At 64.5% G+C, this 55,455-nt stretch carries 53 protein-coding genes (1 of these 53 cut by a window edge); 35 read left to right on the top strand and 18 right to left on the bottom strand.

Annotated features, from left to right (window positions below):
• Positions 1 to 86: the end of a molybdate ABC transporter substrate-binding protein gene (locus tag ABC383_RS18630; RefSeq protein ID WP_413015861.1), read on the top strand. Its footprint begins 610 nt before the window's first position; only the last 86 of its 696 coding nucleotides appear in the window; its start codon lies beyond the left edge, outside the window; it ends in the stop codon at positions 84 to 86.
• Between the two features lie 429 nt (positions 87 to 515).
• Entirely contained in the window at positions 516 to 6,137 is a 5,622-nt protein-coding gene (locus ABC383_RS18635; protein WP_413015863.1) for a tetratricopeptide repeat protein, read from the top strand.
• A 1,024-nt stretch (positions 6,138 to 7,161) separates the two neighbouring features.
• Here ABC383_RS18635 and moaC read toward each other — a convergent pair.
• Complete coding sequence (moaC, locus tag ABC383_RS18640) at positions 7,162 to 7,665, bottom strand: cyclic pyranopterin monophosphate synthase MoaC (protein ID WP_413015864.1); 504 nt, start codon at positions 7,663 to 7,665, stop codon at positions 7,162 to 7,164.
• 93 nt (positions 7,666 to 7,758) lie between these two features.
• Here moaC and ABC383_RS18645 point away from each other — a divergent pair, with 93 nt between their 5' ends.
• Positions 7,759 to 9,255 carry a beta-barrel assembly-enhancing protease gene (locus ABC383_RS18645; protein ID WP_413015866.1) on the top strand — a complete coding sequence of 499 codons (1,497 nt, stop codon included), beginning with the start codon at positions 7,759 to 7,761 and terminating at the stop codon, positions 9,253 to 9,255.
• 18 nt (positions 9,256 to 9,273) lie between these two features.
• Here the strand turns inward: ABC383_RS18645 and ABC383_RS18650 are convergent, their stop codons facing one another.
• Genes ABC383_RS18650 through ABC383_RS18670 form a run of 5 tightly spaced genes read right to left on the bottom strand, consistent with a single transcriptional unit; the run spans position 9,274 to position 12,475 of the window.
• Positions 9,274 to 9,864, bottom strand: coding sequence for a DUF2946 family protein (locus ABC383_RS18650; RefSeq protein ID WP_413015868.1), 591 nt, complete (start codon positions 9,862 to 9,864; stop codon positions 9,274 to 9,276).
• A 57-nt stretch (positions 9,865 to 9,921) separates the two neighbouring features.
• Positions 9,922 to 10,887: a YheT family hydrolase gene (locus ABC383_RS18655; protein ID WP_413015870.1), complete on the bottom strand. Its 966-nt coding sequence runs from the start codon at positions 10,885 to 10,887 to the stop codon at positions 9,922 to 9,924.
• A gap of 8 nt (positions 10,888 to 10,895) precedes the next feature.
• Entirely contained in the window at positions 10,896 to 11,327 is a 432-nt protein-coding gene (locus ABC383_RS18660; protein ID WP_413015872.1) for a YybH family protein, read from the bottom strand.
• Positions 11,328 to 11,334: 7 nt separating this feature from the next.
• Complete coding sequence (locus tag ABC383_RS18665) at positions 11,335 to 11,535, bottom strand: zinc-finger domain-containing protein (protein WP_413015874.1); 201 nt, start codon at positions 11,533 to 11,535, stop codon at positions 11,335 to 11,337.
• 19 nt (positions 11,536 to 11,554) lie between these two features.
• Complete coding sequence (locus ABC383_RS18670; RefSeq protein WP_413015875.1) at positions 11,555 to 12,475, bottom strand: branched-chain amino acid transaminase; 921 nt, start codon at positions 12,473 to 12,475, stop codon at positions 11,555 to 11,557.
• A gap of 180 nt (positions 12,476 to 12,655) precedes the next feature.
• On the opposite strand from ABC383_RS18670, the gene ABC383_RS18675 reads away from it, so the two are divergent.
• The 4 genes from ABC383_RS18675 (at position 12,656) to ABC383_RS18690 (ending at position 16,962) form a co-directional block, all read left to right on the top strand.
• Positions 12,656 to 13,633: a threo-3-hydroxy-L-aspartate ammonia-lyase gene (locus tag ABC383_RS18675; RefSeq protein WP_413015877.1), complete on the top strand. Its 978-nt coding sequence runs from the start codon at positions 12,656 to 12,658 to the stop codon at positions 13,631 to 13,633.
• Positions 13,634 to 13,839: 206 nt separating this feature from the next.
• Positions 13,840 to 14,595, top strand: coding sequence for an AzlC family ABC transporter permease (locus ABC383_RS18680; RefSeq protein ID WP_413016427.1), 756 nt, complete (start codon positions 13,840 to 13,842; stop codon positions 14,593 to 14,595).
• On the top strand, positions 14,592 to 14,915 hold the full coding sequence (locus tag ABC383_RS18685) for an AzlD domain-containing protein (protein ID WP_413015879.1): 324 nt from the start codon (positions 14,592 to 14,594) through the stop codon (positions 14,913 to 14,915). Before ABC383_RS18680 ends, ABC383_RS18685 begins: the two co-directional genes overlap by 4 nt.
• Before the next feature lie 667 nt (positions 14,916 to 15,582).
• Complete coding sequence (locus tag ABC383_RS18690; protein ID WP_413012379.1) at positions 15,583 to 16,962, top strand: IS701 family transposase; 1,380 nt, start codon at positions 15,583 to 15,585, stop codon at positions 16,960 to 16,962.
• Between the two features lie 128 nt (positions 16,963 to 17,090).
• On the opposite strand, the gene ABC383_RS18695 is transcribed toward ABC383_RS18690, so the two are convergent.
• Positions 17,091 to 17,582 (bottom strand): hypothetical protein, encoded by a 492-nt coding sequence (locus ABC383_RS18695; RefSeq protein ID WP_413015881.1) that lies wholly within the window; start codon positions 17,580 to 17,582, stop codon positions 17,091 to 17,093.
• On the opposite strand from ABC383_RS18695, the gene ABC383_RS18700 reads away from it, so the two are divergent.
• The 7 genes from ABC383_RS18700 to ABC383_RS18730 all read left to right on the top strand — a co-directional run bounded on the left by ABC383_RS18700 (position 17,581) and on the right by ABC383_RS18730 (position 25,129).
• Complete coding sequence (locus ABC383_RS18700; RefSeq protein WP_413015883.1) at positions 17,581 to 18,780, top strand: phosphoglycerate kinase; 1,200 nt, start codon at positions 17,581 to 17,583, stop codon at positions 18,778 to 18,780. The two genes, ABC383_RS18695 and ABC383_RS18700, sit on opposite strands and share 2 nt — an antisense overlap.
• Before the next feature lie 83 nt (positions 18,781 to 18,863).
• Complete coding sequence (gene pyk, locus ABC383_RS18705; RefSeq protein WP_413016429.1) at positions 18,864 to 20,297, top strand: pyruvate kinase; 1,434 nt, start codon at positions 18,864 to 18,866, stop codon at positions 20,295 to 20,297.
• Positions 20,298 to 20,320: 23 nt separating this feature from the next.
• A complete protein-coding gene (gene fba / locus ABC383_RS18710) occupies positions 20,321 to 21,385 on the top strand; it encodes a class II fructose-bisphosphate aldolase (protein WP_194712758.1) in 1,065 nt (354 codons plus the stop codon).
• 107 nt (positions 21,386 to 21,492) lie between these two features.
• Positions 21,493 to 22,392: a phosphoribosylaminoimidazolesuccinocarboxamide synthase gene (locus ABC383_RS18715; RefSeq protein WP_413015884.1), complete on the top strand. Its 900-nt coding sequence runs from the start codon at positions 21,493 to 21,495 to the stop codon at positions 22,390 to 22,392.
• A 12-nt stretch (positions 22,393 to 22,404) separates the two neighbouring features.
• Complete coding sequence (purE, locus tag ABC383_RS18720; RefSeq protein ID WP_413015886.1) at positions 22,405 to 22,911, top strand: 5-(carboxyamino)imidazole ribonucleotide mutase; 507 nt, start codon at positions 22,405 to 22,407, stop codon at positions 22,909 to 22,911.
• Positions 22,908 to 24,101: a 5-(carboxyamino)imidazole ribonucleotide synthase gene (locus ABC383_RS18725; RefSeq protein ID WP_413015888.1), complete on the top strand. Its 1,194-nt coding sequence runs from the start codon at positions 22,908 to 22,910 to the stop codon at positions 24,099 to 24,101. The genes purE and ABC383_RS18725 overlap by 4 nt, the downstream gene beginning before the upstream one ends.
• Positions 24,098 to 25,129 carry an L-threonylcarbamoyladenylate synthase gene (locus tag ABC383_RS18730; protein WP_413015889.1) on the top strand — a complete coding sequence of 344 codons (1,032 nt, stop codon included), beginning with the start codon at positions 24,098 to 24,100 and terminating at the stop codon, positions 25,127 to 25,129. Before ABC383_RS18725 ends, ABC383_RS18730 begins: the two co-directional genes overlap by 4 nt.
• Positions 25,130 to 25,167: 38 nt before the next feature.
• On the opposite strand, the gene ABC383_RS18735 is transcribed toward ABC383_RS18730, so the two are convergent.
• On the bottom strand, positions 25,168 to 25,677 hold the full coding sequence (locus tag ABC383_RS18735; RefSeq protein WP_413015891.1) for a flavin reductase family protein: 510 nt from the start codon (positions 25,675 to 25,677) through the stop codon (positions 25,168 to 25,170).
• A 111-nt stretch (positions 25,678 to 25,788) separates the two neighbouring features.
• Here ABC383_RS18735 and ABC383_RS18740 point away from each other — a divergent pair, with 111 nt between their 5' ends.
• Together ABC383_RS18740 and ABC383_RS18745 are read left to right on the top strand one after the other, a co-directional pair.
• Positions 25,789 to 26,436, top strand: a complete 648-nt coding sequence (locus ABC383_RS18740; protein ID WP_413015893.1) for an AMP-binding protein — start codon at positions 25,789 to 25,791, stop codon at positions 26,434 to 26,436.
• A 303-nt stretch (positions 26,437 to 26,739) separates the two neighbouring features.
• Positions 26,740 to 27,786, top strand: coding sequence for a serine hydrolase domain-containing protein (locus ABC383_RS18745; protein ID WP_413015895.1), 1,047 nt, complete (start codon positions 26,740 to 26,742; stop codon positions 27,784 to 27,786).
• A 26-nt stretch (positions 27,787 to 27,812) separates the two neighbouring features.
• Here the strand turns inward: ABC383_RS18745 and ABC383_RS18750 are convergent, their stop codons facing one another.
• Positions 27,813 to 29,114 carry an NRAMP family divalent metal transporter gene (locus ABC383_RS18750; protein WP_413015897.1) on the bottom strand — a complete coding sequence of 434 codons (1,302 nt, stop codon included), beginning with the start codon at positions 29,112 to 29,114 and terminating at the stop codon, positions 27,813 to 27,815.
• Positions 29,115 to 29,283: 169 nt separating this feature from the next.
• Between ABC383_RS18750 and msrA the strand changes: the two genes are divergently transcribed.
• Positions 29,284 to 29,814 (top strand): peptide-methionine (S)-S-oxide reductase MsrA, encoded by a 531-nt coding sequence (gene msrA, locus ABC383_RS18755; RefSeq protein WP_413015899.1) that lies wholly within the window; start codon positions 29,284 to 29,286, stop codon positions 29,812 to 29,814.
• Here the strand turns inward: msrA and ABC383_RS18760 are convergent.
• The 3 genes from ABC383_RS18760 to ABC383_RS18770 all read right to left on the bottom strand — a co-directional run bounded on the left by ABC383_RS18760 (position 29,808) and on the right by ABC383_RS18770 (position 32,272).
• Positions 29,808 to 31,022: a class I SAM-dependent methyltransferase gene (locus tag ABC383_RS18760; RefSeq protein WP_413015901.1), complete on the bottom strand. Its 1,215-nt coding sequence runs from the start codon at positions 31,020 to 31,022 to the stop codon at positions 29,808 to 29,810. The genes msrA and ABC383_RS18760 overlap by 7 nt on opposite strands.
• A 62-nt stretch (positions 31,023 to 31,084) precedes the next feature.
• Entirely contained in the window at positions 31,085 to 31,720 is a 636-nt protein-coding gene (gene pdxH, locus ABC383_RS18765; protein WP_413015902.1) for a pyridoxamine 5'-phosphate oxidase, read from the bottom strand.
• Between the two features lie 3 nt (positions 31,721 to 31,723).
• The gene (locus ABC383_RS18770; protein WP_413015904.1) at positions 31,724 to 32,272 is read right to left on the bottom strand and encodes a hemerythrin domain-containing protein; all 549 of its coding nucleotides are present in this window, start codon (positions 32,270 to 32,272) and stop codon (positions 31,724 to 31,726) included.
• Positions 32,273 to 32,469: 197 nt separating this feature from the next.
• Here ABC383_RS18770 and tcdA point away from each other — a divergent pair, with 197 nt between their 5' ends.
• The gene (gene tcdA / locus ABC383_RS18775; RefSeq protein ID WP_413015906.1) at positions 32,470 to 33,321 is read left to right on the top strand and encodes a tRNA cyclic N6-threonylcarbamoyladenosine(37) synthase TcdA; all 852 of its coding nucleotides are present in this window, start codon (positions 32,470 to 32,472) and stop codon (positions 33,319 to 33,321) included.
• A gap of 9 nt (positions 33,322 to 33,330) precedes the next feature.
• On the opposite strand, the gene thpR is transcribed toward tcdA, so the two are convergent.
• From thpR to ABC383_RS18790, 3 genes are all read right to left on the bottom strand, one after another.
• Positions 33,331 to 33,861: an RNA 2',3'-cyclic phosphodiesterase gene (gene thpR, locus ABC383_RS18780; RefSeq protein WP_413015908.1), complete on the bottom strand. Its 531-nt coding sequence runs from the start codon at positions 33,859 to 33,861 to the stop codon at positions 33,331 to 33,333.
• Between the two features lie 16 nt (positions 33,862 to 33,877).
• Positions 33,878 to 34,930: a GMP reductase gene (locus ABC383_RS18785; protein WP_413015910.1), complete on the bottom strand. Its 1,053-nt coding sequence runs from the start codon at positions 34,928 to 34,930 to the stop codon at positions 33,878 to 33,880.
• 69 nt (positions 34,931 to 34,999) lie between these two features.
• A complete protein-coding gene (locus ABC383_RS18790; protein WP_413015911.1) occupies positions 35,000 to 35,920 on the bottom strand; it encodes a metallophosphoesterase family protein in 921 nt (306 codons plus the stop codon).
• 178 nt (positions 35,921 to 36,098) lie between these two features.
• Here ABC383_RS18790 and ABC383_RS18795 point away from each other — a divergent pair, with 178 nt between their 5' ends.
• The 3 genes from ABC383_RS18795 (at position 36,099) to ABC383_RS18805 (ending at position 39,280) form a co-directional block, all read left to right on the top strand.
• Complete coding sequence (locus ABC383_RS18795; protein WP_413015915.1) at positions 36,099 to 37,823, top strand: ExeA family protein; 1,725 nt, start codon at positions 36,099 to 36,101, stop codon at positions 37,821 to 37,823.
• A gap of 2 nt (positions 37,824 to 37,825) precedes the next feature.
• Positions 37,826 to 38,539, top strand: coding sequence for a general secretion pathway protein GspB (locus ABC383_RS18800; RefSeq protein ID WP_413015917.1), 714 nt, complete (start codon positions 37,826 to 37,828; stop codon positions 38,537 to 38,539).
• A 207-nt stretch (positions 38,540 to 38,746) separates the two neighbouring features.
• Positions 38,747 to 39,280 (top strand): ferritin-like domain-containing protein, encoded by a 534-nt coding sequence (locus tag ABC383_RS18805; RefSeq protein WP_413015918.1) that lies wholly within the window; start codon positions 38,747 to 38,749, stop codon positions 39,278 to 39,280.
• 228 nt (positions 39,281 to 39,508) lie between these two features.
• Here the strand turns inward: ABC383_RS18805 and ABC383_RS18810 are convergent, their stop codons facing one another.
• A complete protein-coding gene (locus ABC383_RS18810) occupies positions 39,509 to 40,612 on the bottom strand; it encodes a PxKF domain-containing protein (RefSeq protein WP_413015920.1) in 1,104 nt (367 codons plus the stop codon).
• A 765-nt stretch (positions 40,613 to 41,377) separates the two neighbouring features.
• Complete coding sequence (locus tag ABC383_RS18815; protein ID WP_413015922.1) at positions 41,378 to 42,160, bottom strand: IclR family transcriptional regulator domain-containing protein; 783 nt, start codon at positions 42,158 to 42,160, stop codon at positions 41,378 to 41,380.
• A 403-nt stretch (positions 42,161 to 42,563) separates the two neighbouring features.
• Here ABC383_RS18815 and ABC383_RS18820 point away from each other — a divergent pair, with 403 nt between their 5' ends.
• From ABC383_RS18820 to ABC383_RS18875, 12 genes are all read left to right on the top strand, one after another.
• A complete protein-coding gene (locus ABC383_RS18820) occupies positions 42,564 to 43,232 on the top strand; it encodes a 3-oxoacid CoA-transferase subunit A (protein WP_413015924.1) in 669 nt (222 codons plus the stop codon).
• A complete protein-coding gene (locus tag ABC383_RS18825) occupies positions 43,229 to 43,870 on the top strand; it encodes a CoA transferase subunit B (RefSeq protein WP_413015926.1) in 642 nt (213 codons plus the stop codon). The genes ABC383_RS18820 and ABC383_RS18825 overlap by 4 nt, the downstream gene beginning before the upstream one ends.
• 26 nt (positions 43,871 to 43,896) lie before the next feature.
• Positions 43,897 to 45,099 carry a 3-oxoadipyl-CoA thiolase gene (gene pcaF, locus ABC383_RS18830; RefSeq protein ID WP_194712735.1) on the top strand — a complete coding sequence of 401 codons (1,203 nt, stop codon included), beginning with the start codon at positions 43,897 to 43,899 and terminating at the stop codon, positions 45,097 to 45,099.
• 20 nt (positions 45,100 to 45,119) lie between these two features.
• A complete protein-coding gene (gene pcaH, locus ABC383_RS18835; protein ID WP_413015928.1) occupies positions 45,120 to 45,824 on the top strand; it encodes a protocatechuate 3,4-dioxygenase subunit beta in 705 nt (234 codons plus the stop codon).
• A 1-nt stretch (position 45,825) separates the two neighbouring features.
• Positions 45,826 to 46,401: a protocatechuate 3,4-dioxygenase subunit alpha gene (pcaG, locus tag ABC383_RS18840; RefSeq protein ID WP_413015930.1), complete on the top strand. Its 576-nt coding sequence runs from the start codon at positions 45,826 to 45,828 to the stop codon at positions 46,399 to 46,401.
• Positions 46,394 to 47,818: a 3-carboxy-cis,cis-muconate cycloisomerase gene (locus ABC383_RS18845; RefSeq protein WP_413015932.1), complete on the top strand. Its 1,425-nt coding sequence runs from the start codon at positions 46,394 to 46,396 to the stop codon at positions 47,816 to 47,818. Before pcaG ends, ABC383_RS18845 begins: the two co-directional genes overlap by 8 nt.
• A 3-nt stretch (positions 47,819 to 47,821) precedes the next feature.
• A complete protein-coding gene (gene pcaD, locus ABC383_RS18850; protein WP_413015934.1) occupies positions 47,822 to 48,601 on the top strand; it encodes a 3-oxoadipate enol-lactonase in 780 nt (259 codons plus the stop codon).
• A 32-nt stretch (positions 48,602 to 48,633) separates the two neighbouring features.
• Positions 48,634 to 49,038 (top strand): 4-carboxymuconolactone decarboxylase, encoded by a 405-nt coding sequence (gene pcaC, locus ABC383_RS18855; protein ID WP_413015935.1) that lies wholly within the window; start codon positions 48,634 to 48,636, stop codon positions 49,036 to 49,038.
• Positions 49,039 to 49,198: 160 nt separating this feature from the next.
• Entirely contained in the window at positions 49,199 to 50,062 is an 864-nt protein-coding gene (locus ABC383_RS18860; protein WP_413015937.1) for a branched-chain amino acid ABC transporter permease, read from the top strand.
• The gene (locus tag ABC383_RS18865; protein ID WP_413015939.1) at positions 50,059 to 51,069 is read left to right on the top strand and encodes a branched-chain amino acid ABC transporter permease; all 1,011 of its coding nucleotides are present in this window, start codon (positions 50,059 to 50,061) and stop codon (positions 51,067 to 51,069) included. Before ABC383_RS18860 ends, ABC383_RS18865 begins: the two co-directional genes overlap by 4 nt.
• On the top strand, positions 51,066 to 51,821 hold the full coding sequence (locus ABC383_RS18870; RefSeq protein ID WP_413015940.1) for an ABC transporter ATP-binding protein: 756 nt from the start codon (positions 51,066 to 51,068) through the stop codon (positions 51,819 to 51,821). Before ABC383_RS18865 ends, ABC383_RS18870 begins: the two co-directional genes overlap by 4 nt.
• Positions 51,814 to 52,515, top strand: a complete 702-nt coding sequence (locus ABC383_RS18875; RefSeq protein WP_413015942.1) for an ABC transporter ATP-binding protein — start codon at positions 51,814 to 51,816, stop codon at positions 52,513 to 52,515. The genes ABC383_RS18870 and ABC383_RS18875 overlap by 8 nt, the downstream gene beginning before the upstream one ends.
• Before the next feature lie 22 nt (positions 52,516 to 52,537).
• Here ABC383_RS18875 and ABC383_RS18880 read toward each other — a convergent pair whose 3' ends face one another.
• Positions 52,538 to 53,431: a LysR family transcriptional regulator gene (locus ABC383_RS18880; RefSeq protein ID WP_413015944.1), complete on the bottom strand. Its 894-nt coding sequence runs from the start codon at positions 53,429 to 53,431 to the stop codon at positions 52,538 to 52,540.
• 104 nt (positions 53,432 to 53,535) lie between these two features.
• Between ABC383_RS18880 and gtdA the strand changes: the two genes are divergently transcribed.
• Positions 53,536 to 54,588 carry a gentisate 1,2-dioxygenase gene (gene gtdA / locus ABC383_RS18885; RefSeq protein WP_413015945.1) on the top strand — a complete coding sequence of 351 codons (1,053 nt, stop codon included), beginning with the start codon at positions 53,536 to 53,538 and terminating at the stop codon, positions 54,586 to 54,588.
• 55 nt (positions 54,589 to 54,643) lie between these two features.
• A complete protein-coding gene (locus ABC383_RS18890) occupies positions 54,644 to 55,351 on the top strand; it encodes a fumarylacetoacetate hydrolase family protein (RefSeq protein ID WP_413015947.1) in 708 nt (235 codons plus the stop codon).
• Positions 55,352 to 55,455 lie beyond the last annotated feature (104 nt).

The following is a 55,455-nucleotide window of genomic DNA, read 5'->3' on the forward strand; positions in this document are numbered from 1 at the left end:
AGCCGGAACTGGCGAAGAAGCTGGTGGCGATGCTGGGCGGGGAGGGGTCGAGGGAGGTGAGGCAGAGCGGCGGGTTCGAACTATAAGGCAGGCTCGCTTTCTGCATCGCCGCGCTGGCTGATCTGCCCGGCGGCTTCCTGTCGCGTGGTCCGCTAGCGATAGTCGGGCCATGTGCACTGCGCATCCCCCTATGCGCGCAGGCTCATCCGGGCATGGACTGCGCCGCTGCAAATCCAGCGGTCACGGTCGCTGCCGATGGCTTGCCATTTCTGTTCCTTTTCCGCACGTGCGGCGCTGTCACAGCACAGCTGCTGCAGATATGTCTATTTGTGCTCACACCATACGGAAATTTTTCTCCGTACCCCCCACGTCATTCAACCAAGGCTCACCTGCAGTCACATACGCGGCTTCGCGCTGACGCCCGCCATGAGCGCCGCGTGCCGTCCCGAGCCCGGCAGTCTGGCTGGGCGTCGCACCTTTCCTGAACTGCAGTCCTTTGCTGGAGACGCCGTCATATGGCCACCTTTTCCTCCGCGGCAGGCATATCCATGCAGCGTGCCTCCCTTCCGCTGGCCGACGTAGACGCCGATCCGACTGCGCGCCCCGGTGAGTGGCCGCCACTGGCGTTGGCTTCCCGGACGCCATCGGAACTGCAGCCGTTCATGCCGCTCGCCGAAGCCGGCCGGCCATATCCGCTGCCGGACACCACGCGGCCAGTGCTGATTTCCGGTAACGCAGGCACGGCTGCCTCATCCTCGCCATACATAGCCAGGCACGCATCCACCTTGCGCGACACGCCACCGAAAAGTGAGAGGGAGGACAGCGGCAGCGCCGACAGCGACCCGGGCGACAAGGACAGCGATGCCGAGCAGGCTTCGCTTGGCGACAAGGACAGTGATGGCGATGACAGCGGTCGCGCCGACTCTGTCGTCGGCGAGCGGGACGATGCCGGGGAGAACGGCGCCGCACCGTGCTTTACAGGGCACGCCACCCAAGGCGCGGTCCAGCAGGACAATACCACCCCTGACGATGGCGACGCCGACAGCGATGCCGACATCGACGATCTGCTCGCCAGGGTCCAGCCGGGTGCCCAGGCCAGCGCCACAAATGACCGGCCCGCATCAAGCGCTGCCGCATCCTCCGCCTTCACCGGCGCCAACCAGATCCCGCCCGGTCAGATCGTCATCGGCAAGTTCCTCGCCAGCGGCGCCTTCGGCATGGTGTATCGGGGCACCTGGGGCGACATTGACGTGGCGCTGAAGAAGATCGACTACGAGCATGCCCGCCAGCGCCTGGAGCTCAGTCCCGAGGAAGTCGCCGAAGCACTCGAATGGGAAGTAGCCCGTCTGGCCACCACCCACCATCCCAACCTGGTCCAGTTCCACGGCATCTGCCATAAGGAGGGCGCGCCTTATCTGGTTCTGGAGTTCTGCCATAACGGCAGCCTGCAGGGCGCGCTGCGCAAGGGCGTCGACGGCGGACCGATTCCCGTATCCCGCCTGTGGCAATGGATGATGGAAATCAGCCAGGCGCTGGCGTATCTGCACAACCAGGGCATGCTGCACCGTGATCTGAAAGCAGAGAACGTGCTGATCGACCAGTACGGCCGCGCCAGGCTGGCCGATCTCGGCGTGGCCCAGGTCGATGCCCTGCTTGCCTCGACCGAGGCACACGCGGTCAATCAAGGCTTGCAGGACATGGACTTCATCGCGCCGGAAAACGTTGGCGCCGGCCGCAACCGCCATAGCAGCAAGGCCACCGACATCTATGCGCTGGGGGTCGTGTTCTGGCAGATGGTCAGCCGCGGCGACCGACCCACTCCGTGGCAGGACGTGGCCAGGCAGGACCCGGAGTACCGCGCCATCAAAAAGGGCGAACGAATGCCCATGCCAGACGACTGCCCGCCCCTGTTCCGCAAACTTATCCGCGCCTGCTGGCATGCCGACCCGGCAAAGCGTGCCGGCATCGCCGAGGTGCTCAAGCAACTGCAGGACATGGCCCCCGCCATGCATCCGGAGCATGCGCTGGTGGGCCTGACCTGGCACCTGGAGCAGGCCCTGCATGCAAGGCGCGAGGATGCGCGGCATTACGTACCCAGCCAGTTCACGCTGCAGCCCATCGAAGGTTCGATCGAAGCGTATTGGGAACGGTTCGAGCAGGATGGCGGCAAGGGCGAAATGCACAATCCGCCGCGGATGCTGCAAGGGGTGCTGGAGGACTTCATGGCCGAGCCGGGCGGCGGTGCGTTGCTGCTGCTGGGCGAGGGTGGCCTGGGCAAGACGCTCAGCACCTACGTTCTGGCCGATCGAATCCAGCAGCAGTGGTGGCTGTATTTCGCCGATCCCGGCAAGCATCCGAAGCCGAAAACCATCCCGGTCTTCATCCGCAGCCATGTGTCGGCCTGGACCTATGCCGGGCTGAAGAATGCCTGCACCAACATTCTTGGCTCCGACAGCTTGCGGTCCCGCGCAGTCACGCCGCTGGTGTTCGTCGATGGCTACGATGAATGCCGCTTCGATGACAATGCCCCCGGCAATCTGGCCCTGCACCTGGGGCTGCCAGCCGACGCCAGGCTTATCGTCACCTGCCGCCCCGACACCGTGCCGCAAGACCAGCAGCAAGAACGCTTTGCCTTCGAAAGCAGGCTGCAAAGCTGCCACTATCTGTCCTTCAACACCAGCCAGCTGCTGGCCTATCTGAAACAGCATCTGGCTTGGGATGAAGCGACCTATCGCGGCTATGAAGCCAAACTGCGCGCATCAGCCGACCTGCGCGCCGCGCTGCGCAATCCGTTTGTGCTTTATCTGCTGTGGCAAAGCTGGGAAACGGTCAGCAGGAAACCGCTGGAAGGACTGAGCCGCCCGGACATTTATGAAGGCTTCATCGAGCACATGGTCAATACCCGCCAGAACTTGCTGGAAGGCGAAGTGCTACAGACACTGCAATCGGGTCATGCCACGCTGCCGGCGAGCTTCCAGGCCTTTGCCAACCAGACGGCCCTGCTGGCAGCCGAAGGTCAGGGCACGATGCTTGCGCGGGCCGACGGGCACAAGACCGGCTCACCCTGGGCTGCTCTGGAAGCGTTGGCGCAAGAACAGGCGCAACAGGTCTACCGGGAGCGCCAGACCAGGCTGGAAGGTTTGAGCCCCGAAGCGAGAAAAGAACAGGCACGGCGCATGGTGCTGACCGAAGAAGACTACACGCGACTGCGCCAGCAGAAGGCAACGCAGTTCGCTGCCGCCCTGCCGCTGCGGCCGCGCGCCGGCGCCCTGGAATTCATTCACAAGTCCGTGTTTGAATATTGCCTGGCGCAGGGATTATTGGGCTTGCTGGAGGAGGGTGCAAAGCGTCTCACATTAGAGGCGCTGGAGGAGATGACGAACTGGATGAGGAAGTCCGCGCCGGAAGCGCTGCTGATGATGCGTGCGCCCATGGCGGCGCAAAGAGCGGCCGGAACCCCGGGCGCGGCCGAGCCGACGACAAGGCAACAAATTGCCGAGGCCAAATTGCTGGTCGCGATATCAAGGGTGCTGGTAGACCGCGAAATGTATGGGGATGCGTTGGATATGCAATTCCACCTGCTGGCAATTTGCAAAAAGATGTTCGGCCTGGAGCATGCCGATACCGCCCAGGCTTACTTCAACATAGGCATGTCGCTAGGGACGCAAGGCAAGATTGAGCAGGCGCTGGCGTACCACCACGAAGCGTTGACACTGCGAGAGAAAGTGGTCGGCAGCGAGCATCCCGACACCGCCGATTCGTGCAATTGGATTGCCGTCCTGCTAGCGGATCAAGGCAGGTATGACGAGGCGACGGGGTACTTCGAGCGGGCCTTGGCTACGCTCGCGAAGGTTCGCGGCAGCGACCATCCCGATATTGCCCCGAAATACATTAACTTTGGATTGCTGCTTTCGAACAAAGGCATGCATCAGAAGGCAATGGAATATTACCTGAAGGCGCTTGCGATCAAGGAGAAGGCTTTCGGTAGCGAGCATATCTCTTGCGCCACGATCTATAACAACATCGGTTCCCTCTATAGGGAGCAAGGCAAACTTGATGAGGCAAGGGTGGAATATGACAAGGCGTTAAAGATTCGCGAGAAGTGTCTTGGCAATAAGCATAGCGACACCGCCGTGTCGTATAACAATATTGGACACCTGCTACAGGAACAAGGCAAGCCTGAGGAGGCTTTGGAAAAATTCCGTAGTGCGTTGACTATCCAGGAACAGGTATTCGGCGTCGACCATCCCACCACCGCCACTTATTACGGCAACATTGGCTCTGTGCAGCAATCTCTGGGCAAGCATGAGCAGGCGCTGGAGGAACACAGCAAGGCATTGGCTATCCGTCTGAAGGTTTTCGGCAGCGAGCATCCCGACATTGCCCTGTCATACAGCCTCATCGCCAGATCGCTACAAGAGCAAGACAAGCACGATCAGGCGCTGGAGTATTACCGCAAGGCGCTCGATATCCGCCAGACGGTTTTCGGCCGCCAGCATCCCGACACTGCACACTCGCTTTACAATATTGGCGCCCGGCTGAGATCACAAGGCAGCTATGATCAGGCAATGAGGCACTTTCAAGAGGCGCGGGAGATCCAGGAACAAGTCCTCGGCGAGGAGCATACCGACACCGCCAACACCTACGAATTCATCGGCATGCTGCTGGATGATCAAGGCAGGTTTGACGAGGCGAGAAAATACTACGACAAGACCCTGGCCATTAGTGAGAAGGTATACGGCGTCTGGCACGCCACGACCGCCGATGCCTACAATAACATCGCCGTCCTGCTCATGAAGCAAGGCAGCCATGACGAGGCAATGAAGTTCCACGTCAAGGCGCTGGCCATTCGCAAGAATGTGCTGGGCGCCTGGCATACCAATACCGCCATGTCATACAACAACATTGGCTCGCTGCTGAAGGCGCAGGGGGCGCATGAGGCGGCAATGGAGAACTACCGCGATGCGCTGGCGATTTACGAAAAAGTTTGCGGCAGCGAGCATTCCAATACTGCCCGGTCGCATAACAACATTGGCCTCCTGCATCTGAAGCTGGGCAATTATGAGCAGGCAAAAGAGTCGCTCGGCAGGGCATTGACGCTGCGCGAAAAGGCCTTGGGCAGCGAGCATATCGACACTGCCATGTCCCATAACAACCTTGCTTGCCTGCTACAGGAGATGGGCGAGCCTGAGCAAGCAGTCAAACACTTCGAGAGCGCGATTCCTGTCCAGGAAAAAGTGCTCGGCATGGAGCATATCGATATCGCCCGCACCTGCTCCAACATGGGCAATCTGCTCAAGGAGCTGGGCCGGTTCGACCAGGCACTGGTGTACTACCGCAAGGCATTGACAGTCCAGCAAAAGGTGTACGGCCCTGAACATGCCGAAACCGCCGCGAGCTATGGCTTGATTGCCTTGCTGCTACGGGATCAAGGAAATCATCAGCAAGCGCTGGCGAACGCCATCCAGGGGCTGGATATCGAGAAGAAGGTGTTTGGCGCCCGGCACCCCGACACCATCTACGCCTACTGGCTCGTCGGCGATCTGCTCCATGCTCTTGGCCGGTATCAGCAGTCGATGGAGACCTACCAGCGGGTGCTGGAAATTTGCGAAAAGGAGTTTGGCGCCAGGCATAACAATTGCGCCGCCTGCCACCACAAAATTGGCCATACACTCAAGTCCTTGAGGAGGAACCAGGAAGCGCTGGCACACCTTTGCATCGCGCTCTCAATTTGTGAGGAAGAGCTTGGCGCCAGGCACCCCGATATTGCTGCGTCCTGCAACGATATCGGCGAGACGCATCAAGCGTTGGGCGACCGGGCGCAGGCGCTCGCACACTACAGGAAAGCCCTGGACATCGCAGTCGAACACGCCGATCCCGCAGCCGAAAAGTACCGGCGCAATGTCCAGTCGATGCCGGAGTCACGACAGGATCACGACCACAGGGCGCACGACCACCAGGAGCACAATCATGAGGATGCCGGCGCCAGGGACACCGGCCACAAACGCTCTGCTCGCAAGAGTGTCGGCCGGACCGGTTTGAGCCCAAAGAATTCCAGCCGCAAGGACGCCGACCAAAAGAGTTCCGGTCGCAAGGGGCAGGGCAACAAGGATTCCGACAAGTGCGTGGTGTCCTGAATAAGCCAGGTGAGCTCAGGTTTGGTTTGCATTTGGAGCGCCTGACAAAAACTCGTCTGTCCAGCTGCGCCCGGCCATGCAACACGGTGGCCAGCGAATGCCTGGTATGCGGAATTTCCCGCTGGATCGCGGCGGGCGAGGGAACGCTTTCCTGCGAAAGGATACCGGCGTTGATCAGCGGGGTCATGCGGCTTCCTGATGAATGCCAAACGGTGGGCGCCTATCCTCGTTTGCCTGAACCCGCCCGTGAACTTTTTTAAAGGTCAGTGTTTGAAGGTCAGACTCGAGTCCGACGACTTCCACGACTTCCACCGTTACCGTTTTAACCTGGAAATGCCCGCCTCAGGCGGGTAGGGATTTGGCAACGTATTGGCCAAGCAAGCTACTGCACTGTTTGCCGGGACAAAGGCAATACCGGATATTTGGCTTCAGGCGTTTGAATTTTCCATGCCTATTCCCGCCCGGCCTCTCCCCTGAATTTGTAGTTCTTTGTCGGATACTCGATTAAATGGCGACGTCTTCCTCTGCTGCGAACAATGCAGCGATCCGCTCCTTCACCCCCACCGGCTAACCGTTGGACAATCCACACGTCAATCCATCCGCCCTCAGCGGGGTGCCTGTGCTGACCAGCTTGGCGAATCAAAAGACCTCAGTTCTGCAACAGTCTCAGCCGCCGGATCGGACTAACCGCCAGAACCCGCCGCCCGTCTCCAGCGGACCAAGCCTGGTAGCGCGGGCCGCGAGCGGACTTGACCCGTCCGTGCAGGGTAAACCCAGGCGTGCCTTCGTCCTCCCGAACCAGGGAAGGGAAAGCGAGAGCGAGTCCAGCGGCGAAGCCGATGGCGATAGCGAGCAGGGGCGACAACTGGACCACGGCGGGCTGGGCGCACAGACCACGTTCACTGGGGAAGAAGGCAGCGCCGACAGCGACCTGGGCGCTGAGGCGAGCGATGCCGAAGACAGCGGCAGCGTTAAAGGCGTTGGCAGCTGCCGGCCAGAAGCCGGCCGCCAGCACAGGGAGGCATCAGCCCTGCGCCACCCAGTCCCCCGACTTCCCGCCATGTTTCTCCAGCACCTTCACATCCGTCATCACCATCCCTCTGTCCACGGCCTTGCACATATCGTAAATGGTCAGGAGGCCCACCTGCACCGCGGTCAGGGCTTCCATTTCCACGCCGGTCTTGCCGGTGGTTTCCACCCGGGCAGTGCACAGCACCTGGTTGCGGCCTTCGTCCGGCGCGAAGTCGACCGTCACGCGGGTCAGCGCCAGCGGGTGGCAGAGCGGGATCAGGTCGCTGGTTTTCTTCGCGGCCATGATGGCGGCGATGCGGGCGATACCCAGCACGTCGCCTTTCTTGGCGGTGCCCGACAGGATCTGCGCCAGGGTTTCCGGGCGCATCCTGATCACGCCGGAGGCGAGCGCGATGCGGCGGGTGTCGGCCTTGGCGCCGACGTCGACCATGTGGGCCTGGCCGGCGGCGTCGAAATGGGTGAGGGCGTTGGCGGCTGCTTCTTGGTCGTGGCTCATGGTGATGGAATGCTTGGGAGAGTGGGGTGGTTGAACGTTGCCGGGCGGGGGGTATCATAGCACCGTGCATTGTTCCCCAAATCCCGACCATTCATGTCCATTCGACTACGCATCTCGGCCCTTGCCGCGGCTTTCCTGATTTCCGCCCAGTCGCTGCTGGCGCCGGCTGCAGCGCAGAACCTGCCCAATCTCGGCGGCAGCGAGCGCGAGGATCTGTCGCCCATCATGGAGCGCAAGCTGGGCGAGCAGATCATGCGCGACATCCGCCGCGACCGCGACTACCTGAACGACGCGCCGACGCTGGAATACCTGAACGGTTTCGGCAACGGCCTGGTGGCGGCGCGGCCGGAAGTGCGCGGCGAGGCCGGCTACGACTTTTTCTTCTTCCCGGTGCGCGATCCCTCCCTGAATGCCTTCGCGCTGCCCGGCGGCTTCATCGGCGTGCATTCGGGGCTGCTGCTGGCCGCGCAGAGCGAGTCGGAACTGGCTTCGGTGCTGGCGCACGAGATCGGCCATGTGTCGCAGCGGCATATCGCCCGCATGCTGGGCAACCAGAAGCAGGACATGCTGGTGCCGCTGGCGGCCATGGTGCTGGGCGCGCTGGCGGCCAGCAAGAGCCCCGACCTGGCGATGGCGTCGATGATGGGCGGGCAGGGCTATGCGATCCAGCGCCAGCTCAATTTCAGCCGCGACGCCGAGCGCGAGGCCGACCGCGTCGGCCTGCAGATCCTGGGCGAGGGCGGCTTCGACACCTCGGGCATGGTGGCATTCTTCGGCCGGCTGCAGAACGCCAGCCGCAACTACGGCGACGGCGCGCCGGCCTACCTGCAGTCGCATCCGCTGACCACCGAGCGGATCGCCGACATCCAGTCCCGCATCCGCGACCAGCGCTACAAGCAGCGCGCCGACAGCATCGAGTTCCAGCTGATCCGGGCCCGTGTAAGGGTGCTGCAGGACCTGTCGTCCCAGGGCCTGCGCGACAGCACGGTGACCTTCGAGAACCAGCTGCTGCTGAAGAGCCGGGTGCAGACCGCGGCCGCGAAATACGGCCTGGCAATGATTGCGCTGCGCCAGGACGATCCGAAGAAGGCGCTGGCGCTGGTGGAGGAGGCCAGGACCGCGGCGCTGAAGGAAAGCGCACCTATCCTGGCGCTGGAGATCGAGGCCAGGATGGCGGCCGGCCAGCCGGCCGAAGCGCTGAAGCAGGCGCAGGCGGCGCGTTCGGCCTTCCCGGTTTCGCGCGGCTTCGCGATGCAGTATGCCGACGCCCTGATCGCCTCCGGCCGCAACGATGACGCGGTAAGCTTCCTGCGCGACCAGGCGCAGCTCTACCGTTCGGACATCGAGGTACAGGATCACCTGGCCAGGGCTTATTCCGCGCAGGGCAGGCAGGCGCTGCAGCATCTGGCGCTGGCCGAGTCCTATGCGTTGAAGGGCGCGCTGCCGGCGGCGCTGGACCAGCTGCAGATCGCGCGGCGCGCCTCCGACGCCTCGTTCTACGACCAGTCCATCATCGATGCGCGGGAGCGGGAGTTCCAGGAACGGCGGCGCGAGGAGCTGAAGGAAAGCAAGGACGCGCGCAAGCCCTGACGTTGCTTTTGCTGCGCGTCAGCCGCGCGGCTGCGGCACGAAGCCGAAGCGCTGCGCCAGCGCACCGCTGTCGATGCGCTGTACCGGCAGTTCGCGGCCCTGGTGCCGCATCGCCATGGCGGCCGGCGCGGCTTCGGTCAGCCAACTCATCAGCCTGTCGTCCGAAGCCGGCGCGCCATCGATGGACAGCGCGCCGGTGCACTGGGCCAGGTCGCGGTCGTCCAGCAGCGCCACCTTGTCGCCGCCTTGCAGGATCAGCTGGCCGCGCTCGGTCATGTAAGCCTGGTCGATTCCGGCCAGCGCCTCGCCGGTCTGCAGCAGGAAGCCCTGCGCCGGGTCGGTGCGGGCGATGTAGGGCGTTGCTTCCAGGTCCACGTACACCCGCTGCGGCCCGTTCTGGAAATACCAGCGGCCTTCCTCGTCATGCGCATAGTTGCGGTTGATGAAGTTCAGCAGGGCGGCATTGGCGATGCGGTCGCCGGCGCGGCCGGCCTGCTGCGCCGCCTCGTCGCGCATGCGCCAGCCGCCTCGCGCATCCAGCGCCAGCCAGCCGTAGCAATGGGGAACGTTGGGCCACTTGGCCATGGCCTGCTTGACGACTTCATCCATGATGGCTGCTCTCTTTCATGATCGGAAACGATGACGTCATACTAGCGCCGGCCGCTGTTAGCCGGCTTGCGCGTCGTCACCTTCGAGAAAGCGCACGATGCGGCGCGGCAGCCAGCTGTTGGCGCCGGGCGCGGCGCCCGTGGCGAAACCCACGTGCCCGCCTTCGCGCGGATATTCCAGCCTGACCGCGGGCGAAGCCTGCTGCGGCAGGTGGCGGGCCGGCAGGAAGGGGTCGTTCTGGGCATTGAGCACCAGGGTGCGCACCGTGATGTCGTTCAGCACATGGCGCGCGCTGGCGCGGTGCCAGTAGTCGTCGGTGTCGCGGTAGCCGTGCAGCGGCGCAGTGACAACATTGTCGAATTCATACAGGTTGCGCGCGGCCAGCATCCGGGCGCGGTCGAACAGGCCGGGAAACTGGTCCAGCTTCTGCAGGCACTTGGGCTTCAAGGTCTGCAGGAATACCCGGGTGTAGATCATGTTCAGCCCCGACGACAGCGCCGCGCCGCCGCCGGCCAGGTCGAGCGGCGCCGACACCGCGCAGGCGGCGTCGACAAAGCCCGCCGCCTGCTGCGATTCGCCCAGCCAGCGCAGCAGCGCATTGCCGCCGAGCGACACGCCGACCGCATACAGCCGGCCGGCGGCAAGCGTCGCGGGCGTGTCCTTCAGGCGGCGCAGGATCCAGTCCAGTTCGCCGGCGTCGCCGGAATGGTAGAAGCGCGGCCCCCGGTTCAGTTCGCCCGAGCAGCCGCGGAAATGCGGAATCGCGCCCGACCAGCCGAGTTCGGCCGCATAGGCCATCAGCTCGCGCGCATAGTGGCTGTCGGACGAGCCTTCCAGCCCGTGGAACAGCACCACCAGCGGCTTGCCGGGCTGGCCGTCGAGGAAGTCGACGTCGATGAAGTCGCCGTCCGGCGCATCCCAGCGTTCGCGCCGCATCGAAACAACCGGCTTGGCGATCATGGTGGCCGGGTAGATGGTCTGCAGGTGGCCGCCGGGCAGCCAGCGTGGCGCGCGGTAATCCATTGCCGCCATCAGTGCAGTACGGTGCCGGGCGGCTGGTGCGACGGCGCCGGACCGGGCGCGACCGACGCATGGTGGATCACGATGCGCCAGCCCTGCGGCGTTTTCAGGAAGACGTTGGTGGCGATGATGTGCAAGTCCGGCTGGCGGCCTTCGCTGCGGTGGATTTCCTCGACGATGCTGTGCACCGCGGTCAGCATGTTGTGGGTTTCATGCAGGCGGGACACGCTGATGTGCACCGCGCCGCGCTCGAACACCGCTTCCCAGGAAGCGCGGATGGCGGCATGGCCGATCAGCCGGCCGCCGCCCGGATGCACGCAGACGATCTCGTCATCGTCGGCCCATAGCGCCATCAGCGCCTGGATGTCGGCGCGGGCAATGGCGTCGTAGAACGCGGCTTCCGCGTCCACCGCCGTGCCCATGCTCTTGTTGGTCTTGGGCATCGATGCCTCAGTGGCCGTGATGCACCGCGCCGGGCTTCAAGCGATAGACCGTGCCGCAGTAAGGGCATTTGCCTTCGCCCTTGTTGCCCAGGTCGATGAACACCCGCGGGTGGGACGACCAGATCGGCATGGACGGGTTGGGGCAGAAGGCCGGCAGGTCCGGTCCATCCAGTTCGACGTAACTCATTTGTTGATGCGATTCGTTCATTGCATGTTTTCCGTTTTGTTTAAACCAGGGTCAGCCAGTGCCGGTACTGCGGCGCGCGGCCGGCCACCACGTCGAAGAACAGCGACTGCAGCTTCTCGGTGATGGGGCCGCGATGGCCGGCGCCGATCTGGCGGTTGTCGAGTTCGCGGATCGGCGTGATCTCGGCCGCGGTGCCGGTGAAGAAGGCTTCGTCGCAGCAGTACATTTCGTCACGGGTGATGCGTTTTTCAATGACTTCGATGCCGATGTCGCGCGCCATCGTCAGCACCGCGTCGCGGGTGATGCCGTCCAGGCAGGAAGCCAGGTCGGGCGTGTAGAGCTTGCCGTTGCGGATCACGAACACGTTCTCGCCCGAGCCTTCGGACACATAGCCGTCGGTGTCGAGCAGCAGCGCCTCGTCGTAGCCGTCGGCCAGCGCTTCCTGGTTGGCCAGGATCGAGTTGATGTAATAGCCGCAGGCCTTGGCCCGCACCAGCGACACGTTCACATGGTGGCGCGAGAAGGAGGAGGTCTTGACCCGGATGCCCTTGGTGATGCCTTCCTCGCCGAGGTAGGCGCCCCAGGGCCAGGCGGCGATCGCCACGTGGATGGTGTTGCCGCGGGCCGACACGCCCATCTTTTCCGAGCCGATCCAGACCAGCGGGCGCAGGTAGCAGGATTCGAGCTTATTGGCGCGCACGACTTCCTTCTGCGCGGCCATGATGGTTTCCATGTCGTAGGGAATGTCCATCTGGAAGATCTTGGCCGAGTTGAACAGGCGCTGGGTGTGTTCCTTCAGGCGGAAGATCGCGGTGCCTTCCGGCGTCTGGTAGGCGCGCACGCCTTCGAAAACGCCCATGCCGTAGTGCAGCGTGTGTGTCAGCACATGGATGGTGGCGTCGCGCCATTCCACCAGTGCGCCATCCTTCCAGATTTTCCCGTCGCGGTCGGCCATGGACATGTTGTCTTCTCCAGATTGTTAGGCAAAACGCGATTTTAACGGATTAGGCAGGTAAAAAAGTTAGACGGTAAAATGCTGTCGGAACAATCTGTTTCTAAACGTTAATCCTCCTCCTGTGCGGCCAACAGTTGCCGACGCCGGAAAACCCGCATCCCAGCCCAGGCATTCCGACCGAAAATAATGAGTGAAATCATGCTTCCGACCTATGACGATGTCGTCGCCGCCGCGGCGCGCATTGCCGGCCAGGCGCACCGCACGCCGGTGCTGACTTCCCGCATCGCCGACGAGGAAACCGGCGCGCAACTGTTCTTCAAGTGCGAAAACCTGCAGCGCATGGGCGCCTTCAAGTTTCGCGGCGCCTACAACGCGCTGGCGAAATTCGATGCGGCGCAGCGCCGCGCCGGCGTCGTGGCCTTTTCCTCGGGCAACCACGCGCAGGCGGTCGCGCTGTCGGCCAGGCTTTTGGGCATGCCGGCCACCATCGTGATGCCGCAGGACGCGCCGGCGTCGAAGATCGCCGCCACCCGCGGCTATGGCGCGCAGGTCGTCACCTATGACCGCTACACCGAAGACCGCGAGCAGATCGGGCGCGACCTCGCCGAGCGCCACGGCTACACCCTGGTGCCGCCCTATGATCATGCCGACGTGATCGCCGGCCAGGGCACCGCGGCCAAGGAACTGTTCGAGGAGGTCGGTCCGCTGGATGCCTTCTTCGTCTGCCTCGGCGGCGGCGGCCTGCTGTCCGGCTCGGCGCTCGCCACCCGCGCGCTGTCGCCGCAATGCCAGCTCTACGGCGTCGAGCCGGAAGCCGGCAACGATGGCCAGCAGTCCTTCCGCAGCGGCGCCATCGTCCATATCGACACGCCGCGCACCATCGCCGACGGCGCCCAGACCCAGCACCTCGGCCAACTGACCTTTCCCATCATCCGGCGCGACGTCGACGACATCCTGACCGTCAGCGACGCCGAACTGGTGGAGGCAATGCGCTTCTTCGCCTCGCGCATGAAGCTGGTGACCGAGCCGACCGGCTGCCTCGGCTTTGCCGCGGCGCGCGCGATGAAGGACCAGCTGAAGGGCAAGCGTGTCGGCGTGCTGATCAGCGGCGGCAATGTGGACATCGACCGCTATGCCGCGCTGCTCGCCGGGCAGGGAGGGTAGGGTGCAATGCCCGAAGGGCACTGCGCCGGAGGACGGAGCGACAACGCAAGCCTGACCCCGACTTGATCCTTGATCGACCATGGCGGAATTCCCCTGCGGGGTATTCCGCTCTACGTGATACGCCGTAACTTATTTTTCCAACCTATTCCTGAACCCGAAAGGCGCGGCGGCCCGACCCGGCCGCCGGCGCAAGCACCATGAAGCAGATGCAAGGCAGTCCCTCGTCACCCTCCCAGCCCGACCCCCTGGCGCCGCACGATCCGGAAAAGGTCGCCTTCCGCGAGGCGGTGCGCGCCAGCGCGCCCGCCATGCCCGGCATTTTCGCCTGGGGCGTGGTGGCCGGCATGGCAATGATGCAGTCGGGGCTGACGCTGTGGCAGGCGCTGGGCATGACCTTCATCGTCTTCGCCGGCTCGGCCCAGCTGGCGGCGCTGCCGCTGATGGCCGCCAATGCGCCGGCCGTACTGGTGTTCCTGACCGGCTTGGTGGTGAACCTGCGCTTCGTGATCTTCGCCGCCAGCCTGGGACCGCATTTCGCGCACCTGCCCTGGCGGCAGAGGCTGTTCTACGGTTATCTCAACAATGACCTGATGATGGGATTCTTCCCGCAGCGCTTTCCGGCCTATACCGTCGCCCACACCAGCGGCAAGGTGGGCTATTTCGCCGGCGTGTGCTATCCGAACTGGCTCACGTGGCAGGCCGGCTCGGTGGCCGGCATCCTGCTGGCCAGCCAGGTGCCGGCTTCCTGGGGCGTGGGCTTCGCAGGCACGCTGGCGCTGCTGGCGGTGATGATTCCGCTGGTGGTGAACGCGGCCGCGCTGGGCGGCGTGATCGTCGCCGGCGCGGTTGGCGTGGCCGCCTACGGCCTGCCCTACAAGCTGGGCATGCTGCTGGCGCTGCTGGCCGGCATGGCGACCGCGTCGGCCATCGACATGCTCAGGGAAAGAAAGGCGCAGGCATGAACGCCGCCGACATCTGGCTGACCATCGCGCTGCTGGCGCTGGCCACCGTACTGACCCGCTCCTCCTTCTTCATGCTGGCCTCGACCCGCATGCCGGCCCGCCTGCAGCAGGCGCTGCGCTATGCGCCGGCGGCGGCGCTGGCCGCCATCGTGCTGCCCGACCTCGTGCTCAACGGCGGCGGCGCCGTCACGGCGATCGACTGGACCAATCCGCGCCTGCTGGCGGGCGCCGGCGCGACCCTGTTCTTCCTCGCCACCCGCCACCTGCTGGGCACCATCGTGGTGGGCATGGTGTTGTTTACCGCGATACGGATGCTCTGACTTCAGGGGAAGCCGCAACCGGGTAGGTTGCATCCAGTTTTTAGCATGCAAGCACGAAGTTGCAGTTGCAGTTGCAGTTGCAGTTGCAGTTGCAGTTGCAGTTGCAGTTGCAGTTGCAGTTGCAGTTGCCGTTGCTTCTGCTTTTGAAGTTGCCGTTGCAGTGAAGTCCCGTTGAGCGCGCCGTGTCAGCGGTGCCCGGAGCGGGAAAAGGTGCGGCGTCTGTCTGAGCCAAGCTTTGCTTGGCGAGTTTAGCCGCGCCCCGCTCTGGGTACCGCTGACACGGGGACCCCCGCGCAGCGGGGGCGCGATCATCGGGTCGCCTTTTTTGGTTACTTTTTTGGCGAAGCAAAAAAGTGACCCGGCCGCCGGGACGGACTCCCGGCTTGTCTCCACGACAGTGCAGCCGCATTGCGTCACCCGGCAACGCCCGGGCAGCACTGTCGGTGTTGTTGTTGACGTTGACGTTCGTATTGAAACTTCAAACTTCAAACTTCAAAAGCAACTGCTGCTTCGCAGTGACGTCTTTACGGCGGGTGAAACAACACCACCTCACTATCGTCATGACCAGGCCGGGAGTTCGCCCCGGCAGGCGACCTACTTTTTTTGCTTCGCCAAAAACTGGACTTTGTCCATTTTTCCACAGCGGGTAAGCCCGAAGAGTTCTACCATGAAGCACCGACTCCGCAACGAGAGGTGCATCATGCCATCGTTCCCCGAGCTTACCGATTGCAGTTTAGTATTCCGTCCCCTGTTTTCCAAGCGGGTATGGCACTCCGTTCAGATCCTGATCAAGGGGGCCATCCTTGCTGTGGGTTCGCGCACCGTGACGGCCATCCTGCGCGTCATGGGCCTGTCTGAAGACCAACAGTTCCAACGCTTCCATCGGGTGCTCAATCGCAACACATGGTCGACCCTGCAGGCAAGCCGGCGTTTGCTCATGGCACTCATCGACGCCTTCGCTCCCTTGGGCCCTCTGGTCATGGCGCTGGACGATACCATCGAGCGCCGGCGCGGCGCCAGGATTGCCGCTCGTGGCATCTACCGCGACCCGGTCTGGTCCAGCCACAGCAATGTCGTCAAGACCAGCGGCCTGCGATGGCTTTGCCTGATGCTGGTGGTGCCCATTCCCTGGGCACAGCGTCATTGGGCCTTGCCCTTCTGTTGCGCTCTGACGCCCTCGGCGCGCTACTACGCCAACCGCCGTCGCCAGCCGGTCACGCTGACGGACCGAGCCCGTCAGATGCTGCGCCAGGTGCATCGCTGGCTGCCCGATCGGCGCATCGTGGTTGTGGCCGACAACAGCTTCTCGGTGCTTCATCTGCTTGCCGCGGTGCGGCGCGACGTGACCATGGTCACGCGCCTGCGACTCGATGCAGCCTTGTACGAACCGGCGCCTGCGCGGGTGCCCGGCACGCGCGGGCGGCCACGGCTCGTCGGCCATGCACTGCCGAAGTTGCAGCAGGTGCTGGATGCCGCAGATACGCAATGGAAAGCCATCACGCTGGCTTATTGGTACGGGCACACGCACAAGCGGCTTGACGTGGCCACCGGCACCGCCCTGTGGTACCACGGTGGCGCGCCGGCAGTGCCCCTGCGCTGGGTGCTGGTACGCGACCCTATGAAGCAACTCAAGACCCAGGCCTTTCTCTGCACCGACCAGAAGGCCAGTGCGCCGCAGATCCTGAACTGGTTCGTCAAGCGCTGGCAGATCGAAGTGACCTTCGAAGAAGCACGTGCCCATCTGGGCGTGCAAACCCAGCGGCAATGGTCTGACCGCGCCATTGCCCGGGCTACGCCCGCCATCCTGGGCCTGTACTCGGTGGTGACGTTGCTGGCAAGTCAACTGCTGACATCACAAGTCATCACGGTTCGTCAGGCAGCCTGGTATCGCAAGGAGTGCGCCACCTTCTCCGACACCATTGCCATGGTACGGCGATGGCTGTGGCAAGCCGATCATTTAGCGATCTCTGAAAAACCACCAGACATGATAAAAATCCCGACGGATTTGTTTCTGCGCCTGACTGATACGCTCAGTTACGCCGCTTGAATGGACAAAGTCCAGCAAAAAAAGTAGGCAAAAAAAGGCGACCCGGTGATCGCGCCCCGCTGCGCGGGGTCCCCGTGCCGTCGATGCATGGAGCGGGGCGCGGCTAAACTCGCCAAGCAAAGCTTGGCTCAGACAGACGCCGCACCTTTTCCCGCTCCATGCACCGACGTCACGGCGCGCTCAACGGGATTTAAAAGCAACTGCAACTGCAACTGCAACTGCAACTGCAACTGCAACTGCAACGGCAACGGCAACGGCAACGGCAACGGCAACGGCAACGGCAACGGCAACGGCAACGGCAACGGCAACGGCAACTGCAACTGCAACTGCAACGGCAACTGCAACTGCAACTGCAACGGCAACGGCAACGGCAACTGCAACGGCAACGGCAACGGCAACTGCAACTGCAACTGCAACTGCAACTGCAACTGCAACTGCAACTGCAACGGCAACCGGAACCGGAACCGGTCGAAGTACGCACCGCAGAGCCCAACCAGTATGAAAACCTTCTTAACAGAAAGGCAAGAAAGAACCCGCGTATTGCTTGCCCAAAACGGCTTTTCGCCCAGTTGCGCTGGTATAGAATACGGCTCTTTCAATTTCATCATCACTGCCGCCATGCAATTCAACCGTTTCGCCGACCTGGTACAGCAGGGTCAACTCAAGGGCAAGCGCGTGTTCATCCGCGCCGATCTCAACGTGCCGCAGGATGACGCCGGCAACATCACTGAAGACACCCGCATCCGGGCTTCGGTGCCGGCGATCCGCCAGGCGCTCGATGCCGGCGCAGCGGTGATGGTGACCTCCCACCTGGGCCGACCGACCGAGGGCGCGTTCAAGCCGGAAGACACGCTGGCGCCGATCGCCGAGCGCCTGTCCGCGCTGCTGGGCCAGAAGGTGGAACTGAAGCAGAACTGGGTCGATGGCGTCGATGTCGCGCCGGGCCAAGTGGTGCTGCTGGAAAACTGCCGGGTCAATCCGGGCGAAAAGAAGAACAGCGACGAGCTCGCGCAGAAGATGGCACGGCTCTGCGACGTGTATGTCAATGACGCGTTCGGCACCGCCCACCGCGCCGAAGCCACCACCCACGGCATCGCCAAATATGCGCCCGTCGCCTGCGCCGGTCCGCTGCTGACCGCCGAACTCGACGCGCTCGGCCGCGCGCTGCATCAGCCGGCCCGTCCGCTGGTAGCCATCGTCGCCGGCTCCAAGGTCTCGACCAAGCTGACCATCCTGAAAACCCTGGCCGAGAAGGTCGACAACCTGATCGTCGGCGGCGGCATCGCCAACACCTTCATGCTGGCCGCCGGCCTGAAAATCGGCAAGTCGCTGGCCGAGCCCGACCTGGTCGACGGCGCGAAAGACATCATCGCGATGATGTCGCAGCGCGGCGCCTCGGTGCCGATCCCGGTGGACGTGGTCTGCGCCAAGGAATTCGCCGCCACCGCCGCCGCCACCGTCAAGGACGTGGCCGACGTGGCCGACGACGACATGATCCTGGACATCGGCCCGAAAACCGCCGAAATGCTGGCCAAGCAGATCGCCAGCGCCGGCACGGTGGTCTGGAACGGCCCGGTAGGCGTGTTCGAGTTCGACCAGTTCGGCGAAGGCACCAAAACCCTGGCGATGGCGATTGCCAACTCCAAGGCATTTTCGATCGCCGGCGGCGGCGACACCCTGGCCGCCATTGCCAAATACGATATTGCCGAAAAGATAGGTTATATTTCGACCGGCGGCGGCGCCTTCCTGGAGTTCCTGGAAGGCAAGACCTTGCCCGCGGTCGACATCCTGCAGCAGCGGGCTGCAGACAAGTCTTGAGCACCGCCCCCGCATTCGGCCGCCGGCGGCCGCGCCAGCCGGCGCAGGCCGCGCGCCCGGTCGTTCCAACCCAGGAAGGCAAGATGCAAAGAGCCACCAAGATCGTCGCCACCATCGGACCCGCTTCCAGCGACCCGGAAACCCTGACCCGGATGATCCATGCCGGCGTCGATGTCGTGCGCCTGAACTTCTCGCATGGCAAGGGCGAGGACCATATCGAGCGGGCCGCGCTGGTGCGCCGCATCGCCGCCGACCTCGGCCGGGAAGTGGCCATCATGGCCGACCTGCAGGGTCCGAAGATCCGGGTCGGCAAGTTCGAGAACGGCAAGGTCACCCTGGTGCGCGGCGAGAAATTCATCCTCGACGCCGCCTGCGAGCTGGGCAACCAGCAGCAGGTCGGCCTGGACTACAAGGACCTGCCGCGCGACGTGCGCGCCGGCGACGTGCTGCTCCTGAACGACGGCCTGATCGTGCTGGTGGTCGACCGCGTCAGCGGCACCCAGGTCCACACCACGGTGCGCACCGGCGGCGAGCTGTCCAACAACAAGGGCATCAACCGCCAGGGCGGCGGGCTGACCGCGGCGGCGCTGACCTCCAAGGACATGGAGGACATCAAGACCGCGATGCGCTTCCAGGCCGACTACATCGCCGTGTCCTTCCCCAAGAGCGCCACCGACATGATCATGGCGCGCCAGCTGGCCAACATCGCCGGCGAGGAATTCACCCACAAGCCGCAGATGATCGCCAAGATCGAGCGCGCCGAAGCCATTCCGGCGCTGCAGGAAATCCTGGATGCGTCCGACGGCATCATGGTCGCCCGCGGCGACCTGGCGGTGGAAGTGGGCAATGCCGCGGTGCCGGCGCTGCAGAAGCGCATGATCCGCATGGCGCGCACCTCCAACAAGCTGGCCATCACCGCCACCCAGATGATGGAATCGATGGTCCAGAACCCGGTGCCGACCCGCGCCGAAGTCTCCGACGTGGCCAACGCGGTGCTGGACGGCACCGATGCGGTGATGACCTCGGCCGAGACCGCCGCCGGCCGCTATCCGGTGGAAACCGTGGAGGCGATGGCCGCGATCTGCATCGAGGCCGAGCACTCGGAAGACTTCCGCCTCGACGCCGACTTCCTCAACGTGACCTTCAGCCGCATCGACCAGTCGATCGCCTACGGCGCGCTGTTTACCGCCTACCACCTGCGGGTCAAGGCCATCGTGGCGCTGACCGAGTCGGGTTCCACCGCGCTCTGGATGAGCCGCCACAATATCGACGTGCCGATCTACGCGATGACGCCCAGCCTGGCCACCCAGCGCAAGGCGGTGCTGTACCGCAACGTCACCACCATGGCGCTGGCCCATTCCACCGACCGCGAGGCGGTGCTGAAAATGGCGCAGGACTTGTTGCTGGCCAAGGGCGTCGTCCAGCGTGGTGACATGATCGTCATCACCTGGGGCGAGCCCATGGGACAGGTTGGCGGTACGAACGCGCTCAACATCATGAAAATCGGCGACTACTAAATTTTTATACCAGGAGAATCCACATGCCTCTCGTATCCATGCGTCAATTGCTGGACCACGCCGCCGAAAACGGCTACGGTCTGCCCGCCTTCAACGTCAACAACCTCGAGCAGGTCAGCGCCATCATGGCCGCCGCCGATGAAGTCGGCGCGCCGGTGATCATGCAGGCCTCGGCCGGCGCCCGCAAATATGCCGGCGAAGCCTTCCTGCGCCACCTGATCTCGGCCGCGGTCGAGGCCTATCCGCATATCCCGGTGGTGATGCACCAGGACCACGGCCAGTCGCCGGCGGTCTGCATGGCCGCCATCAAGTCCGGCTTCACCTCGGTGATGATGGACGGCTCGCTGATGGAAGACGGCAAGTCGGTCGCCAGCTATGAGTACAACGTCGAGGTGTCGCGCAAGGTGGTCGAGTTCTCGCACGCCATCGGCGTCACGGTGGAAGCGGAGCTGGGCGTGCTCGGCTCGCTGGAAACCATGAAGGGCGACAAGGAAGACGGCCACGGCGCCGAAGGCACCATGACCCGCGAACAGCTGCTGACCGACGTCGGCCAGGCCGCCGACTTCGTGCGCCAGACCCAGTGCGACGCGCTGGCCATCGCGATCGGCACCTCGCACGGCGCCTACAAGTTCTCGCGCAAGCCGACCGGCGACATCCTGGCCATCGAGCGCATCAAGGAAATCCACGCCCGCATCCCCAACACCCACCTGGTGATGCACGGCTCGTCGTCGGTGCCGCAGGAACTGCTGGCCGAGATCCGCGAATTCGGCGGCGACATGAAGGAAACCTATGGCGTGCCGGTCGAGGAAATCCAGGAAGGCATCAAGCACGGCGTACGCAAGATCAACATCGACACCGATATCCGCCTGGCGATGACGGGCGCGATCCGCCGCTACCTGTCCGAGAATCCTTCCAAGTTCGACCCGCGCGACTACCTGAAGCCGGCCCGCGAAGCCGCGATGAAGGTCGTCAAGGCGCGCTACCTGTCGTTCGGCTGCGAAGGCCAGGCGGCGAAAATCAAGCCGGTTTCGTTGGAAAAAATGGCTGAGCGCTACAAAAAAGGCGAACTTTCCCAGATCGTGCAGTAAACTCCCTCCTTTGAAAAAATCCGCGTGCCTCCCGCACGCGGATTCTCCCTTTGTAGTGCATAGCGTTGGCGGCAGCAGCCGCCGGCGCGCTATTCCAGAGATTTCCCATGACCTCCAGTCTTTACCAATCCAGCATCGCTTCGCTGCCGCTGCTTGGCCGCGGCAAGGTCCGCGACAATTACGCTGTCGGCGACGACAAGATCCTCATCGTCACCAGCGACCGCCTGTCGGCCTTCGACGTAGTGATGCAGGAGCCGATCCCGGGCAAGGGCCGGGTGCTGAACCAGATGTCGGATTTCTGGTTCGAGAAGTTGAAGGACATCGTGCCCAACCACCTGACCGGCATCGCCCCGGAATCGGTGGTGGCGCCGGAGGAGGTCGAGCAGGTCCGCGGCCGCGCGGTGGTGGCCAAGAAATTGAAGCCCATCCTGGTCGAGGCAGTGGTGCGCGGCTACATCATCGGTTCCGGCTGGAAGGATTACCTGGCCAACGGCGCCGTCTGCGGCATTTCGCTGCCACCCGGCCTGCGCCAGGCCGACAAGCTGCCGCAGCCGATCTTCACGCCGGCCGCCAAGGCCGACCTCGGCGAGCATGACGAAAACATCAGCTTCGCCGAGATGGAGCGCCGCATCGGCGGCAAGCTGGCGCGCCAGATGCGCGACATCAGCATCCGCCTGTACCAGACCGCGGCCAACTACGCCGCCACCCGCGGCATCATCATCGCCGACACCAAGTTCGAATTCGGCCTGGACGACGACGGCGTGCTGCACCTGATGGACGAAGTCCTGACCGCCGATTCCTCCCGCTTCTGGCCGGCCGACTCCTATGAGCCGGGCAGCTCGCCGCCGTCCTTCGACAAGCAGTTCGTGCGCGACTACCTGGAAACCGTCTCCGGCTGGAACAAGACCGCGCCGGCGCCGCACCTGCCGGCCGACGTGATCGACAGGACCGGCGCCAAGTACCGCGAGGCGCTGGAGCGCCTGACCGGCGAAAAACTCAAGGACTGACGGAGAGCCCAGATGAGTGCTGATATCGCAAATGCCGCGCCGCTGGTCGGCGTGGTGATGGGTTCTTCCTCCGACTGGGACGTGATGCAGCATGCGGTGGCCATGTTGAAGGAATTCGGCGTGCCGCACGAGGCGCAGGTGATTTCCGCGCACCGCATGCCGGACCAGATGTTCGCCTATGCCGAGGCGGCCCGCTCGCGCGGTCTGCGCGCCATCATCGCCGGCGCCGGCGGCGCCGCCCACCTGCCGGGCATGATCGCGGCCAAGACCATCGTGCCGGTGCTGGGCGTGCCGGTGCCGTCGAAGTATCTGCGCGGCGAGGACTCGCTGCTGTCCATCGTGCAGATGCCCAAGGGCGTGCCGGTGTCGACCTTCGCCATCGGCGAGGCCGGCGCGGCCAATGCGGCGCTGACCGCCGTGGCCATGCTGGCCGCCACCGACGAAGCGCTGGCGGCCAAGCTGTTGGCCTTCCGCGAGCGGCAGACCCAGGCCGCGCTCGACATGACGCTGCCGACATGAACAAGCCATCCCTGACTGCCCCGGCCAATCCGTCCGCCGATCCGGCCACCTGGCTGGGCGTGATGGGCGGCGGCCAGCTCGGCCGCATGTTCGCCCATGCCGCCCAGGCCATGGGCTACAAGGTCGCGGTGCTGGAACCGGCGCCGCAATGCCCGGCCGGCCATGCCGCCGACCACCTGCTGTCGGCCGCCTACGACGATGCCGCCACGCTGGCCGAACTGGCCGAGCAGTGCAGCGCGGTCACCACCGAATTCGAGAATGTGCCGGCCGACAGCCTGGCCCTTCTTGCGCAGACCACCTTTGTCGCGCCGTCCGCCGCCTGCGTCTCGGTAGCCCAGGACCGGATGGCCGAGAAGCGCTTCTTCACCGAATGCGCCGCGCTGTCCGGCGTGCTGCCGGCGCCGCACCAGTTCATCAGCAGCGATGCCGATGTCGATGCGATTGCCGACACGCTGCTGCCCGGCATCCTGAAAACCGTGCGCATGGGCTACGACGGCAAGGGCCAGGTGCGCGTGGCCAGCCGCGAGGAGGCGCGCGCCGCCTTCGCCGGCATGGGCGGCGTGTCCTGCGTGCTGGAAAAGATGCTGCCGCTGGCCTATGAAGTCTCGGTGCTGGCAGCGCGCGGCGCCGATGGCGGTTCGGTGGTCTATCCGATCGCCGAGAACGTGCATCGCGACGGCATCCTGTTTTCCACCACGGTGCCCGGCCCGAACGTGTCCGCCGAGCGCGCCGCCCAGGCGCAGGCGGCGGCGCTGGCCATCATCGACCGGCTCGACTACGTCGGCGTGCTGTGCATCGAATTCTTCGTGCTGCAGGACGGTTCGCTGGTGGTCAATGAAATGGCGCCGCGGCCGCACAACAGCGGCCACTACACGATCGACGCCTGCGTCACCAGCCAGTTTGCGCAGCAGGTGCGGGCCATGGCGCGGCTGCCGCTGGGCGACGTGCGCCAGCATTCGCCGGCGGTGATGCTCAATATCCTGGGCGACATCTGGTTCGATGGCGACAGCGCCTGCGAGCCGGCCTGGGACCGGGTGCTGGCGCTGCCGGGCGCCAATCTGCACCTGTACGGCAAGGAAGAGGCAAGGCCGGGCCGCAAGATGGGCCATGTCACCTTCGTCGCGCCGACGCTGGAAGAGGCGCAGCGGCAGTTCCGCGCCGCCTGCGCCATCCTGCGGATAGACGCATGACCATCCGCCAGCCCGACCAGGCGGCGCTGGCCGAGGCCGCCGGCGCGCTGGAAGCCGGCCGCCTGGTCGCGTTTCCGACCGAAACCGTGTATGGGCTGGGCGCCGACGCGGAAAACCCGGCGGCGATTGCCGCCATCTACGCCGCCAAGGGCCGGCCTTCCAATCATCCGGTGATCGTGCACCTGGCGCCAGGCGCCGATATCGGCCGCTGGGCGCGCGAGATTCCGGACGCGGCGCACAAGCTGATCGCCGCCTTCTGGCCCGGCCCGCTGACCCTGATCCTGAAACGCGCTGCCCATGTGCCGGCGGCGGTGGCCGGCGGCCAGGACAGCGTCGGCCTGCGCTGCCCGTCGCATCCGGTGGCGCAGGCGCTGCTGAAGGCTTTCCGCCATGGCGAAGGCGGCCTGGCGGCGCCGTCGGCCAACCGCTTCGGCCATGTCAGCCCGACCACGGCGCAGCATGTGCAGGATGAATTCGGCGCCGGGCCGGACTCGCCGCTGGCCATGGTGCTGGATGGCGGCGCCAGCCAGGTGGGCATTGAATCGACCATCGTTGACCTGTCCCGCATGGACAGCCATGGGCCGGCATTGCTGCGGCCCGGACAGATCAGCGCGGAACAGATTGCAGCGGTGATCGGGCAATGGCCCGGCCTGGGCGGCGCCGATGCGCCGCGGGTATCGGGCGCGCTGGCGTCCCACTATGCGCCCCGCACGCCGGTGGTGCTGGTAGAGGGCGCGGCATTGCCGGCGCTGCTGGACGGGATGAAGGCGGCGGGCAAGCGGGCCGCCCTGATTCTGACTGAACCGGGAACTGCGGCGACGCCTGCGGGTTCCGCCATTGTGTTGCCGGCAGAGCCCGACGGCTATGCCCAGGGCCTGTATGCCGCGCTGCGAAGCATGGACAACGTCGGCGCCGACGTGATCCTGGTGCAGCGGCCGCCGCAGGACATCGCCTGGCTGGGTATCAACGACAGGCTGCGCCGCGCGGCCCACGGCGCGGAAAACACGCTCGACGCGCTAGGTTTGTAATCCCTGGGCGGGCAGGCCGTGCCGATGGCGTGGCCGGTTCAGCGCCCGCCGCTCTCCATCAGCCGTCCGCCATGAAACACCAGTCCCGGCTGAGGCGCGACGTCGCACTGCTCGACTTCACCGACAAAGATCACATGGTCGCCTTCCGGATAGCGGCTGCGGTTATGGCATTCGAACCAGGCGGAGACGCCCTTGAGGATGGGCAGGCCGGTGCGCGAGAGCGTGAATTCCACATCCTGGAAACGGTTCACGCCGCGCCGGGCGAACTGCTCGGCCAGATGCGCCTGGCTGGCTGACAGCACATTGATCACGTAATGGGAATTGTCGGTAAAGGCCGGCAGGGTGCTGGCTTCGTTCGACAGGCTCCAGAGCACCAGCGGCGGCGACAGCGACACCGAGTTGAATGAACTGGCGGTCAGGCCGATAAAACCGCCGTTGTCCATGCGGGTGGTGATGACGGTGACGCCGGTGGCGAACTGGGAAAGCGCCTGGCGAAAGTGCGCGGTATCGAATTCCGGCGACAGCGCCTGGGAAGTGGAAGAGGGCATTACAGGCCTGAAAGCGTTGAACAGGGCTAATTATGCCGAAAATCGGCCAACCATGAGGCGGGCAGTCTTTTTTTCCGTAGAATCGGCAGGTCCGAGCCATTGCCCGCCATCATGATCGCCTGTCCATCGTCACTATCACCGTCACCGCAGCCGCCCGGCTCCCTGTTCGACCTGCTTGCCCAGTACGCACGCAGCCAGCCGGCGGCCATTGCCTGCGCCTCCCGCTACCGGATGGCCAGCTATCGCAAGATATGGTCGAGAATCGAGCGCGCTACCGCCCGGCTTCAGGGCGATTGGCAGGTGACGCCGGGCGATGTCGTCGCCTATTGCGGCCAGGGCCATCCGGACGCGCTGGTGCTGTACCTCGCGCTGGTGCGCTGCGGCGCGCGCCTGTGGCCGTTGGAGCATCCGGACGCGCCGGTCGTGCTGGCCGATCATGGCGCCGGCCTGCCGCTGAAAATGGTGCTGTTCGATGACGATGGCGCGCAGCCGCGCACGTCGGCAACCGCGCTGCCGCTGTCCACCCTGATCGGCAGCCACTGTCCGCACGAGGCACGGGCGGTTGCCTTCGATCCGGCCGTTCCGAGCCTGCTTGCCATTGGTGAGGGCGGGGACTTCAGCCAGCACAGCCTGCTGCAGCTGCAGGCCGCCGCGCCATCCGGCCTGCACGAGGTGCATGGCCGCCTGTTCGACCAGGATGTACTGGGGCCGGTGGTGCTGCCCACCCTTGCCGCCGGCAAGACACTGGTTTTTCCATAGCGCCCGGCACGTTCTCGCCGACAGTTTTCGTTTTTCCGCCGTTGTCCGAGGGATGCATTCATTTATCGCCGTTACGTAGTGCGGAACGTAACCAAGCGGAATGGATATATGCGCAAATTTTTCTTTCGGATCCGGCAGATACTGTTCCTGGCCGGGATGGGTGCTGGTGTGGCTGCATGCGGCGGTAAGTTCGCTTCCACCGAGCAGCCGGTAAAGCAGGAACGTTGCGATGACTTGGCGCCCTCGTCCCAAGCGGCAGGCCGGACCAGGGTCAAACCCATCACTACAGTCGCCTGCACGGTCATGCGTGCGCTGGACTTGAGAAGCGCCATCATCCAGGTCAGCGTCGATGGCAGGCAGGCCTATTCCACTGCGCTGGGCGAATCCGCACCCGGCACGCCGGCCACAACCGCCATGCATTTCCGCAACGGCGCCGTCGCCATGACCTATATGGCCACGGTGCTGCTGCAACTGGTGGATGATGGCCGTCTCAGCCTCGGTGACAAGGTGGGCAAGTGGCTGCCCGGCTTGCCGGCCGCGGATCAAGTCACGCTGGAAATGCTGGTCAACAATACCTCCGGCTATCCGGACTATGTCGCCGATCCGGAATTCCTTGCCGCCACCAAGGCCGATCCACTGCGGGAATGGACCGCCGGCGGACTCATGTCCTATGCCTTCAACAAGGGCCTGATTTATCCGCCCGGCGCCAACTGGAATTATTCGCATACCAATTACCTCGTGCTTGCCGCCGTCATCGAAAAAGTGACTGGAAAGCCCCTGGCCGAGGTGCTGCGCGGGCGCATTCTCGATCCGCTGGGGCTGCGCAATACGGCAAGCTCGGTGCAGCCCGACATCCCCTCGCCGGTGTTGCGCGCCTATACCAGCGAGCGGGGCAGCTACGAGGAATCGACGTTCTGGAATCCGTCCTGGACCTTGCCGGCGGGCGCGGTGATGACCACCGACATCACCGACCTGCGCCTCAGCGCCGAAGCCATCATGCGCGGTACGCTGCTCTCGTCCAGGTCCTTTTCCATTCAGACCGATGGCCGCCTGGTCGGGTTTGGCGATGCGGCCGGCTGCCCGCCGGGCATCTGCAGGAAAAATACCGAAGCCGCGCATTACGGCATGGGCCTGCTGCTCAGCGGGCCATGGCTGATGCAAAGCCCCATGTTTGGCGGCTACAGCGCGTCCATCGGCATGCTGCCGGAGCGTGGCATCAGCATCGCGGTCGCTGCAACCCAGGGCCCGCAGGCCAATCCGGATCGCAATGGCAGCGAAGCACTGATGCTTGCGATTGCGCGCCAGGTGGCGCCGGACAGGCCGGTGCCGCTCTCCGCACTGGCTCGATGAATCACGGCTCCTCTCGCCACGTGTCCTTAACCGAGCGGTAAAGCCGTCACCGCCAGCGCCAGCACGGTGCCGGCCATCAGCGCCGTGGCCAGCCAGCCGAACACCTTCAGGCCGCCGCGGATCACGAAGCGACCCATCACTTGGCGGTTGGTCGCCATCAGCATCATCACCACCATGATCGGCGCGGAGATCACGCCATTGATGACCGCGCTCCAGTACAGCCCCCTGACCGGGTCCAGCGGCAGGAAATCGATGGCCATGCCGCCCAGCGTCGCCAGAGCGATCACGCCGTAGAATTCCTTGGCCATCGCCGGCCGGTATTCCAGGCTGCTGGCCCATTTGAAGCTGCCGGCCATCGCATAGGCGGCCGAACCCGCGAGCACCGGCACCGCCAGCAGGCCGGTGCCGACGATGCCGGCCGCAAACAGCATGAAGGCGAAGTCGCCCGCGATCGGCCGCAGGGCCTCGGCAGCCTGGGCCGAGGTGTCGATGCTGGTGACGCCATGCGCATGCAGCGTCAGCGCCGCGGTCAGCATGATGAAGAAGGCCACCAGGTTGGAAAAGCCCATGCCGACATAGGTGTCGACCTGTATCCTTCCCAGTTCGGTGCGCGCCTTCCCGGGTTCCTTGCGGATCGATTTGCCGCCGGGCTGGCTCTTCATCTGCTCCACTTCCTCGGAGGCCTGCCAGAAAAACAGATAGGGGCTGATGGTGGTGCCCAGCACCGCCACCACCGTGGTGATGTAGTCGCGCGTCAGCGACGCCTGCGGCCATACCACGGCGCGGCCGACCTGGGCCCAGTCGATGCGGATGGTGAAGATCACCGCGACATAGGCCAGCATTGCCAGCGTCAGCCATTTCAGCACCCGCACATAACGGTGGTAGGGAATGAATATCTGCAGGCCCAGCGACAGCAGGCCGAAACCGACCGCATACCAGCGCGCCGGACCGCCCACCAGGAGCCTTACCGCGTCGCCCATGGCCGCCAGGTCGGCCGCGATATTGATGGTGTTGGCCACCACCAGCATCAGCACCGTGACATGCAGTATCCAGCGCGGGTAATGCCGACGCATGTTGCTGGCCAGTCCACGCCCGCTGACGCGGCCGATGCGGGCGCTGATGATCTGGATGGCCGCCATCAGCGGATAGGTCAGGAGCACCGTCCACAGCATGTTGAGGCCAAAGCGGGCGCCGGCCTGGCTGTAGGTTGCGATGCCGCTCGGGTCATCATCGGCGGCGCCGGTGACCACGCCGGGGCCGAGCCGGGCCAGCCATGAAGTTTCCTCTTCGCTGTGGGCAGCAGGCGTTGCGGCGGTTTTCTTCTTCATCTGCCTGGCTCCGCATGTTGGTTGGGGTCCCGTATGGTGGTGCAGTTATTGCGCATGGTCAATCTCCCGCAGGAGGCCGTTGCTGTTTGGATCAAGCCGGCCGGCATCAGCACATTTTTTGCGATACAGTGACGCGATCGATGCTGGCATAACCAAGAGGGGGAACAACATGGCGACTGAAACAGCAACCCTGGGCGGAGGATGCTTCTGGTGCCTTCAGGCCGTTTACCAGGAACTGAAAGGCGTGCAGCAGGTGGAGTCGGGCTACGCGGGCGGACAGGTGTCCAATCCGCGCTACGAACAGGTCTGCGAAGGCACGACCGGCCATGCCGAAGTGGTGCAGCTGACCTTCGACCCCGATGTGGTCAGCTACCGCGAAATCCTGGAAGTCTTCTTCACCATCCATGACCCGACCACCCTGAATCGCCAGGGCAACGACGTGGGCACCCAGTACCGGTCAGTGATCTATTACCACGACGCCCGGCAGCGCGAGACGGCCGAGCAGGTGATCGCGGAAATGGCCAATGTCTGGGATGCGCCCATCGTCACCGAGTTGAAGCCCCTGCCCGATTACTACAAGGCAGAGGCCTATCACCAGAACTACTTCCGGCAAAACCCGATGCAGGGCTACTGCGCCTACATCGTCGCGCCCAAGGTGGCGAAGTTTCGCAAGACCTACGCCGACAAGCTCAATCACTGACCCGGCCGGTCATACATGTAGCGGCGTGACCAGGGCAGGGCGGACGCATCGCGGCCGGCCTTGCCGCACACAACCTGGTTCAGCGAGATCCAGTCCTGGCTGAACGCATAGGCGCAGCCGGCCAGGTAGACGCGCCAGATGCGAAAGCGCCTGTCATCGACGGTCTGCCGTATCTCGTTGGCGCGCGCCTCGAAATTGTCGGCCCAGATGCCGCAGGTCCTTGCATAGTGGCGGCGCAGGTTTTCCACGTCCAGCGGCTCCAGCCCGCCCATCTGCATGGTCTTCAGCACCAGGCTCACATGCGGCAGCTCGCCGTGCGGGAACACATAGGTTTCGATGAATTCGCCGCCGCCGTAGGGCGTTTCGCCATTGCCGGTGTCGGTGGTGGTGATGCCGTGGTTCATCACCAGGCCGTCATCCTTCAGCAGCGCGTTGATTTTGTTGAAGTACATCGGCAGGTTTTTCAGGCCGACGTGCTCGAACATGCCCACGCTGGTGATGCGGTCGAACTGGCCTTGCACGTCGCGGTAATCCTGCAGCCGGATCTCGACCTGGCCTTCCAGCCCGGCCTCGCGCACCCGTTCCACCGCCAGCGCATGCTGGTTGCGCGACAGCGTGATGCCGGTGACGCGGGCGCCGTACTGGCTCGCCGCCCGGATCGCCAGCGCGCCCCAGCCGCAGCCGATGTCGAGCAGGGTGTCGCCGGGGCGCACCCGGATCTTGTTCAAGATATGGTCGATCTTCTTCAGCTGCGCGGTGGCCAGGTCTTCGTCGCCATTCTCGAAGTAGGCGCAGGAGTAGACCATGCGCGGGTCCAGCCACAGCTGATAGAAGTCGTTGGAGACGTCGTAGTGGTACTGGATCGCGTCCGCATCCTTCCTGCGGGTATGGCTGAAGGGCCTGCTTATCCAGCCGGGCCGGCTTTCCTGCTTCAGCGTGTGCGCGGCCAGCGCATTGGCCACCGCGATCACTTCCCTGGCCCGTCCTTCCACATCGAGCCGGCCTTCGACGTAGGCCCGGCCGAGGTTGGCCAGGGTGGGCTTGAGCAGGAAGGGCAGGGACGACACGTGCGGCACCTTGACCGTCACTTCGGGCACCTGCTTGCCGAAGTCGAACTGCTGGCCGTTCCATAACTGCAGCCGCAGCGGCAGCGCCGCCTGGTGACGGATGTTTTCCACCCAGTGTTCCAGCTTCCTTTCCCAAAACATGATGTCCTCCGAAAAGTGCGATCAATATCCTGGTGATGCGGGCAGGGTCGGCGTCGGCCAGGCTAGGGTTGCAAGCGCTCCCTGCGCCATGCGCCATCCTGCCGGCGTGTATAGACGATGCGGTCGTGCAGCCGGGAAGGCCGGCCCTGCCAGAATTCGATGCGGTCCGGAACCAGCCGGTAGCCGCCCCAGTGCGACGGGCGCGCAGGCTGGTCGCCATGGATGGTCTCGGCCTGCGCGAAGCGCTGTTCCAGCAGCTCCCGGCTGGCGATGGTTTCGCTCTGGTCCGACGCCAGCGCGCCGAGGCGGCTGTTGAGCGGGCGGCTCTGGAAATAAGCGTCGCTCTGTTCTTCTGCCAGCTTTTCGACCCGGCCCTCGATGCGTACCTGGCGTTCCAGCTCGACCCAGTGAAACAGCAGCGCGGCATAAGGATGGGCTTCCAGGTCGCTGCCCTTGCGGCTGCGGTAGTTGGTGAACCAGGTAAAGCCGTCGCGGCCGAAGTCCTTGATCAGCAGGATGCGCGACGACGGCCGGCCATCCGCGCCCACGGTCGCCACGCTCATCGCATTGGCTTCCGGGATGCCGGCTTCCATCGCCTGCCGGAACCAGGCGGCGAACTGGACGGTCGGGTCCGGGTCCACCTCCGCCTCGGTCAGCGTGGCGCGGCTGTAGTCCTTGCGCAGGTCGGCAATCGACATCGATTAAGCTCCTTCAGGAAGGGCAATGCCGCGCCGTATGCGCATCGCATTGCCCAGGGTTTGCATCTGCGCCGGCGAAAACAGGCGCTTGGCCATCGGCGCGATCTGGCTTTCTTCCTTGTCCATGTGGCCAAGGTACAGTTCCTGGTACAGCGCCACATCGGCAGCGTCGAGCGTGGCCGCCGCGCCGCTGGCCAGCGCGGCAAGCTGGGGCTGCAGCCGCTGCCAGACCGCGTCCATCTGCCGGTGTTCATCCAGGATTTCCGGGGTGAGCCGTTCCAGCAGCGCCGCGTCGGCGTCGGCGGCCGTCTCGGCGAGCATGGGCAGCAGATTCTGTTCCTCGTCCTCATGGTGCTGGTGCGCCGATTTGGAGAAATAACGCAGCACAGCGGTAGCGGCCTGCTGCACTTCCGCCGCGCCAGCCTCGCGCGCGGCCGGGCCGGCCAGCTGCTGCATGGTGCGCAGCTGCTTGCGGATGCGGTCGTGACAGTGTTTCAGCACCGCGATGGGCTGGTCGAAGTCAGGTGCGGTGTCGAACAGGGAAACGTTCATCGCTTGTTGCCTTGGAAAGTAAGATCGCCTGGCGGCCTGCAGGCGCCCTTGTAACCCGAAAGAAAGGTTGCGGCGCGTAGGCCTGGCGCAACAAAGTGTTAGTTAATTGTTATTTTAATCCGAAAACGTTATGGGTGCCGGCCCAAGTCGATGCCGCGTCAGCCATTTCCGCATTTTCCTTCCAGTAAAATAACGCGATGGACCTGATTGCCCCCCACCTTCCCGCCGCCGAACTGGCCGACATCGATTTCGAACGCCGTTTTGGCGGCATTGCGCGCCTGTACGGCGCTGCCGCCCTGCAACGCTTTCGCAGCGCTCACATCTGCGTGGTGGGCGTGGGCGGCGTCGGTTCCTGGGTGGCCGAGGCGCTGGCCCGCAGCGCGATTGGCCACATCACGATGATCGACCTCGACAACGTCGCCGAGTCCAACATCAACCGCCAGATCCATGCGCTGACCGAGACCATAGGCCAGCCCAAGGTTACCGCACTGGCCGAACGCATTGCCCAGATCAACCCGTTCTGCCGCGTCACGCAGATCGAGGACTTCATCACGCCGGACAATCTCGACGACATGGTCGGCCTGCGCGCCTATGACTACGTGATCGATGCGATCGACGATGCGCGCGCCAAGACTGCGCTGATCGCCTACTGCCGCGCCAACCGCATACGCCTGATCACCATCGGCGGCGCGGGCGGCCAGATCGATCCGACGAAGATCGAAGTGCGTGACCTCTGCCGCACCGAGCAGGAGCCGCTGCTGGCCAAGGTGCGCAAGCGTCTGCGCAACGAGCACGGTTTCCCGCGTGGCACCAAGAACAAGTTCGGCATCGACGCGGTGTTTTCCACCGAGCCGCTGCGCCAGCCCGACGCGGGCGATGCCTGCGAGGTCGATGGCCCCGGCGTCACCGGCCTCAATTGCGCCGGCTTCGGTTCCGCGATGGTGGTGACTGCCAGCTTCGGCCTGGTGGCGGCGGCGCAGGTGCTGCGCCGGCTGGCCGAGTCGGCCACAGCCGCAGCCACGACCACGACTACGACCGACCCGGCCTGACCACGGCGCTCAGCCCGGCGCGCGTTGCGCCAGCACTTCATAAATCGGCCCGCGCGGCGCGGTGGTGGACTGCACCAGCGCCAGCTGCGGCGCCTGCCAGACAATCTCCGGCGCCCTGCCGCGCGGTGCGGCCGGCGCATTGCGCGCCAGCGTCACGTGCGGCCGGAAAGCCGACTCCCTGTCATGGCCGATGCCGCATGCCCTGAGCGCGGCCGACAGCTCGCGCTGCAGTTGCAGCAATGCCGGCGGCGGATGCTGCATGCCCAGCCAGGCAATCCGCGCCCGCTGGAAATAACCGTAGCGGTCCAGCTGCAGGCGTAGTTCCGGGAAGTCAACCGCCTGCAGCACCTGTTCCAGCGCCGGCAGCACCTGCGCCGGCTGCATGCCCAGGAACGCCATGGTCAGATGCAGGTTTTCGGGCGCGGTCGGCCGGCCGGCTCCCGACTGACCGGGTGGCAGCAGCCCGGCCAGCACGCTGCGCGTGGCCTCATCCGGCCATAGCGCAAAGAACAGGCGCAGCGATGCGGGCGATGCTGCCATGGTCTTGCCAAGCCGCTTACGACTTGCCGAAGACTTCGTTCAACTGCTGGGTCACGCGGATGAAGGTGGTGCGCTTGGTCAACTCCTTGAGCTTGTGGGCGCCGACATAGGTGCAGGCCGAACGCACGCCGCCCAGGATGTCCTGCAGGGTGTCGGCCACCGGCCCGCGTGACGGCACCAGCACTTCCTTGCCTTCGCTGGCGCGGTAGCGGGCCACGCCGCCGGCATATTTCTCCATCGCCACCCGGCTGCTCATGCCGTAGAACTGCTTGAACTTCTTCCCGTCGCGCTCGACCAGGTCGCCGGCGCATTCGTCGTGGCCGGCCAGCATGCCGCCCAGCATGATGAAGTCGGCGCCGCCGCCGAAGGCCTTGGCGAGGTCGCCCGGCACCACGCAGCCGCCGTCGGCGCAGATCTGGCCGCCCAGGCCGTGGGCCGCATCCGCGCATTCGATCACGGCCGACAGTTGCGGATAGCCCACGCCCGTCATCTTGCGGGTGGTGCAGACCGAGCCGGGGCCGATGCCGACCTTGACGATGTCGGCGCCGGCCAGGATCAGTTCCTCGGTCATGTCGCCGGTGACCACGTTGCCCGCCATGATGGTCAGGTGCGGGTAATTGCCGCGCACCTTCTTGACGAAGTTGATGAAGCCTTCGGTATAGCCGTTGGCCACGTCGATGCAGACGTAGGCAATCGCCGAGCCGCTCTTGGCCATCACGGACTCGAACTTCTCGTAGTCGGACTTGCCGATGCCCATCGAGTAGAAGGCGGTGGATTCCGGCCGGCCTTCTTCCTGCAGCGAACGGAAGAAGGTCACCAGCTCTTCTTCCGGATAATGCTTGTGCAGCGCGGCCGACAGGCCATGCTCGCCCAGCGCGCGCGCCATTTCCATGGTGCCGGTGCTGTCCATGTTGGCGGCGATGACGGGAATGCCGTGATAGGTGCGGCGCGAGTGGTGGAACACGAAATCGCGGTGAATGTCGACTTCGGAACGCGAGGTCAGCGTCGAACGCTTCGGGCGGATCAGTACATCCTTGAAGTCGAGCTTGACGGATTCTTCGATATGCATGCTGGGTCGTCCTGGTAAATGCTTGTTTCGGGTTGGTCTGGCTGCCCTGGGTGTGCCCTCGATGTGCCCTCAGTGGCAGGTGCTGGCGCCACGGTCGGTGAAGGGCGGGCTGGCCTCGCTGGCGACGGGCAGAAATTCCCATGTATAGCCAGTGTCGAATAAATCCAGCCGCAATACGCCGTGCACCGAATTATCCTTCACCTCGCTGTTGGGGCGGTCCAGCCGCACCGGCGTGAGCATCGCGCCGCCGGTGCCGACCACGAACTGGCGCATGCCAAGCGCGTCGTCGCGCCGACCGGCCGCGTCCTGCGGCGCAAAGCGCTCGTAGTTGTGGTCATGCGCCGAAAGCAGGAGTTCCACGCCGCCCGCAGCGAGTTCCTGCCACAGCGGGGCCATCGCCGGGTTGCTGGCGTGGCCGCCGGAACTGTACCTCGGATGGTGCAGCATTGCCAGAGTGCATCGCGCCGGATGGCGCGCCAGATCGTTCCTGAGCCAGGCCAACTGCGCCTCGGCCCCCGCGCCGTCCAGGGCGCTGTTGAGGCCGATCACATGCCATTTCCCCAATTGGACGCTGTAATAGCCGCCTTGTTCCTGCGCCGCCCTTGCGCCGAAGTAAGCGTAGTAGCCAGGGGCGCCGGCCGTGTAGTACTCGTGATTGCCCGGCACCGGCAGGGTGCGTTCGCGGAATTGCCCCCAGGTGGGGTGGTAGCAGTCGTTGAATTCGGCCGGCAGGCCGACCGGGTAGGTATGGTCGCCCAGGGTCAGCGCGATTGCCCCGGGATCGGCCGCGAGGCCGGCCGCCACCAGCATGGCAGTGGCGGCGGCCCCGCTGTCCTGCGGTGCGCGGTAGCGGCAGTCGGCGATGTCGCCGGCGGCGTAGACGGTGACCGGCTTGCCAGCGAAGGAAGGCGGCTTGGGCGCGGACGCGCAGGCCGACAGCGCAAGCAGCGCCGTCAAACGAAACAGGAAGTGGGGAAGGGAAGAACGCATCGGACATTCCGTACAAGAGGCGGGCAAGCTTAATGTTGGCGACTCCGTCACGCAAGCGGCATGCGGATCTGCTGGCCGCCTTCGCGCTGTATCGCTTCGCTGCATCTCGTTCGGCTGCGCCGTGCTTCGCCCTGGACACGGTTCATGTTAGCCTTGCCGCTTCATTTCCATGCTGACCATGTACAAGCAATTTTTCCAGCTCAGGCACGCGCCGTTTTCCATCGCCCCCGACCCGCATTACCTGTTCATGAGCGAGCGTCACCGCGAGGCGCTGGCGCATCTGCTGTTCGGGGTGGACGCCGGCGGCGGCTTCGTGCTGCTGACCGGGGAAATCGGCGCCGGCAAGACCACGGTCTGCCGCTGCTTCCTAGAGCAGGTGCCGGCCAACTGCAATGTGGCCTACATCTTCAATCCGAGGCTGACGGCCATCGAGCTGCTGCGTACGGTCTGCGAGGAATTCCGCCTGCCGGCGCCGCCGCCGGACGCAACGGTCAAGGACCTGGTCGACAGGCTGAACCAGCATCTGCTGGCTTCCCATGCCGAGGGACGCAACAATGTGCTCATCATCGACGAGGCGCAGAACCTCTCTTTCAGCGTGCTGGAGCAGTTGCGGCTGCTCACCAACCTCGAAACCAGCGAGCGCAAGCTGCTGCAGATCATCCTGATCGGCCAGCCGGAACTGCGCGACATGCTGGCCCGGCCCGAACTGGAACAGCTGGCGCAACGCATCATCGCCCGGTATCACCTCGATGCCTTGTCCGTGCGGGAAACCGGCGCCTACATCAGCCATCGGCTGGCGGTTGCCGGCCTGCTCGGGCCAACGCCTTTCCCGCCGCGCCTGACCCGACTGATACATGGCATCAGCGGCGGCGTGCCCAGGCGCATCAACCTGCTTTGCGATCGCGCGCTGCTGGGCGCTTATGCACTGGAAATGCGCCAGGTGGACCGGCGTATCCTGCGCGCGGCGGCACGGGAAGTGTTCGGCGCCGACCACGGGCCTGCCGGGCGGCATCCTTACCGGCCCTATGCGATCGCGGCGGTGCTGGCGGCGCTTGCCGGCGGCGCGATGGTGGCCGGCGGCGTCAACTGGCACGATGCCGCCAGCCTGCTGCGTCCCGCGGTGGAAGCCAAGGCGCCTTCGCCCGTGCCGGCGCCGGCTGCCGCGCCCGAGCCGGAAGTGGCCAGCCGGGCGGAGCCGTCAGCCACGGCGGCGCCGCAGCCTGCGCCCGACTCCCAGGCCGCCGAGCCGGCGCTGCTGCCCGTGTTGACCGAGCTGGGCGGATTGCTGGACAACGCACCCACGCAGGAATTTGCCGGCCTGGCGGAACTGGCCAGCCTGTGGCAGGTGGAGCTGGGCGAGGGCGAGCCATGCAAGGCGGCGCTGGCGGCCGGCCTGCATTGCTTTCAGTCGGCCGGCGGCCTGGCCGAACTGCGTCAGCTGAGCCGGCCGGCCATCGTGACGCTGCGCGACAATGCGGGCGTGCAGCACTACCTGCCGCTGGTCGCGCTGGGCAATGCCGGCGCCGGCCTGCGCATCGGCAACCAGGTCAGGCTGGTGAGCCTGGTGGCGCTGGGCCGGCGCATGCCTGGCCGCTTTCTGACGCTGTGGCGCGCGCCGCCCGAGTTCCGGGCGCACCTGAGGCCGGGCGACAAGGGGCCGGACGTGGACTGGATCGCGGCGCGGCTGGCCGTGATCAACGGCTACGAGCAGCCGGCGCCAGGCCGCCAGTACGATGCCGCCATGTCGCGTGAAGTGCGCACCTTCCAGTCGGCGCAGGGCTTGGCGCCCGATGGCGTGATCGGGCCCAAGACCTATATGGCCATCAACGGCGCCAGCGGCGTGCCGGAGCCGCAGCTGTCGGAGCCGCAACGCGCAGCCGGCGCGCTGGCGCAGGAAAAATAACCATGTCCTACATACTCGAAGCGCTCAAGAAAGCCCAGGCCGAACGCGCGCGCGGCGCCGTCCCCGGCGTTGACGCGCAGCCGCTGCCGACGATTGCGCCGCGCGCACCGGCCGCGCAGTGGCTTTGGATCACGGGCGCGCTCGCTGCAGTGGCGCTGGGAGCGGTGCTGTTATGGCCGGCTGCGCAAACGTCGCGGCAGACTGGCACGCCGGCCGGGCCGACGCCGCCGGTGGCCATGCGCACGGAGGAAAGCGCACCCCGCGCCGCAGCCCCAGCGGCACAGACGCCAACGCCAACGCCAACGCCAACGGCAGCGTCAGCGGCAGCGGCAGCGGCAGCGCCAGCGCCAGCAGCCCGGTCTGCGCCGACAGCGCCCGTTCCCGCATCCGCTGCGCCCGCCGTTTCCCCGGCGCCGCCTGCCAAGCCGGCGCGCAGGATGGGCGAAACCGCGTCGGCCGCGATCCCTGCCGCCACGCCTGCGCCGGAACGAATCGCGCTGCTGCAGGAATTGCCGGCGCAGATCCAGCGCGAGATTCCGCCGATTGCCATCAACGGCTATCTGTATGCAAGTAATCCGGCTGACCGCTCGGTGCTGATCAACAACCGGCTGCGCCGGGAAGGCGATCAGCTGGCCGATGGCCTGACGCTGGAAAAGCTGCTGCCCAGCGAGATGGTGCTGAATTACCGTGGCTATCGTTACCGGGTCAGTTACTAGCGCGATCCCGTTCAGGCAATTCGGGGCGTCAGGCCGGCATTGATGGCGCCTGCCTGCCACCTCCCTGGCGCCGCCGAGCGCGTCCGCTTATGTTCGTTGGCGTACCGACGCAGCCGGCGCTTGCGCAGAAGATGATGACTGGTTTGTAAGGCAAGCCGCCCGTAACAGGCGCGGCACATCATTCAACACGCTTACCAGGAATAGACCATGAATTCAGAAAACACCGTTGGCAAGCTCGACAAGGCGGCAATACGCGCCGCCGCTGCCAGCACCGCAGACGAAGGCGCAGTCAGCTCCGGCTACCAGGGCGACCGCGAAGGCATCATCGCCATGCTCAATGAAGCGCTGGCCACCGAGCTGGTTTGCGTCATGCGCTACAAGCGTCACTACTACACCGCCACCGGGATGGAAAACACGTCGATCAAGGCGGAATTCCTCGAGCATGCGAAGGAAGAGGAAGCCCATGCCGACATGATCGCCGAGCGCATCGTGCAGCTCAACGGCGACCCCGACTTCAATCCTCGCACGCTTTCCGAACGCAGCCATGCGGAGTATGACGAGTCGGACGACATCCGCGCGATGATCAAGGCCAACCTGATCGAGGAACGGGTGGCGATCGAATCCTATCGGCAGATGATCGAAAAGATAGGCGACACCGATCCCACTACACGGCTGATGCTGGTGCGCATCATGCAGCAGGAAGAAGAGCATGCGGATGACATGAAGGATCTGCTGGATTAACACTGGGACGAACGCCAGTTTGAATGGCGTGTTAGAGACCCCAGCGATGGTGGTTTTCAATGCCCGTGTCTGTTCGTAATGTGACAGTTTGCTGGAAATGAAACGCCCTGAGAACCAACGGTTTCCAGGGCGTTTTGCTTTTCTTTCTTGTGGCTTTTTTGAGGCATATGATGCCGCTTTACACCTCTGTCGCGAATCCAATGTTTGTGCAATGGGCGCCCACCGCGCTCAATTCCTGAAGTTGAAGTAGGCTTGCCGGACTTGCCCGGTATCCAAGCTTACGAAAAGCACATAGCAACCTGCCGACGGCGTAGCCCAGTTGTATTGGTACTGGTTGCTGATGTCGTCATAGCTAAGCCCGCTCTTGCCGCTGGTTTCCGCCTCCATTGCACCGGCCTGTGCGCTGGTGAATGCGCCGCACTGAACTGGCTTGAACGTGATGGACTTGATGGCGGTCAGGGAAGTGACGAAGTTGCCATCGGCATCCTTTAGTTGCCATTTGATCGGATAGGTGCGGCCGACCTTGCCGAGGTTGACGAAATCAGGATTGTTGACGGGGGGCAGGAAGTCGCTGACGGTGTAGGTTAGGGTAGCGGCCAGACTGTGGTAAGAACCTGCAGCAATGGCTATCACGCGCGTCAGGCCGCCCGGAGCAACACGCGCTCCGAAAAAATTACTTCCCCATTCCACGATGGTGCCATCGGTTTTCAATGCCAGGCTACTGGCGCCGCCGGCAGCAATGGCTTTTACCCCCGTGAGCGCGGCCTCCGGGACAGTCCGCTCACCAGAGTTGTTAGATCCCCATGCCACGACCATGCCATTGCTTTTCAATGCGAGGCTATGGAAGCTGCCTGCGGCAATCGCTGCCACGTCCTCCAGCCCATCCGGAACATCACGCTGGCCATCTATGTCATCTCCCCATGCCACGACCATGCCATTTGTTTTCAATGCGATGCTATGGTTTCGGCCGGCGGCAATGGCTTTCACGTCTGTCAACCCGCCCGGGACATCCCTCTGCCCATATAGGTTAGATCCCCATGCCACCACCCTGCCATTGCTTTTCAATGCGAGGCTATGGCCGTCGCCAGCGGCAATGGCTATCACGTCTGTCAATCCGTCCGGGATATCCCTCTGCCCAGAACCGTTAGATCCCCATGCCACGACGGTGCCATCGGTTCTCAATGCAAGGTTATGGCCGCCGCCGGCGGCAATGGCTTTCACGTCCTTTAGCCCGGCCGGGATAACTGTTTGCCCAAAACTGTAATCTCCCCAGGCCACGACGGTTCCATCAGCTTTCAATGCAAGGCTATGGTTGTTGCCGGCGGCAATCATTGTCACGTCTTCCAGCCTATCCGGAACGATGCTCTGCCCATAATAGTTACTTCCCCAGGCAGTTACCCTACCTTGGGAAAGAGCAGCAGCAACTGCATTCGTAGTTACTGCAGATGTGAACGTTGCGACGGTACATAACACGAAAAGAAGGTGTCGGCATCCTAATGACCACCAGAGGCCCGATTTCCGGGGGGCTTTTCGAATGGATAGACGACGATAATTAACCATGATTTTCCTTAAGATATAAAGAAGTGAAAGCCGCCGCTTCACCATCTGTGGCCCCTGATAGCTCTACTGTTTTGTTCGTTTATCGTTATATGAAATTGGTAACCGATCGCGCTATGCTGCTGCAATAGTCATTGCCAAAACCGATGCCACTATTGGCAAATAGATAGCATCACGGCCGTAGCGCAAGGCTGAGGGGGAATTGATCGCGTTTGTTCAAGAAGCTTGCGAGCTGGAGGCAGCACTTCAGTTGGAAACTTGGATTAAGCCCGTCAACATGCTGATCGAGACTTGGCCGTTAGATAAAGGCGGGACTAAAAACAAAAGCCCCGAAAACCAGCCAGGTTTTCGGGGCTTTTGATCGACATGCATCAAGCTGGAATCAAAACATTTTCTATTGCATGATTTGTCCGGCTAACCAAAGCTGATCAGTCTGGATGTTCTGCTCCTTTGTCCAGCATCGTATTCACGCTGTAGATTTCGTATTCAATGTCTTGACCGGTCATTCACCCGCCTGATCAGATTTTTGCCAGCAGCACCTCAAGGCAACAACACCGACAACTCCTGCGCCCCTCTTCTCAACACCGGCAAAAACTCTTCCTCCATCTGCCGCGTCGACACCCTGGTAGCCTGTGCCCCCACATTCAGCGCCGCATGCACCACGCCCGAGGCGCCGCGCACCGGCACCGCGATCGAGCGCAGGCCCACTTCGAGTTCCTCTTCCACCACCGCGTAGCCCGAGACCCGCACTTCGCTCAGGATTTCCCGCAGCCGCGCCGCCGACACCACGGTGCGCTCGGTATAGGCCCGCAGTTTCGCCGTTTCGAAATACTCGCGCTGCGCGTCTTCCGACATGCTGGCCAGAAGCACGCGGCCCAGCGAGGTGCAGTAGGCGGGCAGCCGGCTGCCGGTGTTGAGCGCGATCGACATCACCCGCGACGTGGCCGAACGCGCCACATACAGCACTTCGTCGTTGTCCATCACCGCCAGCGAGCAGGATTCGTTGAGCGAGCGGCTGATGTTGTTCAGGCAGGGCTGGGCGGATACGGTCAGCGGCGTCGAGGAGAGATAGGAATAGCCCAGGGACAGGATCTTGGGCTTCAAGAAGAAGTTGTTCGCTTCCGAGTCGGCATAGCCGAGCCGCTTCAGGGTGTACAGGCAGCGGCGCACGGCGGCGCGTGGAATGCCCGTCCGGTGGCTGATCTGGGCGATGGTCAGGCTGCGTCGCTGGTCGCTGAATGCGCGCACCACCGCCAGGCCCCGTGCCAGTGAAGTCATGAAACTGGGGTCGGTCATTGCCTCGATTTCTTGTGCAATGGTCATTAATTTCTCTGACTGAAATGCCGGGTTTTCCACGACATTAGGCTCCGGTAGTGCTTGCATGTTGGTCCTCGCCCTGATGAAAGAATGGTTTTAAGTTGTTCGGCCACCGCACACTATTCGGCGCACCGCCTTGACGATTGCTATTGTCGTATGAAAAACTCAGCGAGCGTTCTATTACCAAACATTTGTTCGTTTATCGAACATATTCGATGTTAGCACCGAAACGATGGATCAAGTATGGCCAGTTGAGGTTAATCGTTACAGAATAGCAAGGTCCGGATTTTACGTTCCCTGATTAACCGTTACGATTGTTGTTAAGGAATGTGAAATATGTTGTTGCCCGGTTCCGTAACCAATCGCCGTTCGATTGGCCTCTGTTCCCATCCCGCAGAAAGAGTGTCCCGTGATTAACAAGATTATTCCGTCGCTTGAAGAAGCCGTTGCCGATATCCATGACGGCGCCACCGTGATGATTGGCGGCTTCGGCAATGCAGGCATGCCTTCCGCGCTGATCGATGCCCTGATCGCCCAGGGCGCGCGCGATCTCACCATCGTCAACAACAATGCCGGCAATGGCGATACCGGCCTGGCGGCGCTGCTCAAGGCCAGGCAGGTCAGGAAAATCATCTGCTCGTTTCCCCGCCAAACGGATTCCCATGTGTTCGACGGGCTCTACCGCAGCGGCGAGATCGAACTGGAACTGACGCCGCAGGGCAATCTGGCCGAGCGCATCCGCGCCGCCGGCGCCGGCATCGGCGGTTTCTTTACGCCGACCGGTTACGGCACCCTGCTGGCAGAAGGCAAGGAAACCCGGCTCATCGATGGCCGCCACTATGTGCTGGAGTCGCCTATCCATGCCGACTTCGCGCTGATCAAGGCGCTGCGCGGCGACCGCTGGGGCAACCTGGTCTACCGCAAGACCGCCCGCAATTTCGGGCCCATCATGGCCATGGCCGCCAAGTGCGCGATTGCCCAGGTGTCCGAGATCGTCGAGCTGGGCGAACTGGACCCGGAGAACATCGTCACACCTGGCATCTTCGTGCAACGCGTGGTGAAACAGGAGGCCGCATGAAACGCCTGAGCAGAAACGAAATGGCGGCGCGGGTTGCGCGCGACATCCATGAAGGCGCCTATGTCAATCTGGGCATCGGCCTGCCGACCCTGGTGGCCAACCACCTGCCGCAGGACCGCGAGATTTTCCTGCACAGCGAGAACGGCCTGCTCGGCATGGGCCCGGCGCCGGCGCCCGGCGAGGAAGATGAAGATCTGATCAATGCCGGCAAGCAGCCCGTCACGTTACTGACCGGCGGCTGCTATTTCCACCATGCCGACTCGTTCGCCATGATGCGCGGCGGCCACCTCGACATCTGCGTGCTGGGGGCCTTCCAGGTGTCGGCCACGGGTGACCTTGCCAACTGGCATACCGGCGCGCCGGATGCGATTCCCGCGGTCGGCGGCGCCATGGACCTGGCGCTGGGCGCCAAAGAGGTCTACGTGATGATGGAGCACCAGACCAAGGGCGGCGAAAGCAAGGTGGTGGCCCATTGCACTTATCCGCTGACAGGCATAGGCTGCGTCTCGCGCATCTATACCGACCTGGCGGTGCTGGACGTGACCCCCAACGGCCTCGCGGTCCGGGAAATCCTGTCCGACATCAGCTTTGAGGAACTGCAGCAACTGACCGGCGTGCCCCTGCTGCGCGCCGCCTGAATACACAACCACAAAGAGACAACACCATGATTGAAGCCTTTATCTGCGACGCCATCCGTACCCCCATCGGCCGTTACGGCGGCGCCCTGAAGGACGTGCGCGCCGACGACCTGGGCGCCATTCCGCTGCGCGCCCTGATGGAGCGCAATCCCAATGTGGACTGGACCGCGGTGCAGGACGTGATCTACGGCTGCGCCAACCAGGCCGGCGAGGACAACCGCAATGTGGCGCGCATGGCGCTGCTGCTGGCGGGCCTGCCGCAGGAAATCGGCGGCGCCACCATCAACCGCCTGTGCGGCTCCGGCATGGATGCCGTGGGCACCGCGGCCCGCGCCATCAAGTCAGGCGAAACCAGCCTGATGATCGCCGGCGGCGTCGAGTCCATGACGCGCGCGCCGTTCGTGATGGGCAAGGCCGACAGCGCCTTCTCGCGCAGCGCCAACATCTTCGACACCACCATAGGCTGGCGCTTCGTCAATCCGCTGATGAAGGCGCAGTACGGCGTCGATTCGATGCCCGAGACCGCGGAAAATGTCGCCACCGACTACAAGATCAGCCGCGAAGACCAGGATGCCTTCGCCGTGGCTAGCCAGAACAAGGCGGCCGCCGCGCAGAAGAACGGCTCGCTGGCCGAGGAGATTACGCCGGTCGTGATCCGTCCGAAGAAGGGCGAGCCGATCACGGTCGAGCAGGACGAGCATCCGCGCGCCACCAGCATCGAGGCGCTCGCCAAGTTGAAAGGCGTGGTGCGCCCGGATGGCACCGTCACCGCCGGCAATGCTTCCGGCGTCAACGACGGCGCCTGCGCGCTGATCCTGGCCAATGAAGCCACCGCCAGCCGCCATGGCCTGACGCCGCGCGCCCGCATCGTCGGCATGGCCACCGCCGGCGTCGCGCCGCGGGTGATGGGCATCGGTCCGGCGCCAGCCACCAAGAAGCTGCTGGCGCAACTGGGCATGACGATAGACCAGATGGACATCATCGAGCTCAATGAAGCCTTCGCCGCGCAAGGCCTTGCCGTGCTGCGTGAACTGGGCGTGGCCGACAATGATCCGCGCGTCAATCCCTATGGCGGCGCAATCGCGCTGGGCCATCCGCTGGGCATGAGCGGCGCGCGCCTGGTGACCACCGCGATGTACCAGCTGCACCGCACCGGCGGCCGCTTTGCGCTGTGCACCATGTGCATCGGCGTGGGGCAGGGCATTGCAATGGTCATCGAGCGCGTCTAAGTACTAGTGGAGAAAACCTCATGGCCAATCAGGCACAGTACCGGCGGCCGTTTCACAGCACGCAGCCGGACTATCTTTATCCGCCCTATGGTTCGACGGTCAAGCGCGCGCCCAGCAAGCCGCTGATCATTTTGCCGCAGACGCTGACCGAAGTGAGCGGCCCGGTGTTTGGCCATGAGGATGTGAAGGCCGGCGACAACGACCTGACGCACCAGCATGCCGGCGAGCCGATCGGCGAGCGCATCGTCGTCAGCGGCCGCGTGCTGGACGAAAACGGCCGGCCGGTGAAGCATTCGCTGGTGGAGATCTGGCAGGCCAATGCGGCCGGCCGCTATCCCCACAAGAACGACAACCACGATGCGCCGATCGACCCCAACTTCACCGGCGGCGGCCGCACCATGACCGATGAGCACGGACACTACCAGTTCCTGACCATCAAGCCGGGCGCCTACCCGTGGCGCAACCATTTCAATGCATGGCGGCCGGCGCACATCCATTTCTCGCTGTTCGGCAATGCCTTCGCGCAGCGCCTGGTGACCCAGATGTACTTCCCCGGCGACCCGCTGCTGCCTTACGACCCGATGTTTACCAGCATCCCCGACGAACGCGCCCGCAACCGGCTGATCTCGACCTTCGACTGGGAAACCACCAATCCGGAGTACGCGCTGGGCTACCGCTTCGACATCATCCTGCGCGGCCGCGACGCCACCCCGATGGAGAAATGAGATGAGCCTGCAAATGTCTTCCTCGCAGACCATCGGCCCCTACCTGCATATCGGGACCGACTGGCTGATCACCACCGAGATGGCCGGCCCCGACGTGCAGGGCGAGCGCATCCGCATCGAAGGCCGGGTCTATGACGGCAATGGCGCGCCCGTGACCGACGCGCTGGTCGAACTGTGGCAGGCCGATGCCCAGGGCAACTATGCCGGCGCCGGCCAGCCTGGCGCGGCATCGGGCTTTCGCGGTTTCGGCCGCGCGCCGACCGACGCCACCGGCCACTTCCGCTTTTCCACCATCATGCCGGGTGCGGTGCCCGGTCCGGGCGACAGCATGCAGGCGCCGCATATCGCGGTGACTGTCTTCGCGCGCGGACTGCTGAAGCATCTGGTGACCCGTATTTATTTTCCGGATGGCGCAGGCCATGCCGGGGATGCGCTGCTCAACGCGGTGCCGGCCGAGCGCCGCGCCACGCTGATCGCGCAACCCTTGCCCTCGGGCCAGGCCGGCAGCTACCAGTTCGACATCGTGCTGCAGGAAGGCCCCAGCGGCCGTCCGGAAACCGTGTTCCTCGATGTCTGAGCCGGGCGCTGAGTCGGCATTCACGCTGACCGGCCCGATGTCGGCCAGCGGCGAGATGCTGCATGTGTTCTCCGACGTCCAGGCGGTGCAGCGCATGCTCGATTTCGAAGCCGCGCTGGCGCGGGCCGAAGCGGCGCATGGCGTGATTCCGGAGGCGGCGGTGGCTGCCATCGTCGCCTGCTGCAACGCGGACAGGCTGGACCTGCCGGCGCTGGCGCACGCCGCCGCGGCGGCCGGCAACCTGGCCATACCGCTGGTCAAGCAACTGACGGCGGCGGTGCTGCAGCGGGACCAGGAAGCCGGCAAGTATGTGCACTGGGGCGCGACCAGCCAGGACGCGATCGACACCGGTCTGGTGCTGCAGCTGCGCGACGCGCTGGACCTGCTGGATGCGGACCTGTCCTCGCTGGCCGATGCGCTGGCCGCGCTGGCCCGCGAACACCGCGACACCATCATGATCGGCCGCACCTGGATGCAGCATGCGCTGCCCACCAGCCTGGGCCTGAAGCTGGCCGGCTCCCTGGACGCCGTGCTGCGCCACCGGCAGCGGCTGCAGGAACTGCGCGGCCGCGCGCTGGCGCTGCAGTTCGGCGGCGCGGCCGGCACGCTGGCCAGCCTCGGCGACCAGGGACTGGCGGTGGCCGCCACGCTGGCGCAGCAGCTCAGCCTGGCATTGCCCGATTTGCCCTGGCATACCCAGCGCGACCGGATCGCCGAAGCCGCCACCGTGATGGGCCTGATCACCGGCACGCTGGGCAAGCTGGCGCGCGATCTGTCGCTGATGATGCAGACCGACGTGGCCGAGCTTGCCGAGCCTTCCGCGCCCGGCCGCGGCGGCTCGTCCACCATGCCGCACAAGCGCAACCCGGTCGGCTGCGCGGTGGCGCTCAGCGCCGCGGTGCGGGCGCCCGGCCTGGTGTCGACCATGCTGTCCGGCATGGTGCAGGAACATGAGCGGGCGCTGGGCGGCTGGCAGGCCGAGTGGGACACGCTGCCCGACATCGCGCTGCTCACTTCAGGCGCGCTGCGCCAGATGCGCGACGTGGCTGCCGGCCTGGTGGTCGATGCACAGCGCATGCGGGCCAATGTCGACATCACCCATGGCCTGATCATGGGCGAGGCGGTGATGCTGGCGCTGGGCGCCCGGATAGGCCGCATGGCCGCCCACAAGCTGGTGGAGCAGGCAAGCGCCCGCGCCGCGGCCGGGCAACGGCATCTGCGCGAGGTGATCGGCGAGGATGCCGAACTCAGCCGGCACCTGTCGCCCGACGAGCTGGACCGGCTGTTCGATCCGGCCAATTACACCGGCGAGGCTGGCGCCTTCGTCGACCGCGTGCTGGCCAGTCATGCGCACAGCCGGCAGCCACGCGCAACCGCCATCATCAACGCAACCGACACAACACACGCAGGAGAATGAAGCATGGGTTCGATCAGCCATAACGGCGCGAAGCTGCATTACGAGATCGAGGGCAGGGAAGACGCACCGGTGCTGGTGCTGTCCAATTCGCTGGGCACCAGCCTGGAGATGTGGGCGCCGCAGATGCCGGCGCTGCTGCAGCGCTTCCGCGTGCTGCGGCATGATTGCCGCGGCCATGGCAAGTCCGACGTGTCGGCCGGGCCTTACACCATCGCCCAGCTTGGCGGCGATGTGCTGGCACTCATGGACCAGCTCGGCATACAGCGCGCGCATTTCTGCGGCCTGTCCATGGGCGGCATGATAGGCATGTGGCTGGGCACCCATCATGGCGGGCGCATCGATCGCCTGGTGCTGTGCAATACCGCCGCCAAGATCGGCACGCCCGACGTATGGAATACCCGCATCGACAAGGTGCGCGCCGAGGGAATGGACGCCATCACCGGCGGCGTGATCGACCGCTGGTTTACGCCCGGCTTCCAGCAGCGCGCGCCGCAGCAGGTCGAGGTCGTGCGCGGCATGCTGCTGGCCACCGATCCGGAAGGCTATGCCGCCAATTGCGCCGCGGTGCGCGACATGGACCAGCGCAGCGAGATCGCCGCCATCCGCGTGCCCACCCTGGTGATTTCCGGCAGCCATGACCTGGCCACGCCGCCGGCCGACGGCCGCGCCGCGGCCGACACGATACCCGGCGCCCGCTATGTCGAACTGGATGCGGCCCACCTGTCGAACTGGGAGCAGGCGGAGCAGTTCACCGCCGCGCTGGTCGACTTCCTGTCTGCCTGACAGGCCGACAGCCATCGAACGAGGAGCAAGCCATGGATGACAAGGAACGCCACGCCGCCGGCATGGCGGTGCGGCGCGCAGTGCTGGGTGACGCCCACGTCGACCGCGCCCAGGCGAAAAGGACCGAGCTGACCTCGGAATTCCAGGACATGATCACCCGCTATGCCTGGGGCGAGATCTGGACCCGTCCCGGCCTGCCGCGCCATACCCGCAGCCTGATGACCATCTGCATGATGGTCGCGCTGAACCGGGAAGAGGAGCTGAAGCTGCATCTGCGCGCGGCCTCGAACAACGGCGTCACCCGCGACGAGATCAAGGAAGCGCTGCTGCAGGCGGCGATCTACTGCGGCGTGCCTGCGGCCAATTCGGCCTTTGCGCTGGCGCAGGAAGTGTTCCGCGAGATGGATGCCAGCGCAGATGCCAGCGGCGCGCAGTAGGAAAGGGTAACCGCCCGGTGATGTACACGCGGCCTGAGAGGCCGCGTTTTTAAAATCAATAACGACAAATAAACTGGAGCAGAGACATCATGCGTGCAATGAGGAGGCGCGCCATGGCCGGCGCGGCAACGCGGGCGGCCGGGCGCAACAGGAGCCAGGCATGGGCAATCTGATCGGCGTGCTGTTCGACGGCGTTGCCTACGGCAGCCTGCTGTTTCTGATTAGCGTCGGCCTGTCGGTGACGATGGGACTGATGAACTTCGTCAACCTGGCCCACGGCGCCTTTGCGATGCTGGGCGGCTTTGTCTGCGTGACCCTGCTGTCGCGCCTGGGCATGCCTTTCCTGCTGACCCTGCCGCTGGCCTTTGCCGCCAGCGCCGCGGCCGGCTTCGTCCTGGAACGCACGCTGTACCGCCGGTTGTACAAGGCCAGCCACCTGGACCAGGTGCTGTTTTCCATCGGACTGACCTTCATGTCGGTGGCCGGCGCAACCTACCTGTTCGGGCCATCGCAGCAGCCGGTGCAGTTGCCGGAATGGCTGCGCGGCCAGGTCAATATCGCCGGCCTGGATGTGGGCAGCTACCGCCTGTTCCTGATTGGCGTGGTGGTGCTGGTCACGCTGGCGTTGGGCTGGCTGATCGAACGTACCCGCTTCGGCGCCCAGATCCGCGCCTCGGTCGACAACCAGCAGGCCTCGGCCGGCCTGGGCATCAATGTCAGCCGCGTGTTCTCGCTGACCTTTGCGCTGGGCTCCGGCCTGGCCGGCCTGGGCGGCGGTCTGGGCATCGACGTGCTGGGCCTGGATCCGACCTTCCCCATCAAGTACATGGTGTATTTCCTGCTGGTGGTGGCCGTGGGCGGCGCCGGCACCATCAAGGGGCCGCTGCTGGCGGCCATCGTGCTGGGCATCTTCGACGTCGCCGGCAAGTATTACGTGCCCGACATCGGCGCCTTCGTGATCTATGCGCTGATGGTGATCCTGCTGCTGCTGTTCCCCAACGGCCTGATAGCGAGGCGCTCATGACGCCCGCGCCTGTGGCCAGCCACGTCATCGGCCACGGCCTGGCCGACGGCCGCTGGAAGCCGCTGGAAATCCTGTTCTGGCTGCTGCCGGCGGCAGCCTACTTCCTGGCGCCGGGTTACCTGGTGCTGGTGAGCCAGATCATGATCGTCGGCCTGTTTGCGATGTCGCTCGACCTGATCCTGGGATATGCCGGCATCGTCTCGCTTGGCCATGCGGCCTTCTTCGGCCTGGGCGCCTACACCGCCGGCCTGCTGGCGGTGCATGGCTGGGGCGAGCCCATCAGCGGCCTGTTCGTCGCCGCCGCCGTCGCCGCCCTGGCCGGCTATCTGGTGAGCTTTTTGATCGTGCGCGGCCAGGACCTGACCCGCCTGATGGTCACGCTGGGCATCGGCCTGATGCTGTTCGAGGCGGCCAACAAGGCCGCCTTCATCACCGGCGGTGTCGACGGCCTGTCCGGCATGATGGTGGGCAAGCTGCTCGGCGTGTTCGAGTTCGATCTCGCCGGCAAGACCGCCTTTATCTACAGCTTCGTGGTGCTGTTCCTGCTGTTCGTGGTATTGCGCCGCCTGGTCAATTCGCCGTTCGGCCTTTCGCTGAAGGGCATACGGGAAGGCGGACGGCGCATGCCGGCCATCGGCGCTGATGTGAATAAACGCCTGACCGCGATCTTCACGGTTGGTGCGGCGGTTGCCGGCGTGGCCGGCGCGCTGCTGGCGCAGACTACCCAGTTCGTCGGCCTGGACTCGCTGGGCTTTTCCCGTTCCGCCGAACTGCTGATCATCCTGGTGCTGGGCGGCACCGGCCGGCTGTATGGCGCGCTGGTCGGCGCCACTGTCTTCATGCTGGCGCAGGATTACATTGCCGGCCTGAATCCGGCTTACTGGCAGTTCTGGATCGGCCTGTTGCTGATCGTGATCGTGCTGTTTGCCCGCGGCGGCATCCTGGGCGGGCTGGAGCGCCTGGCGGCGCCCCTGCTGAAGAAAAACCGCAACGGAGCACAGCCATGAGCGGCATCGCATTGCGCACCCAGGGCCTGTCCAAGCAATGGGGCGCATTCAAGGCCAACAGCGACATCAGCCTGAACTTCGCCCCCGGCGCGCGGCACGCGCTGATCGGGCCCAACGGCGCCGGCAAGACCACCTTCATCAACCTGTTGACGGGCGGCTTCGCGCCAACCTCGGGCCAGGTCTTTCTCGGCGAGGAAGACATCACCGGCCTGCCGCAGCATGCCCGCGTCAAGCGCGGCATGACCCGCACCTTCCAGATCAACACCCTGTTCGCCGGCCTGACCGTGCTGGAGTCGGTGATGCTGGCGCTCTGCGAACGCGACGGCCGCCATCGCGTCTGGTACCAGACGGTGGCGCGGCAGCGCGCCCAGGCCGACGAAGCCATGGCCCTGCTGGCTACACTGAAGCTGGAGCGCGACGCCAGTGTCGTCACCCGCAGCCTGCCTTATGGCAAGCAGCGGCTGGTGGAAATTGCGCTGGCGCTGGCAACCCGTCCCAGGGTATTGCTGCTGGACGAGCCGGCGGCGGGCATACCGTCGGCGGAAAGCGCCGAGCTGTTCGAAGTCATTGCAGCGCTGCCGCGCGACGTGACGGTGCTGTTCATCGAGCATGACATGGGCCTGGTATTCAAGTTTGCAGAGCGCATCACAGTGCTGGTGGGCGGCAGGGTGCTGTGCGAAGGCACGCCGCAGGAAATCGCTGCCGACCAGCGCGTGAAGGAAGTCTATCTGGGGGAGGCTGAGCATGGCTGAGCTGCTGGCGCTGGAGAACGTAAGTGCCGGCTACGGCGAATCGGTGGTGCTGGAAGACATCGGCCTGACGATGCGGGAGGGCGACAGCCTGGCGCTTCTGGGCCGCAATGGCGTGGGCAAGACCACGCTCCTGATCACGCTGATGGGACTGACCCAGCTGCATGCCGGCGCGATACGCTGGCGCGGCGCCGATATCGGCCGCGTCCCCACCCACCGCCGCGCCCAGGCCGGTTTGGGCTGGGTGCCGCAGGAGCGCTGCATGTTTCCCTCGCTCACGGTGGAAGAGCATCTGACGGTGGTTGCCCGCCCGGGACCGTGGAACCTGAAACGCATCTACGACATCTTTCCGCGGCTGCAGGAGCGGCGCGACAACATGGGCAACCAGCTCTCCGGCGGCGAACAGCAGATGCTGGCCATTGCCCGCGCGCTGATGACCAATCCGCAGCTGCTGTTGCTGGACGAGCCGATGGAGGGGCTGGCGCCCATCATCGTGCAGGAGCTGATGCGGGTGATCCGCAAGCTCATCAGCGAGGAAGGCCTGTCGGTGATCGTGGTCGAGCAGCATGCGCGGCTGGCGCTGTCGATCACGAGGCAGGCCATCGTGCTGGACCGTGGCCGCATCGTGCATCAAGGCAGCAGCGAAAGCCTGCTGGCCGATGGCGAGAGGCTGGACCGGCTGGTGGCGGTGGCTTAGGAGCCGGCGCGGCAGAAGGCTGCTACTCCAGAAACAGTTGCGCCACCACCTTCCTCAGCCACTGGTTGGCCGGGTCGGCATGGAAGCGCTCATGCCAGTGCTGCTTCACCGAGAAATCGGGCAGCTTCACCGGCGGCGGCAGCATCTTGACGTTTTCCTGCTGCACCATGGCGCTGCCAAAGCGCTGCGGCACGGTGGCGATGCATTCCGTTTGCGCGACGATGCGCGCCACGCCCAGGAAACTCGGCACCCTCAGCACGATCCTGCGCTGGATGCCTTTCTCATGCAGGCTCTTCTCCACGATGGAGTGCCCGGTGCCGGAGCTCTTGATCAGCACATGGCCTTCGTTCAGGAAGGCCTTGCGCGTCAACGTGCCGGCGATGCGCGGATGGTCGGCTGCCAGCAGGCAGACGAAATTCTGGTCGAACAGCTTCTGCTGGTAAAACCCCGCTTCCAGGTGCGGCATGAAGCCTACCGCCAGGTCGACTTCGCCGCTTGCCAGCTGCATCGGCGTATCCGGTGAAATCGTGGTGGCATCGATGCGGATCGCCGGCGCCACCTGCTTCAGATGATTCAGCAATCTGGGCAGCAGCACGATCTCGCTGATGTCGGTCATGCAGATCGTGAACTCGCGCTCGCTGTCTTCCGGCGCGAATTCCTTCTTGTGGCGCAGCGCGCTGTGCAGCGCCGCGGTGGCCGCGCGCACATCCGCCAGGATCTCGAGCGCATGCGGCGTCGGCTCCATGCCGCGCGGCGTCCGGATGAACAGCGGGTCGCCGAAGTGTCGGCGCAGCCTGGCAAGCGCGATGCTTGCCGTGGGTTGCGCCATGCCCAGGTTTTCGGCCGCGCGCGTGATGCTGCCGCTGCTGTAGATCTCCTCGAATACCGCCAGCAGTTCCATGTCGAACCGGGCCATGCCTTGCTCCTTATTGCGAATCGCAATGCCGATTATGCAGTTTCATATATTTACATGATAGAAGTCTTTTGCCATCATCCCGCCATTCCCGATAAGGAGACGACATGAACCAGTCCAAGGACAATCCCGCGCGCAGGGCGCTGTACGAGTCGATCCGGCCACACCACATGACGCCGTTATGGGAAGTGCTGCATGCGCTGGTGCCGAAAAGCCCCACCACCGCCTGCGTGCCGGCATTGTGGCGTTACCGCGAGGTCAAGCCTTTCCTGATGCAGTCGGGCGAGCTGATCACCGCCGAGGAGGCGGTGCGTCGCGTGCTGATCCTGGAAAACCCCGGCCTTCCGGGGCAGTCGGCAATCACCCAGTCGCTGTATGCAGGCCTGCAGCTGATCCTGCCCGGCGAGGTGGCGCCATCGCACCGGCATGTGCAGTCGGCGCTGCGCTTCGTCATCGACGGCAAGGGCGCCTACACCACGGTGGAAGGCGAGCGCACCACCATGCATCCGGGCGACTTCATCATCACCCCGTCATGGCGCTGGCATGACCATGGCAACGAAGGCGTGGACGGCGTCACCGAGCCGGTGGTCTGGCTCGACGGCCTCGATATCCCGACCGTACGGTTCTTCGACGCCGGTTTCGCCGAAAACGACGACGTCAGCAAGTCGCAGTCAGTGCGCCATCCGGAAGGCAGCAGCTATGCCCGCTACGGCGCCAACATGGCGCCGGTGCGTCGCGTCAACACCGGCCTGACATCGCCGATCTTCAGCTATCCCTACAGCCGCACACGCGAGGCGTTGCATGCGCTGGAGCGCAACAGCGAAATCGACGCCTGGCACGGCATCAAGATGAAATACATCAACCCCACCACCGGCGGCTGGGCCATGCCCACCATCGGCACCTGCATGCAGCTGCTGCCGAAGGGGTTCAAGGGCAAGCCGCATCGCTCGACCGACGGCACCGTCTACTGCGTCACCGAAGGCCGCGGCAGCGCGCGGATTGCCGACCAGACCTTCCAGTTCGAGCCGCAGGACGTCTTCGTGGTGCCGTCATGGGCTACGCTGTCCCTGTCCACGGAAGAGGGCGCCGTGCTGTTCAGCTATTCCGACCGGCCCATCCACGAAGCACTGGGCATACTGCGCGAGGAATTCGCGGACTAGGCGGTACGCCGCCTAGTCCCTCATCGTCATCGTCATCGTTTTTTAACAGGCCATCATGAGCAATTACGTCATTCCCCCACAAGCCATCGTCGGCCTCCCTGTCGCCGGAGAAGCGGCCAGCTTCCCGGTGCGCCGCGTCTATTGCGTTGGACGCAACTACGCGGCCCACGCACGCGAGATGGGCTTCGATCCCGACCGCGAGCCGCCATTCTTCTTCTGCAAGCCCAACGACGATGCGTCCATCGTCCCGGTGACCGATGGCGAGACCGCGACGATTCCCTATCCATCGCAGACCGCCAACTTTCATTACGAAATCGAACTGGTGGTGGCGATCGGCAAGGGCGGCAAGGACATCGCGGTGGAAGACGCCAACAATCACATCTACGGTTATGCGGTCGGCCTCGACATGACCCGGCGCGACCTCCAGATGCGCATGCGCGAGGCCGGGCGGCCATGGGAAATCGGCAAGGCCTTCGATTATTCGGCGCCCGTCGGCGCGGTGCATCCGGTTGCCCAGACCGGAATCATCGACAGCGGCGCCATCAGCCTGACCGTCGACGGCGCAGTCAGGCAGACCAGCGACCTGACCCACCTGATCTGGTCGGTGCCGGAAACCATCGCCAACCTGTCGACGCTGTTCGAGCTGCAGCCGGGCGACCTGATCTTTACCGGCACGCCGGAAGGCGTGGGCGCTGTCAAGTCTGGCCAGACCATGGTCGGCGAGATCGCCGGCCTGGGCAGCTTGCAGGTAAAGGTGGCTTGAACGGTGGAATGGCTTTCAAGCGCATTGCCGCTGGCGCCGGATGCGGTTGGAAGCTTGGGGGTTTTTCTGATGGGAGCCTGTCGCTGGACTGCAGGTCTTCCTAT

The organism is Noviherbaspirillum phoenicis, assembly GCF_047237965.1.
Classification (GTDB): Bacteria; Pseudomonadota; Gammaproteobacteria; order Burkholderiales; family Burkholderiaceae_D; genus Noviherbaspirillum_A.

Bases quoted from the DNA above. Each gene is read 5' to 3' on its own strand.
- ABC383_RS18635 (WP_413015863.1), top strand. From the start codon at position 516: ATGGCCACCTTTTCCTCCGCGGCAGGCATATCCATGCAGCGTGCCTCC.
- moaC (WP_413015864.1), bottom strand. From the start codon at position 7,665: ATGAGCCACGACCAAGAAGCAGCCGCCAACGCCCTCACCCATTTCGAC.
- ABC383_RS18645 (WP_413015866.1), top strand. From the start codon at position 7,759: ATGTCCATTCGACTACGCATCTCGGCCCTTGCCGCGGCTTTCCTGATT.
- ABC383_RS18650 (WP_413015868.1), bottom strand. From the start codon at position 9,864: ATGGATGAAGTCGTCAAGCAGGCCATGGCCAAGTGGCCCAACGTTCCC.
- ABC383_RS18655 (WP_413015870.1), bottom strand. From the start codon at position 10,887: ATGGATTACCGCGCGCCACGCTGGCTGCCCGGCGGCCACCTGCAGACC.
- ABC383_RS18660 (WP_413015872.1), bottom strand. From the start codon at position 11,327: ATGCCCAAGACCAACAAGAGCATGGGCACGGCGGTGGACGCGGAAGCC.
- ABC383_RS18665 (WP_413015874.1), bottom strand. From the start codon at position 11,535: ATGAACGAATCGCATCAACAAATGAGTTACGTCGAACTGGATGGACCG.
- ABC383_RS18670 (WP_413015875.1), bottom strand. From the start codon at position 12,475: ATGTCCATGGCCGACCGCGACGGGAAAATCTGGAAGGATGGCGCACTG.
- ABC383_RS18675 (WP_413015877.1), top strand. From the start codon at position 12,656: ATGAGTGAAATCATGCTTCCGACCTATGACGATGTCGTCGCCGCCGCG.
- ABC383_RS18680 (WP_413016427.1), top strand. From the start codon at position 13,840: ATGCAAGGCAGTCCCTCGTCACCCTCCCAGCCCGACCCCCTGGCGCCG.
- ABC383_RS18685 (WP_413015879.1), top strand. From the start codon at position 14,592: ATGAACGCCGCCGACATCTGGCTGACCATCGCGCTGCTGGCGCTGGCC.
- ABC383_RS18690 (WP_413012379.1), top strand. From the start codon at position 15,583: ATGAAGCACCGACTCCGCAACGAGAGGTGCATCATGCCATCGTTCCCC.
- ABC383_RS18700 (WP_413015883.1), top strand. From the start codon at position 17,581: ATGCAATTCAACCGTTTCGCCGACCTGGTACAGCAGGGTCAACTCAAG.
- ABC383_RS18695 (WP_413015881.1), bottom strand. From the start codon at position 17,582: ATGGCGGCAGTGATGATGAAATTGAAAGAGCCGTATTCTATACCAGCG.
- pyk (WP_413016429.1), top strand. From the start codon at position 18,864: ATGCAAAGAGCCACCAAGATCGTCGCCACCATCGGACCCGCTTCCAGC.
- fba (WP_194712758.1), top strand. From the start codon at position 20,321: ATGCCTCTCGTATCCATGCGTCAATTGCTGGACCACGCCGCCGAAAAC.
- ABC383_RS18715 (WP_413015884.1), top strand. From the start codon at position 21,493: ATGACCTCCAGTCTTTACCAATCCAGCATCGCTTCGCTGCCGCTGCTT.
- purE (WP_413015886.1), top strand. From the start codon at position 22,405: ATGAGTGCTGATATCGCAAATGCCGCGCCGCTGGTCGGCGTGGTGATG.
- ABC383_RS18725 (WP_413015888.1), top strand. From the start codon at position 22,908: ATGAACAAGCCATCCCTGACTGCCCCGGCCAATCCGTCCGCCGATCCG.
- ABC383_RS18730 (WP_413015889.1), top strand. From the start codon at position 24,098: ATGACCATCCGCCAGCCCGACCAGGCGGCGCTGGCCGAGGCCGCCGGC.
- ABC383_RS18735 (WP_413015891.1), bottom strand. From the start codon at position 25,677: ATGCCCTCTTCCACTTCCCAGGCGCTGTCGCCGGAATTCGATACCGCG.
- ABC383_RS18740 (WP_413015893.1), top strand. From the start codon at position 25,789: ATGATCGCCTGTCCATCGTCACTATCACCGTCACCGCAGCCGCCCGGC.
- ABC383_RS18745 (WP_413015895.1), top strand. From the start codon at position 26,740: ATGCGTGCGCTGGACTTGAGAAGCGCCATCATCCAGGTCAGCGTCGAT.
- ABC383_RS18750 (WP_413015897.1), bottom strand. From the start codon at position 29,114: ATGAAGAAGAAAACCGCCGCAACGCCTGCTGCCCACAGCGAAGAGGAA.
- msrA (WP_413015899.1), top strand. From the start codon at position 29,284: ATGGCGACTGAAACAGCAACCCTGGGCGGAGGATGCTTCTGGTGCCTT.
- ABC383_RS18760 (WP_413015901.1), bottom strand. From the start codon at position 31,022: ATGTTTTGGGAAAGGAAGCTGGAACACTGGGTGGAAAACATCCGTCAC.
- pdxH (WP_413015902.1), bottom strand. From the start codon at position 31,720: ATGTCGATTGCCGACCTGCGCAAGGACTACAGCCGCGCCACGCTGACC.
- ABC383_RS18770 (WP_413015904.1), bottom strand. From the start codon at position 32,272: ATGAACGTTTCCCTGTTCGACACCGCACCTGACTTCGACCAGCCCATC.
- tcdA (WP_413015906.1), top strand. From the start codon at position 32,470: ATGGACCTGATTGCCCCCCACCTTCCCGCCGCCGAACTGGCCGACATC.
- thpR (WP_413015908.1), bottom strand. From the start codon at position 33,861: ATGGCAGCATCGCCCGCATCGCTGCGCCTGTTCTTTGCGCTATGGCCG.
- ABC383_RS18785 (WP_413015910.1), bottom strand. From the start codon at position 34,930: ATGCATATCGAAGAATCCGTCAAGCTCGACTTCAAGGATGTACTGATC.
- ABC383_RS18790 (WP_413015911.1), bottom strand. From the start codon at position 35,920: ATGCGTTCTTCCCTTCCCCACTTCCTGTTTCGTTTGACGGCGCTGCTT.
- ABC383_RS18795 (WP_413015915.1), top strand. From the start codon at position 36,099: ATGTACAAGCAATTTTTCCAGCTCAGGCACGCGCCGTTTTCCATCGCC.
- ABC383_RS18800 (WP_413015917.1), top strand. From the start codon at position 37,826: ATGTCCTACATACTCGAAGCGCTCAAGAAAGCCCAGGCCGAACGCGCG.
- ABC383_RS18805 (WP_413015918.1), top strand. From the start codon at position 38,747: ATGAATTCAGAAAACACCGTTGGCAAGCTCGACAAGGCGGCAATACGC.
- ABC383_RS18810 (WP_413015920.1), bottom strand. From the start codon at position 40,612: ATGATTGCCGCCGGCAACAACCATAGCCTTGCATTGAAAGCTGATGGA.
- ABC383_RS18815 (WP_413015922.1), bottom strand. From the start codon at position 42,160: ATGACCATTGCACAAGAAATCGAGGCAATGACCGACCCCAGTTTCATG.
- ABC383_RS18825 (WP_413015926.1), top strand. From the start codon at position 43,229: ATGAAACGCCTGAGCAGAAACGAAATGGCGGCGCGGGTTGCGCGCGAC.
- pcaF (WP_194712735.1), top strand. From the start codon at position 43,897: ATGATTGAAGCCTTTATCTGCGACGCCATCCGTACCCCCATCGGCCGT.
- pcaH (WP_413015928.1), top strand. From the start codon at position 45,120: ATGGCCAATCAGGCACAGTACCGGCGGCCGTTTCACAGCACGCAGCCG.
- pcaG (WP_413015930.1), top strand. From the start codon at position 45,826: ATGAGCCTGCAAATGTCTTCCTCGCAGACCATCGGCCCCTACCTGCAT.
- ABC383_RS18845 (WP_413015932.1), top strand. From the start codon at position 46,394: ATGTCTGAGCCGGGCGCTGAGTCGGCATTCACGCTGACCGGCCCGATG.
- pcaD (WP_413015934.1), top strand. From the start codon at position 47,822: ATGGGTTCGATCAGCCATAACGGCGCGAAGCTGCATTACGAGATCGAG.
- pcaC (WP_413015935.1), top strand. From the start codon at position 48,634: ATGGATGACAAGGAACGCCACGCCGCCGGCATGGCGGTGCGGCGCGCA.
- ABC383_RS18860 (WP_413015937.1), top strand. From the start codon at position 49,199: ATGGGCAATCTGATCGGCGTGCTGTTCGACGGCGTTGCCTACGGCAGC.
- ABC383_RS18865 (WP_413015939.1), top strand. From the start codon at position 50,059: ATGACGCCCGCGCCTGTGGCCAGCCACGTCATCGGCCACGGCCTGGCC.
- ABC383_RS18870 (WP_413015940.1), top strand. From the start codon at position 51,066: ATGAGCGGCATCGCATTGCGCACCCAGGGCCTGTCCAAGCAATGGGGC.
- ABC383_RS18875 (WP_413015942.1), top strand. From the start codon at position 51,814: ATGGCTGAGCTGCTGGCGCTGGAGAACGTAAGTGCCGGCTACGGCGAA.
- ABC383_RS18880 (WP_413015944.1), bottom strand. From the start codon at position 53,431: ATGGCCCGGTTCGACATGGAACTGCTGGCGGTATTCGAGGAGATCTAC.
- gtdA (WP_413015945.1), top strand. From the start codon at position 53,536: ATGAACCAGTCCAAGGACAATCCCGCGCGCAGGGCGCTGTACGAGTCG.
- ABC383_RS18890 (WP_413015947.1), top strand. From the start codon at position 54,644: ATGAGCAATTACGTCATTCCCCCACAAGCCATCGTCGGCCTCCCTGTC.